Source organism: Streptomyces sp. NPDC002055, from assembly GCF_040296705.1.
Taxonomy (GTDB): Bacteria; Actinomycetota; Actinomycetes; order Streptomycetales; family Streptomycetaceae; genus Streptomyces.
On the sequence record NZ_JBEOXS010000010.1, the window covers coordinates 1 to 56,351 of the forward strand.

The window sequence follows — 56,351 nt, forward strand, 5'->3', positions numbered from 1 at the left end:
CCTCGGACCGTGATGGCCCGGAGACGGGGTTATCAACATATCTGGCGTTGACTTTTGGCACGCTGTTGAGTTCTCAAGGAACGGACGCTTCCTTTAGTCCCTTTCGGGCCCTCCGGGCGCTTCCCTTCGTTGTCTCCAACCTTACCAGACTCTTTTTCGTTCCGTTTCCGGTCCGAGTTTCGAATCCAGTGGCCGTTGGGGGCCTTTTGCCTTTCGGCTGCTCCGAACTCTATCAGGCCTTTTCCGTGTCTCCGACCGGTCATCCGCAGGCATGCGGAACAGGCATGCGGAATCGGATCCGAGAAGGGATCAGGTTCGATAGGTGTGGTTGCCGCCCCAGCCGAATCCGCGGATGTTTTCGCGGTGCTCGGTCGAGGGCAGGTGCAAGACCTTACAGCCTCCCCATGGGCGAGGCAAATCGATTCGCCGCTCCACGGGCTCGATCCGGCCGCCGTCGGGTGCACGGAATCGTCTCTTCCTATGACTTACTCTTCTGGTCAAGTCGTCCAGACCACTGGCGACACCCGTTTCATCTCCGCCCCGGGAGGCCCCCATGACCACCGTGACCTCACCACTTGCCGGGCGCGCCATCGGACTCGCGGCCGTGCCCGACCCGGTGTTCTCCGGCGCGATGGTGGGACCCGGCACCGCGATCGACCCCGTGCGCGAGCCGTCGGAGGTGGTCGCGCCGGTGGAGGGGATCGTCGTCTCCCTGCATCCGCACGCCTTCGTCGTGGTCGACGGGGAAGGGCACGGGGTGCTGACCCATCTGGGCATCGACACCGTGCAGCTCAATGGGGAAGGCTTCGAACTGCTCGTCAGCAAGGGCGACACCGTGCGCCGCGGCGACCCCGTGGTGCGGTGGAACCCTGCCGCTGTCGAGGCCACCGGGAAGTCCCCGGTGTGCCCGGTGGTGGCGCTCGAGGCTTCGGCCGAGGCACTCTCCGACCTCGCCGACGGCACCGACCTCAAGCCGGGCGACACTCTCTTCCACTGGAAGTGAGCCCCGCGCCGGGGGCCGGCGCATATGACATCCACAGCAGGGGCGAGGGACTCGCCGCATCAACCGGAGACGGGTGCAATGGAGACAACGCTGCGAGGCGTCGGTGTGAGCCACGGGGTGGCGATCGGCGAGGTCAGGCACATGGGGACGGCGGTGCTGGAGCCGCCGGCGAAGCAGATTCCCACCGACGAGGCGCCGCGTGAACAGGGGCGGGCCCGGCAGGCCGTGGAGGCCGTCTCCGCCGATCTGATCGCCCGCGGCAATCTGGCCGGCGGTGAGGCGCAGGCGGTGCTGGAGGCCCAGGCCATGATGGCCCAGGACCCGGAGCTGATGGCCGATGTCGAGCGCCGGATCGCGGTGGGCAGCACGGCCGAGCGGGCCGTGTACGACGCCTTCGCCTCCTACCGGGCGCTGCTCGCCGGCGCCGGGGAGTACCTGGCGGGCCGGGTGGCCGACCTGGACGACGTGCGCAACCGGATCGTGGCGCGGCTGCTCGGCGTGCCGATGCCGGGGGTTCCGGACAGCGACGAGCCGTACGTGCTGATCGCCCGTGATCTCGCTCCGGCGGACACCGCACTGCTCGACCCGGCCCTGGTGCTCGGCTTCGTCACCGAGGAGGGCGGGCCGACCAGTCACAGCGCCATCCTGGCGCGTGCTCTGGGTGTGCCGGCCGTGGTGGCGCTGCCGGGCGCGGGCGAGCTGGCCGAGGGCACGGTGATCGGGGTGGACGGGAGCACCGGCGAGATCTTCGTCGAGCCGGGGGCGGAGAAGCGGGCCGCGATGGAGGCCGCCGCCGCCGAGCGGCGCGCGGCGCTGGCCGCCGCCACGGGGCCGGGGGCGACGTCCGACGGGCACAAGGTGCCGTTGCTGGCCAATGTCGGCGGGCCGGCGGACGTTCCGGCGGCGGTGGAGGCGGGCGCCGAGGGCGTGGGCCTGTTCCGCACCGAGTTCCTGTTCCTCGACGACAGCACGCGCGCTCCGTCGGAGGACGCGCAGGTCGAGGCGTACCGGCAGGTGCTGGAGGCGTTCCCGCAGGGCCGGGTGGTCGTGCGGGTGCTGGACGCGGGGGCCGACAAGCCGCTGGACTTCCTCACTCCGTCCGACGAGCCGAACCCGGCGCTGGGTGTGCGCGGTCTGCGGAGTCTGCTGGACCACCCGGAGGTGCTGCGGACGCAGCTGACGGCGCTCGCCCGGGCGGCCGAGGGGCTGCCGGTGTACCTGGAGGTCATGGCGCCGATGGTGGCCGACCGCACCGACGCCAAGGCGTTCGCCGACGCCTGCCGGGAGGCCGGTCTGCAGGCGAAGTTCGGCGCGATGGTGGAGATTCCCTCCGCCGCGCTCCGGGCCCGCTCGGTGCTGCAGGAGGTCGAGTTCCTGTCTCTGGGCACCAATGACCTCGCGCAGTACACCTTCGCCGCGGACCGTCAGGTGGGTGCGGTGTCCCGGTTGCAGGATCCGTGGCAGCCGGCGCTGCTCGATCTCGTGGCGTTCTCCGCGGAGGCGGCCAAGGCCGAGGGCAAGAGCTGCGGGGTGTGCGGTGAGGCGGCGGCGGATCCGCTGCTGGCCTGTGTGCTCACCGGTCTCGGGGTGACCAGCCTGTCCATGGGCGCCGCGTCCATTCCCTATGTGCGGGCCACGCTGGCCAAGCACACGTTCGCGCAGTGCGAGCGTGCGGCGGCCGCCGCACGGGCGTCCGACACGGCGGAGGAAGCGCGGCTGGCCGCCCAGGCGGTGCTCTCCGGGGAGTGATCCCGAGCCGTCCGCACCGCCTGTGGCGAGCGCGGGGCGGCTTCAGGTACGCGGCCGGTGGCCGCTCCGCGGGTGCGGGGCGGCCACCGGTGCGTTCAGCGGTCGTCCTCCGGGGGCGGGAGGGGGATTCCGGGGCGGTACTCCACTCCGTGCTCCGGGGGGATCGGTTCGCCGGTGTCGGCGTCGGTGCAGTAGGCCGCGAACACCTCGGCCTCGGTGAGGGGCCGGGGCCAGCCGTCGCGCAGTGCCCAGCCCCGGACCACGTCCCGGCCGGGCGCGTCGCGCGGGGCGGGAGCGTTGCTGCGGACGACGATGCCGCCGCGGCTGCCGGTGGCGATGCCCGCGGCCAGGACGGTGCACAGGATCAGGGCTTCCGACTCCAGGACCCGGACCCGGCCCTCCTCCTGGCATTCCGCCTGGCAGACCGCGATGAGTGAGGCCCCGTCGGCGGGCACGCTGCACACCAGGTGGTGGTCGCCGGGGCCGACGGCTTCGAGGAGCCCGGTCACCGCCCGTGAGGCGCGGGTGTAGGCGGCGCGGCCGGCGCCGCGGTCGCAGTGGGCGCAGCCGTCCGCCGCTGACAGCAGGGCGGTGGCCCAGGTGAACGTGGCGTGCCGCTCCGCTTCGGCGACCACTTCGGGGACGAGCCGGTCGACCGGCTGGCCCCGGTAGGGGACGGTGGCGCCACCGGCGGCCATGGCGGTGTAGCGGACGCGGCTGTCCGGCCGCGCCGGGTCGAGGCCGGCCTCCGCGCAGAACGCCTCGTACTCCTCGGGGTCGAAGAGGGCCACGCTGGTGTGCAGCCCCCCGGCCGCCAGCTCACGCAGCAGCGCCTCCATCTCCCGGAGGTAGGTGGCGTGGTCGGTGAAGGCGAAGCCGGGGTAGCGCCGCATGGCCGCGAAGTCGCCGGGGTCGGCGAGCAGGGCGACCGTGCCCGGTACCTCCCGGCGGAGGGTGTGCCGTGCGGTCCGGCGGTTCGTGCTGGTGGTCTTCCGTGCCATGACTCCCCCTCGGTACGTCGAACAGTGCTCACTCAACGTAACCGAGGGGTCGGACAATGGGGTTCGGGTGCTACGCGGAGTGATCGCGGGCGATCGTCTCGTAGTGCCGGAGGAGTTCGATGTCGTCGACCGAGCCGGGGTTGACCGCCTTGTCGAGCGGGGTGCCCTGGAGGAGCCGCTTGACGGGGACCTCGATCCGCTTGCCGGTGAGGGTGTGCGGGACGCCCGGCACCTGGATGATCTCGTCGGGGACGTGGCGGGGCGAGAGCTGTTCGCGGATGGTCCGCTTGATGCGGTCGCGGAGCGCGTCGTCGAGGACGGCTCCCTCGGCGAGGTGGACGAAGAGCGGCATCCAGTAGCCGCCGTCCCGCTCCTCGACGCCGATGACCAGGGATTCGCGGATCTCGGGGAGGCGTTCCACCGCTTCGTAGATGTCGGAGGAGCCCATGCGGACGCCCTGCCGGTTGAGGGTGGAGTCGGAGCGGCCGTGGATGACGACGGTGCCGCGGGAGGTGAGGGTGATCCAGTCCCCGTGCCGCCAGACGCCGGGGAACATCTCGAAGTAGCTCTCCCGGTAGCGGTGGCCCTCGGGGTCGTTCCAGAACCGGATGGGCATCGACGGCATGGGGCCCGCGACGACGAGCTCGCCGACCTCGTCGACGACCGGCTTGCCGTGCGGGTCCCATGCCTGGAGATCGGTGCCGAGGCAGGGGGCCTGGAGCTCGCCGATGAAGACGGGGAGGGTGGGGACGGCCCCGGCGAAGCAGCTGCAGACATCGGTGCCGCCGCTGACGGAGGCGATCCACATGTCCTCGGCGACCTCGTCGTGGATCCACCGGAAGCCGTCGGGCGGCAGCGGGGATCCGGTGGTGGCGACGCACTTGACGCGGGAGAGGTCGTGGTCGCGGCCCGGGTGGACCTCGGCCTTGCGGCAGGCCATGACGTACGCGGCGGAGGTGCCGAAGACGGTGGCCCCGGTGCGCTCGGCGATCCCCCACTGGGCGCCGGTCCCGGGGTACCCGGGGCTGCCGTCGTAGAGGACGACGGTGGTGCCGGCGAGCAGGCCGGAGACGAGGAAGTTCCACATCATCCAGCCGGTGGAGGTGTACCAGAAGAAGCGGTCCCCGGGGCCGAGATCGGTGTGGAGGCCGAGCTGCTTGAGGTGTTCGAGGAGGATGCCGCCCTGGGACTGCACGATGGCCTTGGGCAGACCGGTGGTCCCCGAGGAGTAGAGCACCCAGAGCGGGTGGTCGAAGGGGACCTGCTCGAAGACCGGCTCGGTGTCCCCGGCGACCAGGTCGTCCCAGGCGAGGGCCCCGTCGGGGGCGGGGCTGCCGAGCAGCGGGATGTGCACGACGGCGCGCAGGGTGGGCAGTTCGCGGCGGAGTTCGGCGACGGTCTCCGCGCGGGTGTGTTCCTTGCCGCCGTAGCGGTAGCCGTCGACGGCGAACAGGACGACCGGCTCGACCTGCTGGAAGCGGTCGAGGACGCTGCGGGCGCCGAAGTCGGGGGCGCAGGAGGTCCAGACGGCGCCCACGGCGGCGGTGGCGAGGAGGGCGACGACGGCCTGGGGGATGTTGGGCACGTAGCCGCTGACCCGGTCGCCGGGGCGCACCCCGAGGCGGCGCAGCTCGGCGGCGAGGGAGCCGACCTGGCGGCGCAGTTCGGCCCAGCTCACCGGCCGGGGGTCGTGGGTCTCGTCCACGTGGAGCAGGGCCGGGTCATCGGCGCGGGCGGGGTCGGCGGCGGCGCGCAGCGCGTGCTCGGCGTAGTTGAGGGTGGCGCCGGGGAACCAGCGGGCGCCGGGCATGGCCGGGTCGGCGAGGACGCGCTCGTACGGGGTGTCGAAGCGCACGTCGAACCATTCGGCCACGGCCTGCCAGAAGCGTTCGAGCTCGTCGACCGACCAGCGGTGCAGCGCGGCGTAGGAGGCGGCCGGGTCGCCGGGTACGGCGCGCGGGGCGCCGTGGCGGTCGGCGGCCCACTCCTGGAACGCGGTGATCTGCGCGCCGGCGACGCGATCGGCGCCCGGCCGCCACAGCGCCTCCGGCTGCGGGGCGGGGGTCGGTTCGATGGGCGCTGAGGTCATGGCACGGCTCCCGGCTGTACGCCTGTCGGTCGGTCTGGGGTCCGGTCCGCTCCGGTGGGCCGCGGCCGGTCCGTCCCGTACGGTCCGGCCGGCGTCCGCCCGGTTCCGCGGGGTTCCTGCGGTGCCCCACGGCTCGGGCCGCGCTCCCCCGCTGGGGCGGGAGCGCCGGTGCGAAAACGGTTGAGCAGGACGATGCCACGTGATCGGCCCGGGCACCAGGGCGGCCCACCCGGAATCCGTGGACGGCACACGGCGTCCGCCGTGGGTGAACGGCTGTTGAACGTGCGGCTCGCGGTGCCCGGTCGATGGCAGGGTGAGCGGCATGGACGGGCGGGACCTGGTGCGGTCGGTGAAGGTGGTCGGTACGACGGAGGGGCGGCGGTCCGTGCGGTCGGCGTGGCGGCGGCAGCGGGCCGACGCGGTGGGGCTGCCGGGACGGGGTGCCGAGCGGGCGCGGGTGCCGGGGCTCGCCCGGGAGGCCGAACCACAGCCGGGCGGCGGGGTGGTGCGGTTCGCGCGGTCCTCGCTCCGGGTGCGGGTCGCGGCGGGCGGTGCGGTGTTCTGCGGCTGGGACGACAGCGCACCGGAACCGTCGTACGCGCTGGCGGACGGCTGTCCGGAGGCGGACGCCCGGGCGGAGCTGGAGCCGGACAAGGACGGCGGCTGGCGGGTCGTCTCGGAGCGGGTGACGGTGGCGGTGTCCCGGTACGGCGCGGTGGAGATCCGTACGCCGGGCGGGAAGGTGCTGCGGCGGGATCTGCCGCCGCGCTGGTGGGATCCGGTGTCCGGGCCGGCGCCGGGCGGGGCGCGCTGGGTGCAGCGGTCCGAGGTACCGGCCGACGCGCGGTTCTTCGGGCTCGGCGGGCGGGCGGCCGGGCCTCGGCTGCGGGACGGCGTGTACCGGCTCTGGAACTCCGGCCCGGGCGGGAGCTCCGGGCCCGGTGACGACCCGCTCCACCTGACCATGCCGGTGCAGCTGGTGGTGGCCGACGCCGGTACGCATCTGGTCTTCCACGACAACTCCTGGGACGGCCGGGTGCGGTTGCGGGAGGGCGAGGAGGGCGCCGGGTCCGGGCACGACCGGCCGGGCTCCAGTGAGGTGCGGATGGACGGCGGGCCGGTGCGCTCCTGGACCGTGGTCGGCACCCCGGCGCGGGTGCTGCACGGCTGGGTCTCGCTGACGGGCGCCCCCGCGGTGCCACCGCGCTGGGCACTCGGCCACCAGCACGCCCTGGAGGGCTGCGGCGGTGCGCGGGAGGTGCGGCGGATCGTGGCCGACCACCGGGAGCGGGGGCTTCCGCTGTCCGCCCTGCACCTGGACACCGGCCACCACCGGGGGCACCGCGCCTTCACGGTGGACCGGGACCGTTTCGCCGGGCTGCCGGAGCTGGCGGACGAACTGCGCGCCGACGATGTGCGGCTGGTGTCGGTCGTCGACCCGGCGGTGAAGGCGGAGCCGGGGTACGCGGTGTACGACGGCGGCGTGACGGCGGACGCGTTCGTCCGGGACGCGCGCGGCCGGGAAGTGCGCGGCGAGGTGCGGGCGGGCGAGGCGGTGTTCCCGGACTTCACCGACCCGGCGGTGCGTTCCTGGTGGGGCGGTCTGTACGCGGAGCGGCTGGCCGCGGGCTTCTCCGGGGTGTGGCACGACAGGAACGCACCGGTGACCTTCGCGGCCTTCGGCGAGCCGACGCTGCCGCGTTCGGCGCGGCACGCCCTGGAGGGCCGGGGCGGCGACCACCGGGAGGCGCACAACGTCTACGGGCTGCAGATGGCCCGGGCGGGCTACGAGGGGCTGTGCCGGCTGCGGCCGGAGGAGCGCCCGTTCGTGATCTCCCGCTCCGGCTGGGCGGGGCAGCAGCGCTACGGCGGGACCTCGTCGGGGGATGCCGCCACCGGCTGGCCGGGGCTGCGGGCGTCGCTGGCGCTGGTGCTGGGGCTCGGGCTGTGCGGGGTGCCGTACGCGGGGCCGGACATCGGCGCCTTCACCGGTGCGCCGTCGCCGGAGCTCTGCACCCGGTGGTTCCAGCTGGGGGCGTGGCTGCCGTTGTTCCGCACGCGTGCGGCTGTCCCGGCCGGGGCCCGGGAGCCGTGGGCGTTCGGGCCGCGGGTGCTGGAGCACGCGCGGGCGGCGCTGCGTGAACGGGAGCGGCTGCTGCCGTACTTCGTCACGCTGGCGCAGCTGGCCCGGCGGTCCGGCGCGCCGTACGTGCGGCCGGTGTGGTGGGCGGCGCCGCGCGACCGGGCGCTGCGGGACTGCGAGGACGCGTTTCTGCTGGGGGACGCGCTGCTCGTCGCGCCGGTGCTCGAACCGGGCGCGGTCCGGCGGACGGTACGGCTGCCCCGTGGCCGGTGGTACGACACCGCCACCGGGGAGGTGTTCGACGGGCCGGGGCGGGTGCGGGTGGACGCCCCGCTGTCGCGGATCCCGGTGCTGGCCCGGGCGGGTTCGGTGCTGCCGGTCGCCGCGGAGGACGGCGGGGTGGAGCTGGAGGTGTGGCCGCCGGCTCCGGGGAGCCGGGGCGGCGGGCATGTCGTCGCCGACGGCGGGGACGGCTGGGCGCGGACGACGGTCGAACGCTTCGTGTCACGGACCGAGGAGGGCCGGGTCGTGGTGGAGCGCGCGGACGGCGGGGAGCCGGGGTACCGGGTGCGGGTGAGGGGCTGAGGGGCGAGCGCAGCGGACAGACGACGGGAAGCGTTGGTGATGGGCCGTCGGGGCAGACCGCGGGCTCCGGGCGGACGATCGGTCCGTCGGGACGGACGGCGGGGGCCGGGGGGACGATCGGTCCGTCGGCGAGGCGCGGCGGAACGGGTTGCGCGGTAGGGCCGCGGGGTGTCGTCCGGCGCGGAGTCACGTGGCAGAGGGTCGGTCCTCGTCCGTGGTCAGCGCGTGGGCCGGTGGGGGTACCGGCCGGCGAACCAGGCCGCGGCCGCCTCGGTGTGGAGCGGGAAGGCCAGTTCCCGCGGCTGCGCCAGGAGTTCCCAGCCCTCGGTCTCGTCCGTGCCGGCCGAGGGCGGCAGGCTCTCGACGGGGCGCTCGGGGAGCAGGCCGAAGACCAGCAGGTGTCCGCCGGGCGAGCTGAGCACATCGGCGAGGTCCACCCGGTCCGCCTCGGCCGCGATGCCGGTCTCCTCGTACAGTTCGCGGACGACGGCGTCCCGCCAGTCCTCGCCGTGGTCGATGAAGCCGCCGGGGAGGGCGATCCGGCCACGGCCGGGGTCGATGGTGCGGCGGATGACGGTGAGGGCGGTGCCGTCGGCTCCGCGGACGGGCAGCAGGGCGACGGCCACCGGCAGCGGATTGCGGTAGGCGATGGCGCCGCACGCCGGGCACTGCCGGGGCCAGTCCGCGCCGGGCGCATGGGCGGCACCGCAGGAGGAGCAGTGGGAGAAGGGTTCCCGATCGGCCATTCGCGCACTGTATCCGCCGACGGGCCCGCCCGCCCCCTTCCCCGAGGCATCGGTCACCTGGTAAATCCCGTGGACATGCCACGATTTGCCGCCGCACTGCGCGTACTGGCCCTGTCCGTCGCCGCTCTGGCCGTCACGACCGCCGCTCCCCCGGTGGCGCGGGCGCAGCCCGAGCCGAGGGCTCCCGAGGAGTTCGTGGCGCTGCGGGACGTCGACCCGACGGTCCGGCAGGAGATGCGGTACGTCACCCGGCACAACTTCGTGGGCGAACGGATCGACGGCTACCGGCAGCCGTTGTGCATCCTCACCGCCCCCGCGGCCCGGGCCCTGCACCGGGCGCAGCGGACGCTGCTCCGCAAGGGCTACACGCTCAAGGTGTACGACTGCTACCGGCCCCAGCGCGCGGTGAACCACTTCGTCGACTGGGCGAAGCGGCTCGACGATCAGGCCATGAAGGGGGAGTTCTATCCGAGGGTCGACAAGACCCGGCTGTTCGAGGACGGTTACATCGCGGAGAAGTCCGGGCACAGCCGGGGCAGCACGGTCGATGTGACGCTGGTGAGGCTGCCCGGGTGGCCGACCCGTCCGTATGTGCCGGGTGAGCCGCTGGTGCCGTGCCATGCGCCGCGGGAGGACCGGTTCCCGGACAACTCCGTGGACATGGGGACGGGCTTCGACTGCTTCGACACGCTGTCGCACACCGAGGATCCACGGGTCGGCGGCGTGCAGCGGGCCCACCGGACGCTGCTGAAGCGGACGCTGGAGGGGCAGGGGTTCGTGAACCTCCCCGAGGAGTGGTGGCACTTCACCTTCAAGCCGGAGACGTTCCCGGACACCTACTTCGACTTTCCGGTCCACCGGCGTTCGCTGGCCTCCGGGGGGCGCTGACCTCTGAGGGGCGCTGGCCTCCGGGGTTCGCTGACCTCTCGTCGGTGAGGCCGGTGGCGGGACGGGGCCGTGGGGTGGTCGGGGTGCAGGGGTAGCCGGGTGCCGGGGTGCCGGGGACGCATCGTCGGACGCCCGTGGTACGAAGGGCCGGCCCGCCCCACGGGGTGCGGTGCGCCCGCGTGGCGCGACCGGCCGCTCAGGCTCCGGTGACCCCGTCGACGCCCTCGCGCAGCAAGTCCGCGTGCCCGTTGTGGCGGCCGTACTCCAGGAGGACGTGGACCAGCACCATCCGCAGCGACACCGCCGTCCCCCAGCGGGGCTGGTGGCCGGTCAGGTCCAGCGACGCGGCCTCCCGCTCGATGCGGCGGGAGTTCTCGACCTCGGCCTCCCACGCCGCGAACGCCTCGCTCCGGGTCGACCGGCTCGCGTCGTACGCCGCCTGGAAGTCGATGGTGCGGGACCAGACCATGGGCGCCTCGTTGTCCTCGAACACCCGGCGGAACCAGGCGCGTTCCACCTCGGCCAGGTGCCGGACCAGGCCGAGCAGGGAGAGCGTCGACGGGGGCATGGACTGCTGCCGCAGCTCCTCGTCGGTGAGCCCCTCGCACTTCCTGGCGAGTGTCGCGCGGTGGTAGTCGAGGAAGGCGCGCAGCGTCTCGCGCTCGCTGCCGGCGTGCGGCGGTGCTGTCCGGTCGTCGGTGGTCATGGGGCGGACTCCTCGTCGACGGCTGATCCGGGGGCGTTGCGGTACGGCGTCATACGATCACGGCCGTCGCGACCGACCGTTGCACGGGCCCCGGTTCCGGCGGTGCCGGCCGCCGTCCCGGACAGCGGGGGGACGAAAGAGGGGCCGGACCGTGAGGGGACGAAAGAGGGCCGGACCGTGCGGCGACACGGTCCGGCCCCGTCGGGCTACTCGGCGCCCGGCACCTGCGGGACGGCCCGGTCGAGGGTGCCCTTGCGCGGTGTCGCGGGGACGAACCGCTCGGCGGACGAGGCGGCCGGGGCCAGATCCTGGTGGATCCGGCGGGCGACGCCCTGGATGCTCGCGATGCCGTAGTCCATGGTGCGGTTGCCGTGGGAGAGGACCACGATGCCGTAGTCGTGCCCACCACCGGTGAACGTGCCGACGCTGTGCACCCGCCAACCGTGGCTGGAGCGGCTCAGCCAGCCGTTCTTGACCCCGATGGTCGACGTGTCCGGCGCACCGGCGGGGGTGCCCCAGCGCTGGCCGTCCACGACCCGCTGCATCAGGCCGCCGGCGTAGCTCCGCGCGTCCCGGTCGAGCACGTCGTTGTCGGACGTCAGCAGGTCGAGCAGCTTCATCTGGTCACCGGCGGTGACCTGGGTGAGACCCCAGTAGCCGTCCGCTCCCGGCACCGTGCGCGTCATGCCGGCCAGGCTCAGGAAGTGCTGGATGCCGCGGGTGCCGAGCTGCCGCCAGAGTGTGCTGGTGGCCTCGTTGTCCGACTTGGTGATCATGGAAGTGGTCAGTTTCACCTCCTTTCGGGTGAGTTCCCGGTTCTCCTCCATCGCCCGGCGCAGCAGGGCGCCGAGGACGGTGACCTTGACGACGCTCGCGGAGTCGAACTTCCGGTCGGCGCCGAGGGTGCACCGGGTGCCGGTGCGGCGGTCGTGCACGGCCAGGGCGATCGTGCCCTTGCGGCCGTCGACCGCCTTCCTGATGTGCTGGGACAGCTTGGTCGCCAGGCCCTGCTGCTGCGAGGTGCAGGAGACCTTCGGCGCCTTGTCGGCCCGCGCCGCCTTCGGGCTCGCCGCCGCGGCCGGGCCGGCGGCGGCGAGCGCCGCGACCAGTGACCCGGCGACCACCGCGGCCGGCACCCGGTACGGGGTGCGGCCGGGTATCTGTGGATCCTCCATACGGATTCCTTCCGTTCTTGTCGTGCCTCCGGCTCCGCCGCGCCGCTCCGACCGCGGTCGGGGACGCGGACCGGAGCCCGTGGAACCGGAGTTCGCCGATTCCGGCCCGTCAGCAGGACCGGCGTTCGGCCGCGCAGGTTGCCTCCCCGGTCTGACGAGTGTTGTCGGCCCCGGTCTCGTGCGCCCCGGGCCGGGCGCGAGACATCAGTCGCGCGGAAGCGGAAGCGCCGGAAGGCGGCGGAAGGGGAGCCTCCGAGGCGACGAGGAGGGAGGGCGCCGGGGCGTTCGGGACGCGACACCGAGCCGGGGCTCCCGGTGCGGCGCGGCGCGCACTACGGTGCGGGGATGACGCAGCGGATATTCACCTCGTACGAGGAGTTCTGGCCGTACTACGTGGCCATGCACTCCCGGGCCGCCACGCGCTGGATCCATCTGACCGGCACCCTGACCGGGCTCGCGCTGAGCACCTACGGGCTGGTGAGCGGCCGCCGGCGGTTCCTCGCGGCGCTGCCGGTGATCGGTTACGGGACCGCGTGGCCCGCGCACTTCCTCATCGAGGGGAACAACCCCGCCACCTTCGGGCACCCGGCCTGGTCCCTGCGGGGGGACGCGCGGATGATCCGGATGATGCTGGCGGGCCGCGACCGGGAGCTGGCGGAGATCGCCGCGGCATGGCGTGCGGAGCACTCCTGACGCGGTCTCGCGAGGAAGGCCCGGACCATGGGAAGCTTCTGACATGCCGTCAGATTGCTGGGAGGGGCCGTGTCGCGCATCCGTACGCCTGTGGTGGCCGGCTGGTTCCGCGGTGACCGCACGGACGAGGGCCCGGGCGGGGAGACCGGCGAGCCGGGCTTCCGGCTGCTGGGCACCCGCTGCGCCGCCTGCGGCTCGGTCTTCTTCCCCCGCGAGGACCACTTCTGCCGCAACCCCCGCTGTGCCGGGACGGAATTGACCGAGGTCCCGCTCTCCCCGAGAGGACGGGTGTGGTCCTACACCGACGGCCGCTACCGGCCGCCGCCCCCGTACGTCTCCGACCCCGACCGGGAGTGGGTGCCGTACACCCTGGTCGCGGTGGAGCTGGCGGCCGAGCGCATGATCGTGCTCGGCCAGGCCGCTCCCGGGGTGTCCGTGGCGGACCTCGCCGTCGGGATGGTGGTCGAGGTCGTTCCCGGGGTGCTGAACGAGGACGCCGAACGGACCTGGACCACCTGGCACTTCCGGCCGGTGAGCGGCGGGGCCGACGGGCGGGAGTCCGAAGGTGGGCGGCCGTGACCCGGGAGGTGGCGGTCCTCGGCGCGGGTCTGCACCCCTGGGGGAAGTGGGGCCGCAGCTTCGTGGAGTACGGCACCGTGGCGGCCCGCGCCGCGCTCGCCGACGCGGGTCTCGACTGGACGGACGTCGAGTCGGTGGTCGGTGCCAACACGGTGCGGTGCGGCTACCCCGGTCATGTCGCGGGCGCGACCTTCACGCAGGCGCTGGGCCGGCAGGGAGCGCGGGTGACCAGCGTCTACGCGGCCTGCGCCTCGGGGGCGCAGGCGGTGGACACCGCCCGCGCGCAGATCCTGGCGGGTCTGGCCGAGGTGGTGCTGGTGGTCGGTGCGGACGCGGCGCCGAAGGGCTTCTTCGCACCCGCGGGCGGTGAGCGTCCGGACGACCCGGACTGGCTGCGGTTCCGGGTCCTCGGTGCCACCAATCCGGCGTACTTCGCGCTCGCGGCCCGCCGCCGGATGCATCTGCACGGTGACACCGTCGAGGACTTCGCCCAGGTCAAGGTGAAGAACGCCGCTGCCGGGGCGGCCAATCCGCACGCCCGGTACCGCACCGCGGTCTCCGCCGGCCAGGTGGCGGCCTCCCCGGTCGTCGCCGATCCGCTGCGGCTCCTGGACATCTGCGCCACCTCCGACGGGGCCGCCGCGCTGGTGCTGACGAGCACCGCATTCGCCCGGCGGCAGGGGGTGCGGGACCCGGTCCGGATCCGGGCGGTGTCCACGGTGACCCCGCAGTACCCCCGGACCGTGCCGGATCTGCCGGACATCGCGACCGATTCGGCGGCCGCGGTGGAGCCGCCCGCACTCGGTTTCCGGGCCTCGGTCGTCCGGGCCGCGTACGAGGAGGCCGCGCTCGGGCCGGAGGATCTGTCGCTGGCGGAGGTCTACGACCTGTCGACCGCCCTGGAACTGGACTGGTACGAGGACTTGGGGCTCTGCCCGGCCGGGGAGGGCGCGAAGCTGCTGCGGGAGGGGGCCACCACGCTCGGCGGCCGGATTCCGGTCAACCCGAGCGGCGGTCTCGCCTCGTTCGGGGAGGCCGTTCCCGCACAGGCCATTGCCCAGGTGTACGAGCTGGTGCAGCAACTGCGCGGGCGCGCGGGCGACCGCCGGATCCCGGGGGCGCGGGCCGGGATCACGGCGAACCAGGGGCTGTTCGGGCACGCGTCCTCGGTGGTCGTGGTCCGCTGAGCGGCGCGATTGGCGCCGGGCCGGATGGTTCCCGGCAGGAGGTTGCCCGGCCGTTCCCTGCCCCGGTTCCGCCCCCGGCCGTAGTGCGGCGGGGCGGCTACGGCCGGTTGCGGGCCGTCCGGGAGAGCCGGTGCGGCCTCCTGGGCCGCTCCGGTGGTGGGCCACGTCCGGTGGTGGGCCGCGACTCCTGTCAGGTGGTGGCGTGCCGGGGACGGTCCGCGCCGGTCTCCATGGCGTGTTCGACGACGGAGATCAGGACCTCCTTGGCGGAGTCCCGGTCCCGTGCGTCGCAGAGGATCACCGGCACCTCCGGGTCGAGGTCGAGCGCCTCGCGCACCGTTTCGGCGGCGAACCGCTCGGCCCCGTCGAAGCAGTTGACGGCGAGCGAGAAGGGGATGCCGCGCCGCTCGAAGTAGTCCACCGCGGCGAAGCAGTCGCTGAGCCGGCGGGTGTCGGCGAGGACGACCGCGCCGAGGGCACCCTGCGCGAGTTCGTCCCAGAGGAACCAGAAGCGGTCCTGTCCCGGCGTGCCGAAGAGGTACAGGATGAGGTCCTCGCGCACCGAGATCCGGCCGAAGTCCATGGCCACGGTGGTGGTCCGCTTGGCTTCGACGCCCTCGGTGGAGTCCACCGGCCGTCCCGCCTCGGTCAGCAGCTCCTCGGTGCGCAGGGGTCTGATCTCGCTCACCGCGCCGACGAGTGTCGTTTTCCCGACCCCGAAGCCGCCCGCCACAAGGATCTTGAGGGTTACCGGATCGACGGCAGGCTTGCGGCGTCGCTGAGAGCGCCCGAAGACCATGGGATCTCTTCTCCCGGTGTGCGTCTGATGAGGGGTGGAGGCCTCCCTGATTGCCTCCCTGATCACAGGCAGTCATCAAACGGTCGGCCTCGGCAAGGAACAGTACAACGGAGTCGCCGTGTACCTGCCCGGTGGTCTCGGGTCATTGCCCCTTGAAGGGGTGCGGAGTGCCTGACGGTTGCGGAGGACGTCCGTTCCGCGGACCAGGCGGGCGGCTGATCGAAGGGCAGGGTGGCGGCCCCGAGGCGTAGGGCACCTGAAGCGCGCGGCTCGAATCGCCCGCCAGGCACCGGTCGGACCAGTAGGGTGCGCGACGTGAACGAACCAGCGTCCTTGCCGAGCGCCTTCCGTCTGATCGTTACGGGAGGGGGCACCGGCGGCCACACCTATCCCGCCCTGACCGCCATCCGCACGTTGCAGGCCCGGCTGAGTGCTGCCGGTGGCACCCTCGACGTTCTGTGGATCGGCACACCCGACGGGTTGGAGGCTCGCGTCGCGCCGGCGGAGGGTGTCCCGTTCGCCACGGTGGCCACCGGCAAGATCCGTCGCTCCTCCAATCCCTTGAAGTTGGCGTCTCCAGCCAACGTGCGCGACATGGCGCGAGTACCGCTGGGCGTCGCGCAGGCCCGCAAGGCAGTGGCCGGTTTCCGGCCGGATGTCGTGTTGGCGACGGGCGGCTACGTCGCGGTCCCGGCCGGGCTGGCTGCCCGGTTGTGCCGGGTGCCGTTGGTGCTGCACGAGCAGACTGTCCGACTCGGCCTCGCCAACCGCAAGCTCGCCGGTTCTGCGACGAAGATCGCGGTGTCTTCGGAATCGACCCTGCCTCTTCTGCCGCCGGACGTCCGGCCGTCGGCCGTGGTCACCGGCAACCCGGTGAGGCCGGAGGTGCTGACCGGCCAGCCGGACAAGGCCGTTGCGGCACTGGGATTGCACGCCTTCGACCGCCGGTTGCCGACGGTGTACGTCACCGGCGGTGCGCAGGGCTCCCAGCAGATCAACTCTGTGATCGGGGACGTGCTCCCATGGCTGCTGGAGCGCACCAACGTGGTTCACCAGTGCGGCCCGGCCCACTACGAGGGTCTGCTCGCCCGTGCGGCGGACCTGCCTCCCGGGCCGGCCGCCCGGTACCACCTGGTGCCGTTCGTCGGGCCGGAGCTACCGGACGTGCTGGCCTTGGCCGACCTGGTGATCTCCCGCAGTGGTGCGGGCACCCTGGCCGAGCTGACCGCCCTCGGCAAGCCAGCGGTCTTCATCCCGCTCGCCTCTTCGGCGGGAGGCGAGCAGGCCCACAACGCCCGGTACTTGGAGGAGGCAGGAGCAGCGGTCGCTCTCGTGGGGGAGGTCACCGGGGACGGGCTGTGCGAAGCGGTCACTCCGCTCCTCGGCGATCCGACGCAGCGAGAGGCGATGGCGATTGCGGCCAGGGCCCATGGACGCCCGGACGCCGCGGACAGGCTCGTGGACGTGATCCTGTCCGCCGCGTCCGGCTGACCCCGCCAAGTCACGGGCGGCGGCTGCCGGTGTGGAGGGCGGTGCCCGACTCGATCAGCGTGGCGCAGTTGTTGAACGCGTCGTCGCCCTGGCCCATCGGGTCGGGGACGTCGCGGTCGCGAAGGTAGAGGCCGAGTTTGTGTGCGTTCCCCTCACCGCAGATCGCTTGGAGCGCTTCGAGGACGCTGGCGTCCATCGCTAGGACGTCGTCCGCCCAGTGCAGCATGTCCAGGGTGATCTGCTGCCCCCGGTGGGGGGTGAGGTCAAATCCCAGTCGCCGGGCAGCGTTGATCATGGACGGGTTGGCGGGCTGGTCCTGCCACTTGCCGATCAGGCCCGCTGAACGGACTGCGACTGTCGTTCCGCCCCTGCGGGTGAGCGCGATCTCGGCGAACGGGGAGCGGCAGTGGTTGCCCAGGCACACGGTCAACAGGTTGCGCATCACGACGCTCCAGCCGACTTGAGTGCCTGACCGAGGGCAGAGACCACGTGGTCGATGTCCGTCTCGGTGAGGTGCTGGTGGAAGGGCAGACTCAGGATCTCCGCAGCGACCCTTTCGGTGGCCGGCAAGGTGCGTCGCCAGGCCGCGAAAGCGGGCTGGAGGTGGTTGGGCGGGTAGTGGACGCCGACACCGACGCCCTGGGCCCGCAGGTCCGAGAAAACCTCGTCCCGGTGCGGTACGCGGACCTGGCACAGGTGGGGCACCGCATGGTGGGCGCCGACGTCAATGAGCGTCACGCCGTCCAGCCCGGAGAGCGCGTCCCGGTAGGAGCGCCACAGGCCGCGGCGGGCACGCACGGTGGTGGCAAAGCGACTGAGCTGAGCCAGCCCGATGGCCGAGTTGATGGCGGAGAGCTGGTAGCGCAGGCCGAAGCCGTCCACACGGTAGGTGGTGGTGTTCGCGCGTTCGCTCTGGGACTGCGCGACGCCGAGGAGCCGGATCCGGCGGATCGCGTCGGCTTCCTCACCTGTGCGGGGGATGACCATGCCGCCCTGCCCACAAGTGAGGTTCTTGATCGGGCCGAAGGAGAAGCACGTCAGGGCGGTACCGGAAGCGCCCACGTGACGTGGACCGTTGCGGGAGCCGAAGGCGTGCGCGGCGTCCTCGATGACAACGATTCCCCGTTCGGTCAGGGCATCCTGGACTGGGCCGAGGTCGATGGCCCGGCCGCCGAAGAGGACCGGGACGACTGCGGCCGTGGCATCGCTGACCGCCTCCATGACGAGCTGGGGGGTCACGCACAGCGTGGCAGGGTCGATGTCGACGAACCGCGGTGTCGCGCCCACGGCCCGGATCACTTGGATGGTCGCGCAGAAGGTGAGGGAGGGGACGATCACTTCGGCACCGGGACCGATGCCGGCCACGAGCAGCGCGCTGTGCAGAGCCGCAGTGCCGGAGGTGACGGCCACCGCGTCGGGCACCCCAAGGTAGGCGGCGATCCGCCGCTCGAACTCTTGCGTAACGTCGGTGTGTCCGTACTGGCCGGACTCCAGGACGCTGGCGACCGCCGCGGCCTCCTCCCCGTACAGGTAGGGGCTGGCGTTCCGGCCCGCGTCAGGTCTGGTCGCGGTCACAGTTCCCCTCTCCGAGGCGGTAATGCGCTCCAGCTCTGCGGCGTTGCCGACGGCAAGGGTCTCGACATAATTGGTCAGGAACATTCCCGCCTGGTAGGTCAGGCGGTTGTGGTCGACCGGCATGCCGAACAGGCCGCGGACCATCTGGCCGACGAGGTCTGCCCCAGCAGCCTCGGACAGCGGGAAGCCGCCGGCCACCCGCACGTTCAGCTCGGTGATGGTGACCGCGCCGTCGACGGTGATGAAACCCTGGACGCAGCACAACCCCTCGGCACGGACGGCCCGCAGCGTCGCCTGGACGAGGTCCTGCACGGCGGTGTCGTGGAACGTGGTGGAGACTGTGGCGAGCCCGGCCTTGACCAGGTTCCTGCGTCGAAGGATCACCGACGCACAAGCGGAGCGGTCCACCAGGCAGTCCGCGGTGAACTCCGTGCCGTAGATCCTCTCCTGGACCAGGGCATCGGAGACCAGCTCGCTCAGGAACAGCGCGTGCTCCCTCTTGTCGCAGTAGTGGACTCCCTGCGCGCCGTGTCCGCGCCGGGGCTTGACGACCAGCTCCGTGCCGTCCGGGACTTGGTCGAGCGTGTTGCCCCACCAGGTGCGGGGGGTGGGGATGCCGTGCTCGGTAAGTACCTGGTGGAAGGCGGCCTTGTCGATGCAGGCACTGACCGATCCTGCATCAGGGAGCCACAGTCGCGCACCGGCCGCATCCAGACAGGGCGCCATACTCACCAGCGGCGGGAGGTCATTCTCGATGCCGGCCACCACCGCGTCCACGGCCAGGCGGCGGCACAGCTCGGCCATGCGGTCGCAGTAACCGGGGTCAGCGGCCAGGGGGATGACCTGGGGCACGACGCCGGGCAGGAGGAAGCCGGGGGCCAGAGGGTTCGAGTCGGCGGCAACGACTTCGTGGCCGAGGCGTGTGAGGCTGCGGGTCAACCCGAACCCGGGGTTGGCCCCGACACCGGTGACGAGAATCCGGCGGGGTGCGAGCTGATCACCGGGCATGGCGTGCCTCCAGCGCGGTGGTCACGGTGCGGGCGGCGGGGAGGACGGCGCGGAGGTCGCCTGTCGCGAGCGGTGCCCACCGGTCGGGGTTGCGGCGGTACCAGTCGGCGGTCTCGGCCAGTCCGTCCTTCAGGCAACGTGTCGGCTGATACCCGAGGTCGCGGGCCTTCGTCCAGTCCATCGAGTACCGGACGTCGTTCGCCGGCCGGTCGGGGATGTAGGTGACCTTGTCCGAGGTCGCGCCACAGATGTCGAGAAGGTACCCGGTCAGCTCCTTGCTGGAGAGGTCGGTGCCACCGCCGAGGTTGTAGACCTTCCCGGGCGTTCCGTTGCGCAGAACCGCTTCCACGCCTGCGCAGTTGTCTTCGACGTGGAGCCAGTTCCGAATGTGCTGGCCCTGGCCGTGAAGGGTGACCGGTAGTCCACGCAGGAGGCGGGTGACGAACAGCGGGATGACCTTTTCGGGGTACTGGTAGGGCCCGTAGCAGTTGCTGCTGCGGGTCACGCACACCGGCAGCCCGAGCGTCTGGTAGGCGCTCAGAGCCACCAGGTCGCTGGCGGCCTTTGCCGCTGCGTAGGGAACGGAGGGGCGCAGCGGGAAGTCCTCGGTGGCGGAGCCCTCCGGCAGCGGCCCGTACACCTCGTCAGTGGATACGTGGACGAACATCTCGACGCCGTGGCGGTGCGCCGCGTGGAGGAGCACCTGCGTACCAAGAACGTTGGTGGACAGGAACCCGTCGGCCGCATCGTAGGAGCGGTCAACGTGGGACTCCGCCGCGAAGTGCACCACCGCGGTGGGGCCGGCCGACATCACTTCGTCGACGTGGGCCCTGTCCCGGATGTCGCCCTGGACGAACCGCAGCTTGTCGGAGAAGAAGGCAGTGCCCAGGTTCTCGATGTGGCCGGCGTAGGTGAGGGCGTCGAGGACCGTCACTCGGGCGACGTCGTCGGCCCGGACAATCCGCTTGACGAAGTGCGAGCCGATGAAACCGGCCCCGCCGGTCACGAGCACGTGTTCCATGAATGTCTCCATGAAGGGAAAGTGACGGCCCGGCGTTGACCGCGCTGTCAGAGAAGCCGCCGGCCGATCGGCCGAGCGTGAAGGCTGGGCCCGCCCGCGTGTGACGGGCCGACCCAGTACATCCAGGTCCTGTCGTCGAACTCCCGTCATCCGCCCGGAGGGCGGTTGTCCGGGGGCGATCTGCCCGGCGGGCACGATGGTTGTGCCCAGCAGCTCCACGGGGGCGAGTGCGTCAGACCCCACCGGGCCGGACGGTCGGCCAGCCCAGGAGGCACGGCGTCCAGCGCATCGGCGACATCGTCCAACAACGCTCCCGTATTGAGTGGCCGGCGGGCGGGCACCGGCATCAGCTCGCCGCTGTGTAAACCGCTCACCTGGCTTCACCTTCGCCGGCCGCCGAGGTCGGTCCGCCCGGTTCCGTGACAGCCTCGATTTCATCGGGATCCGTGATCCACTCCAGGCCGCCGCCCGCAGGCGCCAGCCACGCCATCGGCGGAGTGTCCGGGACTTTCAGCTCCGGTTCCGCATCGCGGTTGTCCACGTCCGGGGCGATGGCGCGGAGGACACCAACCCGGTCACCATGGGCATGATCAACCACCAGGCGGCCGAGAAGGGGGTGTTCGAAGTGCCCCAAGCCCAGGGGCTGGGTGCTGGTGCCGGGAGTGCGCGTCGTCATCGTCGCCCTCACTGTCGAGTCGCTATGCCCCATGCGCTGGTCGCCCCTCCGGGGGAAGGGCGCGAACAAGGCCGTGCACGACACCTAACTGCCGTTCGGGTGAAGTGGAGTTAGGGGACTTCGCCGGTTACTGCTCGGACGGCCTAGGAGGACTTGACCACTTCACTACCTCACTGTCGGCCACAAGGCCCTACGCTGCGCATATGGATGCCACACGAAACTCCGCCCTGGAGGAGTGGATGGCGGAGCACGAACACAGCTCAGCCAGCCTGGCCAGGGAGCTGAATTCGGCGCTTGAGAACCTCACCGGGCGGCCGGGCAAGTACGACGGCCGAACCGTCCGCGACTGGAAATCTGGGCGGGTCACCTGGCCCAATCGCCTGACTCGCGAGGCACTCAAAACCGTCACCGGTCTCGATCCGACCGACTTAGGGTTCGTACCCCGGGGAAAGCCGGCCGCTCCCTCCCCGCTCGTAATACCGGAGGACGACGTGAACCGTCGCCGATTCGGCGTGATCACAGCAGCCGCCGTCGCTGCGCCACTCGTGGCCACACGACCAACCGTGGGCACGTCGGACGTGCACCGCGCTCGTGCGGGTCTGGACCGGCTCACCACCATCGACCAGGCCCGCGGAGGCCACGCCGCCCTTGAGCAGGCCGCCCTCGCCGGTGCCCGCGCAACCCTGGACCTGCAAAAGGGCTCCGCTACGCAACGCATCAGGCAGCGGCTTTTCAGCGTGGCGGCCGCCTACACCTCTATGGCGGCGTGGTCCTGCCTCGACGCCCGACAGCTCAGCCGTGCGCAGGAGCTCCTGAACGAGGCATTGAGACTGGCCGGGATGGCGGGGGATTCGACAGCGACGATGCGAGTGTGGAACTCAATCGCGATGCTGGCCCATCACCGCACCGAGTACAGCGAAGCCGTCGCCGCAGCGCAGGCAGCACAGGCTACGACCATTACGCGGCGCGACCCGTGCTTCGCCTCTCTCGGCCACGCGCGGGCCGCCGTAGCCCACGCCACCCTCGGGGACCGGCAGGCCGCACGGCGTTCCCTCGGCCACGCCCGGGAAGCCCTGGCCAGTGCCGAGCAGTTGCCCCGCCCAGCGTGGATCGCATTCTACGGACCCGCGGAACTCGAAGCGCTCGCCGCTATCGTCCACGCCCAGCTTGACGCCCCCGCGGATGCCGAGATGGCGTCCCACCGGGCGCTGGCCATACTGCCTGCGCAGTACCGCCGTAACAGGGCCATGATCACAGCTCGCCTAGCCCTTGCCCAGGCCTGTCAAGGGGAGATCGAGCAGGCATGCGACACCACCGGGGACGTGTTTGTGCTGATGGCCAGGCATCCTCTTCCGGGTCGATTGCGTGTGATCTTGGGTGACTTGCACCGCCATCTGTTCACCATCGCTCCGAGTGCCACCGTGGCGCGGGAGTGGACCGACCGTTACCGATCCGAATGGAGCACTGTGTGACCACGGCAGACGTCGCACTGAGGCACTACACGCACGACGACCTTGCGCAGATCCGCCAGACGCTTCTGGACGTCCACGCTGATGCCTATGCCGCCAGGGCCGAAGAGGAGTTCGTGCAGCGCTTTCCCTGGTTCGTGGATCACTGGGGCAATAAGGCGGGCTTCTCCTGCGTCATCGCTCACGACGGAGGCGGACAGCCGATCGGCTTCACCTACGGGGCACCATCCGAGGCCGGACAAGAGTGGTGGCGTGAGTACGTGCCTACTCTGCCTGCGGAGACTTCCACCTTCGCGATCTCGGAACTGATGCTCCGTGTGGCCTGGCGGGGGCGTGGGCTGGGTCAGTATCTGCACCGGGCTCTCCTCGGGCCTCGGAATGAGGCGTTGGCCGCGCTCACCGTTGATACCAAGCGCCCCAGACTTCAAGCTCTCTACGAATCCTGGGGGTACAGGAAGGTAGGCGTGCGTCAGCCCTTCCCCGACTCTCCGGTCTATGCCGTGATGGTGCTGGACCTGACAGTCGAAATCTGACCGCGATTTGCCTCCAACGGCCCGCACTTGCCCGGGGTGCGGGCCGTACAGGTTGATCCACCGATAGTCCAGGCCTGCCGGGCAGCCGTCCGAGGTCCGCAGCCGGTACTCCTTGTCCCGGGGCCGGCCACGGCCCGCAGCCGGTCCTTCCGTCCGCTCCGGATACCGCTTGTCTCCCCGCCGGCCCGCCCGTCGCACCCCGCTCCGGCCGCCCCGCAGATTGGCCGGTCTGCACACCCCGTTCTCGGCCACTTGAGGAAAACGCACGTCAGTCGCGTAATCCGCGATGGGGACGGCGCCCACCGAGGAGGCGGCCGTCCGCGCCAACGGGTAACAGGACATACGAGGGAGCCAGCATGCGCGCTGTCCGTGTCGCCGAGTTCGGTCCGCCGGAGGTCATGCGAGTGGAACATGTGGCGGATCCGGAGCCGGGGTACGGCGAGGTGCTCGTCGATGTCGCCGCGGCCGGGGTCCAGTTCGTGGAGACACTGGTGCGTGCCGGGAAGTCGGCCGCCGTGCCACGGCCCTACACGCCGGGGCGGGACGTCGCCGGGGTGGTGTGCATGGTCGGCGACGGAGTGGACGCGGGGCTGATCGGCAAGCGGGTCTCCGGACAGACCGGGAACGCCGGCGGGTACGCGGAACGGGCGGTGCTGTCCCGCCGGGCCCTCCATGTGCTGCCGGACAGCGTGTCCACGGAGGATGCGGCAGGGCTGCTCGGCCAGGGACTCACCGCGGCCGCCCTCATCGAGATCTCCCGGCTCCGGGAGGACGAGACGGTGCTGGTGGAGGCGGCGGCCGGTGGTGTGGGCAGTCTGCTGGTGCAGTTGGCCAAGGTCGCTCGGGCGACGGTGATCGGTGCCGCCCGGGGCGAGCACAAGCTGGAGCTGGTCCGGAAGCTGGGCGCGGATCACGCCGTGGACTACGGCCGGCCCGGGTGGGTGCAGGAAGTGCGCAAGGCCGCGGGCGGGCGCGGGGTGAACGTCGTGCTGGACTCGGTCGGCGGGGAGATCGGCCGACAGGCGGTCGACACCCTCGCGCCCGGCGGACGGTTCGTCATCTACGGGATCGCGTCTGGCACGGGTACGGAGATCCCGGGCGGGCTGGCCTACGGCCGGGGGCTGACCGTCATCGGCTTCGGCGGGGCCAATCCGGGGGTGGATCCGCAACGCTTCCACGCATTGCAGGCCGGTGTGCTGGCCGAGGCGGCGATTGGACGGGTGACCCCGGTGATCGGGCACCGGTTCCCGCTGGAGATGGCACCGGCCGCCCATACCGCGCTGGCGGGCCGCGACACCGTGGGCAAGGTGCTGCTGATCCCCTGAGGCGCCGCTGAGGAACAGGGCTCTGAGGAATGGGGCGCTGAGGAACGGGGCGCTGAGGAACGGGTGAACGGGCTCGCCCCTGCCGGTGCGGGTGTCCGGCAGGGGCGAGCGGTGCACTCGGCTCCCACGGGGGCGGGAACGGTGCCGAGGGGGCGGGAACGGTGCCGACGGGCCGGAATCCGCTCCCGAGGGGAAGTCGGGGAAGCGGCTCCGGAAGGCCGAGGGGTGGGCCGGCCGTTCGTCCCGGAGGTCAGGTGGCGTTGAGCGCCACCGTGGGGTGCAGCCGGGAGGCCCGTACCGCCGGGTAGAGGCCCGCGATCACCCCGATGACGAGGGTGGCGCCCAGGCCGCCGGCCACGGCCCACGGCGGTATCACCACGAGCCAGCCCTGGGCGCGGGCGAAACCCCAGGTGGCGGCTGCGCCGAGCGCCGCTCCGGCCACCCCGCCGAGGGCCGACAGCAGCAGTGACTCGGTGAGGAACTGGGTACGGATGGCACCCCGGGTCGCGCCGATCGCCCGCCGCAGACCGATCTCCTGACGGCGCTCCAGCACCGAGATCACCATGGTGTTGGCCACGCCCACGCCACCGACCAGCAGGGCGACCGCCCCCAGGCCGAGCATCAGCGCAGTGAGTCCCTCGTCCGTGGTGGCCTTGGCGGCGAGTGCGTCGGAGGGCCGGGAGACACTGACCGAGCCCGGGTGCCCCGGATCGACCGAGCGGGCGAGGACGCCCTGCACGTCCTCCACCGAGTCGTCCGAGGACCGCTCGAAGATGGTCGTGGGGTGGCCGTCGAAGCCGAGGTACCTCTCCGCCGCCGGATATCCGACCAGCGCGACCCGGTCCAGGGCCGGCACCAGCTCGACCGGTTCGAGGATGCCGGTGACCACGAACCAGGTGTCCTTGATCATGATCTTCTCGCCGGGGCCGGTGACGCCGAGCCGGTCCGCGGCGACCGGGCCGAGGACGACCACGGGCAGCCGCTCGCCCGCCCGGTCCAGCCACCGGCCCTCCCCCACCCGGGCGCCCAGGGTGCGCAGCAGATCGGGGCGGGCGGCCTGGGTGCCGACACCGGCGGCGTAGTCCAGGGGGACGGCGTCGCTGCGCCGGACCTGGGCGCTGATCTGCCCGGTGGCGGTGGCCTGCTGCACCGGGCCGATCCGCTCGACCATCGCCACGGCGTTCCTGGGCAGCTTCGCCGGACCGCCGTCGGGTGCCTCGTTCGCCTCGGCGGTGAGGAGGTTGGTGCCGAGCCGGTCGAGCTGGGCCATCAGGTGGGCACGGCTGGAGGTGGAGAGGCCGACGACCGCCACCATGGTGGCGATCCCGATCGCGATACCGAGTGCGGAGAGCACCACCCGGGCTCGCCGGGCGCGCAGACCGACGGCCCCGGTCCGCAGGATGTCGGCGGCGGAGAGCCGGGAGGGCCTGAGACTGCGGGAGCTCATGACGCGGGCACCTCCGGGGTGGGGCCGGTACGAGGGTTGGCGCCGGGGTCGGTACGGGGTCCGGGATCGGTGCCGTGCTCCGGGCCGGTACGGGAAGCGGAGCCGGTGCCGGAGTCGGAGTCGAGGCCGGAGTCGGAGCCCGTACCGGAGTCGGGGCCGGTCCCCCGCCCGGAATCCGTATCCGCGGCAGCAGCGGCTCCGGAGGCCGTTCGGGAGTCGGAGACGATCTCGCCGTCGCGGAACCGGACGCGCCGGTGCAGCGAGTCGGCGATCTCGTTGTCGTGGGTGATGACGCAGATGGTGGTTCCGGCGGCGTTCAGCTCGTGCAGCAGCTCCATGACGACCTCGCCGGAGGCGGAGTCGAGCGCGCCGGTCGGCTCGTCCGCCAGCAGCAGGTCGGGGTCTCCGACCAGGGCACGGGCGATGGCGACCCGCTGCTTCTCGCCTCCGGAGAGCTCGTTGGGCCGGTGGTCCAGCCGGTGGCCCAGCCGGACCCGTTCCAGGGCGCTGCGGGCACGGGCGCGGCGCTCCTTCACCGGCACCCCCGCGTAGAGCAGTCCGTCCGCGACGTTGTCGACCGCGTCCCGGCCGGGTGCCAGGTGGAAGTGCTGGAAGACGAAGCCGATGTGGCGGGCGCGCAGCGCGGAGAGCCTGGTGTCGGAGAGGGCGCCCACGTCGTATCCGGCGACCCGTACCTCGCCCTCGCTCACCCGGTCGAGGGTGCCGATCAGGTTCAGCAGGGTCGACTTGCCGGAGCCGGACGGGCCGACGATGGCGACCAGTTCGCCCCGGTCCACCCGGAGGTCCACGCCGCGCAGGGCGTGGACGCCTCCGGGGTAGGACTTTCCGGCCCCGCGCAGTTCGATCACCGGGGTGGTGCTCGCGGTCATGGCTTCGCCGTCCCCACGGTCAGGCCCTCCGCCAGGCCGTCGCCGGAGACCTCGATCCGGCCGTCGGCGGTCATGCCGGTCTCCACGCGCACCGTTCTCGTGGTCCGGCCGCGGACGGTCTCCAGTCCGTAGCCGCCCTCCCGCAGGGCCACGACGGCCTCGACGGGCACGGTGAGGACGTTCTCGGCGCTCTCCTGGACGAAGGTGACGCTGAGGGTGCCCGACCGGCCTCCGGAGACCTCGTCCTTCTTGTCGAGTCCGATCTCCACCTGCAGGCCGTCGGTGCTCTCCTCGCCGGAGTCCCCCTCGGATCCGGCGTCCTCCGGCCGGACCGTGCCGGAGACCCGGCCCGTGATCCGCTTTCCGTCGGGCAGCTCGATCTCTGCCTTGGTGCCCTTCTTCGCCAGTTCCTGATCGGTGTCGTCGAGGCTCACGCGGACGACCGGCGTGCTCGAGGCGATGGTCAGCACCGGCTTCTCGGGGCCGACCCGGTCGGCGACGGCGGCGTCCGCGGAGACCACCCGCACCTGCCGCGGCTGGAAGACGACGTCGCCCTGGCCGACCTTGCCGTCGGGTGCGCTGTTGCCGAGCGAGCGCTGCCAGGATTTGACGGCCGCCTTGGTGGCGTTGTCGTACTTGTTGTCGATGACGATGCCGGCTCCGAAGCCCAGATCGCGGAGGTTGCGCTCCAGTTGGAGCACGTCCGGGCCGAGGGTGCCCACCTTCATGCCCCGGAACATGGGCGTCGAGCCGTACAACAGGATGACGGGCCGGGCGTCGATCTCGTACAGCCGCTGTCCCATCCGGACGGTTGCGCCCTTCTCGGCGGCCTTGGTGACCGTGCCCTCCACCGCGGCCTTGAGGGGGCGGCGCCCGGCGTAGTCGAGCCGGCCGTCGAGGGTCTTGCTCTTGACGAGGTCCGCACGGGTGATCTCGGTGGTGGCGGGTGGCCTGCGGGGGTTCGCGGAGTTCGCTGAGGCCTCGCCGCCGTCTCCCAGCAGCGCCCAGCCGGACCCGCCCGCCGCTGCGACGGTCGCGGCGGCGAGCAGGATCCACACGGTGCTGCGCTTCACTGCTGCCCCGCGGCGGCGTCGATGAGCTTGCTCTCACACGCGGTGCGGGCGCGCTGGTACGAGGGCGAGTCCTGGTCGATCTCCGGGGAGACCGGGTTGGGGTCACCGCCGCCCTCGACATTGCCGGCGGAGTTCATCTTCGGGTTGGCGAACTTGGAGACGCCGTGGCTGCGCATGCACTGGGCGTGCGCGAGCATCGACTCGTAGACCTTCTGCTTGTCCACCTTCGGTTCGAGCTCCATGGCCTTCCGCATGGGGTCGGCGCAGTCCTTGGCCGCCGCCTGGTACTTCTTCTGGCCATCCTGCTTCGAGGCGTCCTCCTGGATCTTCTCGATCCTCGGCCAGTCCGCGTAGCCGCTCAGCTTGGGGTCGGGCCATTCGCTCATGCCCTCCTTGCGCATGCACTGCGTGTACTTCAGCTGCGCGTCGTAGAACGCCGACTTGCCTGCCTTGGCGCCGCTCCCGGCCGTCCCGGAGCCGGAGCCCGAGCCGGAATCGGAGCCGGAGCCGGAGCCGGAGCCGGAGCCGGCCGGAGCGTCACCGGCGGAGGCGACACCCTCGTCGCGGATCTCCTTCTCCCCACCGCCCCCGCAGGCCGACGAGAAGAGCATGACGGGGACGGCGATCACGGCCGCGAGGCGGAGAGAACGGGAGGTACGGACGGTGGTCTGTGTGCTCATGACCAGAACTCTCCAAGCGGCACATGGTGAGCACTCGATGGCCTCATGATGAGAACGTAACAATGCCCGCCGCTCCCCTGACGGCCTTCGGAACCCCCGTTGACCTGGGCAAACTCTCAAGCATAATCGTTCGCATGCCCCATGTGCTGCTCATCGAGGACGACCGTTCCGTACGCGACGGGATGGAGCTGGTGCTGCGCCGCCACGGCCACCGGGTCGACGCGGCGGGCACCGGCGAGGAAGGCCTCGGCCTTCTCGCGCACCGGGACGGCGGCGGGATCGAGATCGTGGTGCTGGATCTGATGCTGCCGGGCCTGGACGGTTTCGAGGTGTGCCGTCGCATCCGCGCGCGGAGCACGATGCCGATCATCATGCTGACAGCGCGCGGCGACGATCTCGACGTGGTGAGCGGCCTGGAGGCGGGCGCCGACGACTACGTGGTCAAGCCCGTCACGGCACGGGTGCTGGAGGCCCGGATCCGGGCGGCGCTGCGCCGGGCGGAACCCGCGCCGCGCACCGACCCCGTGGAGACGTACGAGGGGCTGGTCATCGACCGCTCCGGGCTGACCGTCACCAGGAACGGCACCCCCCTGCGGCTCCCGCCCACCGAACTGCGGCTGCTGCTGGAGCTCTCGGCCGCTCCCGGCCGGGTCTTCAGCCGGGAGCAGCTGCTCGAACTCGTCTGGGAGCACGACTTCCTGGGGGACTCCCGGCTGGTCGACGCGGCGGTCGGCCGGCTGCGCGCCAAGATAGAGACCGTCGCCGCCAGACCGCGGTACATCCAGACGGTGCGTGGCTTCGGCTACCGATTCGGTCCGCTGTGAGGCCGCTGCTGCGACGGCTGGTGAACGGGGTCGGCGGACTGCGCGGCCGGCTCGTGACCGCCTTTGTCCTCGTGGCCCTGATCAGTGCGGTCACCTCGACCGCGCTCGCCTACCGGGAGGCCCGCACCTCCGTCCTCGACCGGGCGCAGACGTCCGCCTTGCAGGACTTCCGCTCCCGCGTCGGCGACGTGGCCGCCGAGACCGACGTACCGCCCGACCGGGACTCGCTGACCCGCTTCGCCGGGGAGGTCTCCACCCGGCTCCAGTCCGCGGTCGTCGTCGCCCGCTACCGCAACCTGGAGGTCACCTCCGACCGGCTCGCCGACCGCACCCGGATATCCAGCGGGCTGCGCTCCACCGTCCGGTCCACGAACCGGCTCGCCTTCCAGCGCGTGGCGGCGCAGGGGGAGCCCTGGCTGGTCATCGGCACTCCGGTCACCTTCGCCGAGAACGGCCTCTCCTCCGGTGTGGAGGTGTTCACGATCATGTCGCTCGCCGACGAGCAGGCGGACACCGAGGCGCTGCTGAGTACCGTACGGGCCGGTGTCGTCCCGGTGGTGGGCCTCGCGGTCCTGCTGGCCCTGGCCGCCGCCGGCACCGTGCTGCGGCCGGTACGGAAGCTGGGACTCGCGACCCGCGACCTGGCGCACGGCGAGCTGGGGGCCCGGGTGGCGGTGAAGGGGCGGGACGAGCTCTCCCGCCTGGCACGGACGTTCAACGAGACGGCCGCCGCCCTGCAGTCGTCCGTCGCCGAGCTGCGCGACCAGGAGGCGAAGGCCAAGCGCTTCGTCGCCGATGTCTCCCATGAGCTGCGCACCCCGCTCGCCGCGATGACCATCGTCTCCAGCGTCCTCGACGAGGACGCCGAGCGGCTGCCCCCGGACACCACCCAGGCCGCCCGTGCGGTCAGCGCGGAGACCGCCAAACTGGCGCGGCTGGTGGACGATCTCATCGAGATCTCGCGCTTCGACGCCGGTGGCGCCGCCCTCAACCTCGGGGACACCGATGTGGGCGAGACGGTCCGGGCCACGCTGGCGGTGCGCGGCTGGACGGACACGGTGCGGGCCGAGCTGCCGCCGGGGCTGCGGGCCCGCATCGACCGGCGCCGGATCGACGTCGTCGTCGCCAACCTGGTCGGCAATGCGCTGCGGCACGGCGCGCCGCCCGTCGCCGTCGTCCTGGCGGCGACGGCGGACGGGCTGACCGTCGAGGTCTCCGACCACGGCCCCGGCCTCCCCCCGGAGGTGCGCCGGCAGGTGTTCGACCGCTTCTACAAGGCCGACACGGCCCGCACCCGATCGGAAGGCAGCGGACTCGGCATGGCCATCGCCCTGGAGAACGCCCGGCTGCACGGCGGCACCCTGGAGGTCGGGGACCGGCCGGGCGGCGGTGCGCTGTTCACCCTGTGGCTGCCCACCCACCCCGCGGAGGACGCCGAATGAGCCGCCCGGCCGCCGTCTCCGCCCTGCGCCGGACCTCCTCGGTCACGAGGCGCCGGATCGGTTCCCTCGCTCCCCTGCTGCTGGTGCTCGCGGGCTGCGGTATCCAGCCGACCGGTGTCATCGACGCGGGCGAACCCGCCACCGGCCTCACCCGGGGCATGCGGGTGTACTTCGCCTCCGATCAGGGCCTGCGCGGGGTCCCCCGTCCGGAGACGGAACTGCGCAGTGTCGGGGATCCGCTGAAGCTCCTCGCGGCCGGCCCGACGGAGGAGGAACAGCGGACCGGGCTGACCAATCTGGTGCCGCGGGACCTCGCGTACTCCGCGACGGCGGACGGCGGCCGGGTGGTGCTCTCGCTGGCGGAGACCGAGGAGATCGACCCGAAGAGCATGGGGACCGGGCAGCTCGTCTGTTCGCTCGCCCGGGCGCAGTCGCTCCTCGACAAGCGGGTCCGCCCCGACGATGTCCAGGTCACGCTCCGGCCGGACCACGGCGCGCCGGTCGGGCCGTACCGCTGCTCCCAGTTCCTCGGCGAGTGATCGGGCCGTACCGCTGTTCCCCGTCCCTCGGTGAGTGAGGCGGTGACTTCGACCAGTCGCTGCCGATGCGCGCAGCGGGCGACGGTGACCACGGGGCGCGCAAGGCGGCGTGCCCGGACGGCCAGCGGCTCATCGGACTGAGCCACGCCGGCGCCCGGGGCCTGTGCACGGACACCGCCACACGCGACGGCGCTCCCTCGGGCGGCGGGTACGAGGTGATCCGCGATGAACTCCAAGTCGAGCCGGGCGGGGACTGGGCCACGGGGTACACCAAACTCCAGTGTCCGGCGGGGCAGTGGCTGACGGGTTACCAGGGCTCAGCCCCGGCGGTCACGCCGGGGCTGAATGCAAGGCTGCCCTGACGTTCAGGATGACCGCCAACGGTGCTCCGCCCGCGATGCGGCGAAGTACGAGGGTGACCACAGGTGACCGTGCATGATGGCGCGGTTGATCCGCCCGGTGAACTGTTGGCGGATCTGGCGGGCGGAGACGCCTTTGAGGCTGTTGACCAGCTTCGAGACGGCCGCCTTGGGTGGGTGGTTGATCAGGAGGTGGACGTGATCGCGTTCACCGTTGAACTCCGTCAGCTCCGCCTCGAAGTCCGCACACACCTTCCGCATGACCTCTTCGCAGCGCGCCAGCATCTCATCGTCGAACACTCCACGCCGAGACTTGGTCACAAAGACCAAGTGAACGTGCATCGCCGAAACCACATGTCTGCCACGCCTGTAGTCATTCACCTGATCCATGAGACCAATCGTAGTAGCGTCGCGGTATGCAGCTCCGCTACAACTACCGGGCCTACCCGGACGCCTCCCAGCGCCGTGCGCTGGCGAAGGCGTTCGGGTGCGCGCGGGTGGTGTGGAACGACTGCCTGCGCGACCGCAGGGAAGCGCATGCCGCGGGGCTACCGTATGTGACATCGGCGGAGCTGTCCCGGCGTCGCATCACCCAGGCCAAACGCACCGCCGAGCGTGCCTGGCTCGCCGAGGTGTCAGCGGTCGTCCTGCAACAGTCCCTGCGGGACCTCGACACGGCGTACCGGAATTTCTTCGATTCGGTCAAGGGCAAGCGGCAGGGGCGGAAGGTCGGGCCGCCGCGGTACAAGTCGAAGAAGGACACCCGGCAGTCGATCCGCCTGAACACCAACGCCTTCTCCCTCCAGGCCAACGGCACGGTGTACGTGGCCAAGGTCGGCAACCTCAAGGTCAGGTGGTCGCGCCGGCTTCCGGCCCCGCCCACCTCCCTGACCGTCACCCTGGACAGCTCGGGCCGCTACTTCCTCAGCTTCGTCGTGGACACCGAGCCCGACATCCTCCCCGAGGCGCAGACCGACACCGGTATCGACCTCGGCCTGTCCGCCTTCGCCGTCCTCTCCGACGGGACGAAGATCGCTGCCCCGCGCTTCCTGCGCCGGGCGGAGAAGAAGCTCAAGCGCCTCCAGCGGGAGCTGTCCCGCAAGGCGAAGGGATCGAGGAACCGGGCCAAGGCCCGGATCAAGGTCGCACGCCAGCACGCACGGGTGACCGACCGGCGCCGGGACTTCCACCACAAGGCATCCACACAGATCATCCGCGACAACCAAGCGGTGTACGTGGAAGACCTCGCGGTGTCCGCTCTCGGGCGCACCCGGCTCGCCAAGTCCGTGCACGACGCAGGCTGGTCCTCCTTCGTCGGCATGCTGGAATACAAGGCCACCAAACACGGCCGCACCTTCACCAAAGTGGACCGGGCCTTCCCCTCCTCCCAACTCTGCTCGGCCTGCGGATTCAGAGACGGCCCCAAACCCCTCCACATCCGCGACTGGACCTGCAGCCAGTGCGGCACCACACATGACCGCGACCACAACGCAGCATCCAACGTCCTGACCGAAGGACGCCGCATCGTCGCCACCGGACGGGTGGAGACGCCAAACGCCTGTGGAGCGCCGGTAAGACGGGCACACCTGCCCGCACAGCGCCGTGAAGCAGGAAGCCCCCGGAAGGGCCAACCGACCCCGGCCGGAATCCCTGGACTTTAAGGGAGCACGTCAAAGCGTCCGTGGCGCGACGGTGTCCGCGGCCCTGTGCACGGCGGCGGGCGCCCGGCCGGGGAACGGCCGCACCGTGTGGTTCGACCGCGGCGACAACCGTCCGGAGGACGCCGGGGGCGGGGAGTTCGCGCACGGCCGGTACAAGGGCCAGTGCGGATCCGGTGAGTACGCGGCCGGGATCGCGTTCACCACCCGCGTGGGGTCCCGGGGGACGCCGGACGCGCTGCTGTGCCGGCCGGTGCGCTGAAGACCTCTGCGGTGAAAACCCGTGCGCTGAAGACCCGTGCGCCGACCGGCCGGCCCGGCGGAGGCCTCACCGACCGGCGCGTGCGCGGGGCCGGCGTCCGCGCACCGAGCGGCGGCGCGCCCTCGTCACCGGAGGAGGCCACGCCGGCGTCGTCCCCCGGTCCGTGGCGGCCGGGACCGGCCGGGACCGGCCGCCGCGGACCGACGGGCAGTGCTCAGAGCGCCCGGAGCCCGGTGATCACCTCGCGCAGGATCTCCTCGTCGGGGAGGTCCGCGGGAGGCACCGGACGGGAGATCCGGACCAGATCTGCGTCGATCAGGTCGCCGATGAACACCCGGACCACCCCGACCGGGAGGTCGAGTCCGGTCGCCAGCTCCGCGACGGACTGCGGCTCCTCCCGGCACCGGTCGACGATGTCGAGGTGTTCGGGCGACAGCGTCCGGTCCGCGGCCTCGGCCGACGCGCTGCCGTCCGGGTCCTGCGCACTGCACTGCAGGACCACCACGGCGATCAGGTCCAGGTCATCGGTCCCGCCGCGGGTACGGCCGCGGGTCATGGCGTAGGGCCGGACGACCGGTCCCGCCGCGTCGTCGTACCACCGTGCCGCGTCCTGACTCTCTCCGTTCATGAGACCCCCCGTCTCCGCTCATGACGTCCCGTCACCCTCCGGCGCCGGGACCGGACCTCGGGGCGCTGCCCAGGTGCACGCCCACACGCTTCACCATCAGTGTCATCTCGTACGCCACCTGGCCGACGTCGGAGTCGGCATCGGCCAGCACCGCCAGGCAGCTGCCGTCCCCGGCGGCGGTCACGAACAGGAACGCGTCGTCCAGTTCCACCACGGTCTGCCGCACCCGGCCCGCGTCGAAGTGGCGGCCCACTCCCTTGGCGAGGCTGTGGAAGCCGGACGCGACCGCGGCCAGGTGCTCGCCGTCCTCGCGGGTGAGGTCCTGGGACGAGCCCGTGGCCAGGCCGTCACTGGACAGCACCAGCGCCTTGCGGATGCTGCGCACGCGTCCGACGAGTTCGTCGAGAAGCCAGTTGAGCTCACCTGCCCCGCCGCTCGAACCGTTGTGTGCCGTGGCGTTCGGTGCGGTCATCGACCGTCTCCCTCAGTTCTCGTTCCTGGTGCTGCGTCCTCGGCGGGGGCCGTGTACTCGCCGTTCTGCGCACGGCCCCGCTGCCACCCCCGCTGAAGCGAGGCCATCCTGGCCCTCACTTCCTCGGCGTCCCGCTCGGGTTCGGTACCGGCGGGCGCGTCGTCCTTGCCGCCCCGCGGCGGGGGGACGGTCCGAAGCTGCGGGGCGAGGCTGGCCTGCCGCACCCGGCGGGGCAGTCCTCCCCCGGCCTGCCCGGTACCGTCCGCCGTCTCGGGGCGCGTCCTCTCCTCCGGCCGGGCGGTCCCGCGCTCGCCCCGCCCCTCCACCCGCCGGCCGCGGTCGGAGACCAGGACGGGTGAGCGGCGGCGGGGCAGGGGGGCCCGGCCGTGCTGCGGCTCCACGGACCGGCCGGGGGCGGCCCGGTGGTCGTCGGAGCCGTTGTCGCGGGCCTGCTGGTGCTCCTCCTCGGCGGCCGGGCCCGGGCGGAAGAGCACTCCGTCCTCGTCCTCCTCCAGGGACCCCAGCGGCGCCTCGAGTTCGACCGGTCCGTCGAGGACCGGCGTCTGCCCCCGCCGGGCCGGCGGCAGCGACACCGGGGCCGTGGCCAGCGCCACCACCCGGCTGCCCGCCGCCTCCCGGTCGCCGGTCCGGCCGGCGGCGTCCGGGCCGCCGCCGTCGGTGGCCGGGTCGGTGAGCAGCGGGGCGGGGATGAAGACGACGGCGGTGGTGCCGCCGTACGGAGAGGTCTGCAGCGACACCCGGACCCCTTGGCGGCGGGCGAGCCTGCTGACCACGAACAGGCCGAGCCGGTCGGTGTCGGAGAGCTCGAACTCGGGGGTCTCGGCGAGCCGCAGATTGGCGTCGAGCAGGGCTTCGGCGGTCATCCCGAGGCCACGGTCGTGGATCTCCAGGGTGAAGCCGTTCGCCACTCGCTCCCCGTGCACCTGGACCGCGGTGTGCGGCGGCGAGAACACCGTGGCGTTCTCCAGGAGTTCGGCCACCAGATGGGTGAGGTCGGCGACGGCGGGCCCGGTGACGGCGAGCCGCGGCAGCCGCCGGACCTCGACGCGTTCGTAGTCCTCCACCTCGGCGACGGCCGCGCGGACGACGTCCATCAGCTGGACGGGCTTGCGCCACTGCCGGGACGGCGCCGCTCCGGAGAGGATCACCAGGCCCTCGGCGTGCCGCCGCATCCGGGTGGTCAGGTGGTCGAGCCGGAAGAGGTCGGCCAGCTCGTCGGTGTCCTCGGTGCGGCGTTCCATGGTGTCGAGGAGGCTGAGCTGCCGGTGCAGCAGGACCTGGCTGCGGCGGGCCAGGTTGACGAAGACCTCGGAGACGCCGCGGCGCAGCTCCGCCTGTTTGACGGCGGCCTCCACGGCGGCCCGCTGGAGGGTGTTGAGGGCCTGGCCGACCTGGCCCGTCTCGTCGGGGCCGTACTCCAGGCGGGGCGCCTCGGTCTCCACGTCGATCTGCTCCCCGGCGGCCAGCCGGCGCATCACGCTCGGCAGCCGTACGCCGGAGGCCTCGTGGGCCTCCTTGCGCAGCCGGGTCAGGTCGCGGACCAGGCTGCGGCCGATGCGGACGGAGACGACGAGGGAGACCAGGACGGCGGCGAATCCCAGGACGCCCGCGACACCGGCCTTGACGAGCACGCCGAGGGCGACGGGTTCGACCCGGTCCTGATAGCGGTGTCCGGCGGCGGTGTTCATCCGGTCGAGGTCGCCGAGGACCGTGCCGGCGGCGGCCTGCCAGCGTGCGGCGTCGGTGGTGTCCAGGGCGGCCCGGCCGGGCCCCGCGGAGAGGATCCGCTCCTCGGCGGACCGCAGATCGACGGTGTCGGGGCTGTTCCAGTACTTCGTGTAGACGGCGCTCTCCTCGGCGGGGAGCACCGGCAGGCTGGTGGAGTACAGCAGCTTGCGGTCGGCGACCCGGTCGGAGAAGAGCCGCAGATCGTGGCGGCTGAGATGGCCGGCGGCCAGCGCGGAGGCGAACAGCGCGTCCTCGCGGGAGACGGCCTCGCGGGCGCGGGTGACGCCGATCAGCGCGCGGGCCTGCTTGTCCATCTGGACGTCCTCGAGCGCGTGCACGGCGGCGAGGAAGTCGTAGGTGGGGTCGATCAGCGCGTTGTACGCGGCGAACGCGTAGTTGCGGGAGACCGTGCCCTCCTCGACCTTGCCGCGCAGGGAGTCGAGGCCGTCCAGGCCGTCCAGGAGGGTGGTGAGCTGCTCGTCCGCCTGTCCGTCGTCGTGCATCTCCTCGTCGGCGGCGCTCTCGCGCAGCCGCTCCACCACGGCGTCGGTGGCGCGTTCCCGGCGGTGCAGCCGGGCCAGCCCGTCCGAGCTGCGGGGGTCGGCGAGGTGGACCAGGGCCTGACGGCGCTCCTCCTGGAGCATGTGGACGGTGCTCTCGGCCGGATAGCCGACCGACTCCACGAGTGCGGCGAAGTCCAGCAGCCGCTGCGCCTCCCGGCCGGTGATGACCACGGCGAAGGACCAGATGGAGGTGAGGGACACCAGCGGTACCAGAAGCAGCCCCACGATCTTCCTGCGGATGGACTTCCCGCGAAAGCGCATGGCCTCCCCTATGTCAACCCCGCTTCGCGGGGGTGGTGTTCCGTCAATAAACGGCGCGAGCCTACTACTGGACGGGGACAACTCGAAGACCAGTCCGTACGCTCATGGCTGTACGCGCAGGCATTGCGTCCGCAGTTGTCCGGGCGATTCCCGGACATCACCGCCCTCGCTGTGGCTCATACCACCCAGGGGGATCGCCACAGTTCGACCGGGTATTTGGCTGAAAAGTTCCGCCTCGGTGGAACCTCCCGCCTCCGGCGTTCGTGATCCTGAGTGGGGATGGGACGGGATTTCCCGATCACCCCGCTTTTCGAACGGCGTCTGCCGGGCACTCGCCCCGGAGCCGGGGAACCTCGCACCCGGCCGTCGAGCAGTCCGCCACGTGGGGGGAGTGAAGGTCAGATGGACACCGAACGACGTCGCCCAGCGTCCGCGCACACCGCCGGGCCCTCCGGTGAAGCGCCGCATCGCACCACTGCCGCCGAGGCCCGGCAGGACGGCGGCCACCGTCCGCTGTGGACGGTGGAATCCGCGCCCCGGCCCCGGCTCCCCGACCCGGTCCGGACGTCCGCGGTGCGGGCGGTCATCATCGGCTCGGTCACCCTGATTCTGGCCATGATCGCGTTTCTCTGCACCCTGGCCGGGTCGTGGTTCGCCTTCCCCGCCGTGCTCGCCACGGTGGGCGGCACCGTCGTCGCCACCTGGAGCGTCGTGGATGTCTGGGTGACCCGGCAGGTGTGGAACCAGCGGTACGGCGTGGTCTCCGCGCCCAGCAGTACGGCACGGGCGCTGCGGCGCGAGCGGCGCCGTGCCCGGCGCGCGGCCCGCACGGCCGCCAAGTCCCGGTCCCGGCCCGCCGACCGACGGCTCTCGCAGGCCTGATCCATCCCCTCACCGGGCACGACCGTGTAGGTTCGGACACGGACGGTGCGCGCGGCAACGGCCGTGACCGCACCGCCCGTAGCGATGACACAGGTCGGACCACACAGCGGGGGGTGCGCCGTCCATGGCCTTGCGGGAACCGGCAGTCCAGCGGCTCGAAGGAGCGCTCACCGATCCGGGATTCTCCTGGACCCTGTGCATGGTGGGCGAGGACCAGTCCCAGAAGTTCTCCCAGTTGACGGGGGAGCTGCGGGCACCGTTCTCGCGCACGGGCGACGGGAAGCGCATCTCCTCCGGCTTCTCGTACTGGGGCGTGGAGTCGACCGTGGCGTGGGTGCACGCCTGCTCCGACCTCTTCTATCCGGTGATGCGGGAGAGCATCGAGTCCTTCACCCGCCGGTGGCAGCGGATCGGCACCGCGCTGGAGGGACGGCGCTACCACTACGTGAGCCTGGGCACCGGCACCGGCCACAAGGACCACGCCGTGCTGGAGCGGCTGCGCCGCGGCCACCCCGAACTCCGCTACATACCCGTGGACGTCAGCCCGGAGATGCTGCGGCTCGGCCAGCGGGAGGCGCTGCGCAACCTGGACATCCCGGCGGGCAGCGTGGTCCCCGTCCAGCTCGACTTCTCCTCCGCCCGGAACGTCCTGGGACTGCGCCGGCTGGTGGAGCGGCTGGTGGGCGAGGAGCCGGTGGTCTACTCCCTGCTGGGCAACACCCTCGCCAACTTCGAGGACGACACCGCGCTGCTGGCCCTGCTGATCGGGCAGCTGCTGCGCCCGCAGGACCGCTTCATGCTGGAAGTGGCCAGCACCGAGCAGCTGGACGAGGCCGGCGCCCGGGCGGCGGCACGCGAGTACCGGGCGAGCCCGCGCTTCGGCGAATTCGTGACCAGTGCCGTCATGCAGTACACGGACCTGCGGATCGACATGGACAGCGTGTCCTTCGGCGCGGTCGTGGAGGAGGACCGCTCGCTGCTGGTGAAGGTGGTCTACCGGAACCGCACGGGCGGCCAGCTGCGGCTCACCCTCCCGGACCGCAGCAGCATCGAGTTCCCGGACGAGGACACCATCCGGCTGCTGATCACCCGGAAGTACTCACCGGCCGGGCTGGAGAAGATGCTCGCGGACGCCGGGGCCGTGGAGGTGGGGCGCACCCGCTCCGGGTTCAACGCGGCGATCGGGGAGCCGGGTTTCGGGATGGATCTGGTGCTGCTCCAGGCCGGTCCTCCTCCCGCCCCGAACGGATCGCACCGGCCGCCGGCCCCGAACCCGTTCGGCTGAGGTGGCGCTCCGTCCGATGCGGCGGTCCGGCTGGTCGGTGCTGACCTTCGGCGCGCTCGCGCTCGCCCTGGGGGTCTGCGTGAGCTGGCTGGCAGCCGCGCCGTTCCGGCAGAAGTGGGAGCCGCTGATCCAGACGCTGGCGCTGCTGGCCGCCATCAGCGGGGTGTTCGCCGAGCGCCGGGCGGCGGCCCAGGAGCGGGAGCGGCAGGCCCTGGACGCGGTCACCGACGAACTGGTGAAGAACACCGGGATCCTGGCCGACCCGCGGTTCGGGCCGCTCGACCCCGCGCGTCCGGTGCACCGGGTCTTCCCGCGCCCGGTGCTCTCGGCGACGGATGCCGCGCTGGTCTCGGGGGTCCTGGCCGACCCCGGCCACACCGAGCTGGTGGGCCTGCTGCACGAGTGGCGCGACACCGTCCACGAGCTCAACCGCCGGCTGGACCTCGCCGAGCTGCGGAGCTTCGTCGTGGAGGCCAACAGCGCCGAACTGCTGCGCGTGGACCGCGACCTGCGCCGGGAGAACGGCCATCTGCACCGGGCCCGGGCCATCCGCGACCGGATCGAGGAGCTGCTGCGGCGGCGGTACGGGCGGGAGGACGGCGTGGCCGAGCGCCTGCGGGAGCTGCCCGCGGCGTCCGGCGCCGAGGACTGAACCGGCGCCGGACGGACCGTCCTCACTCCGCCGGTGCCTCCTGAGCGGCACCGGTCTCCTGAGCGGCACCGGTCTCCTGGGCAGCGCCGGTCTCCTGGGCAGCGGGGTTCTCGTGTGCAGCGGGTGCCTCCTGGGCCGGTGCAGTAGTCCCCTGGGCCGCCGGGCGCTTGTACATCCGGGTCGCGGTGATCTCCCCGTGCACCGTCTCCTCCCCCGCGTTCTGCTGCGGCAGACCGGGGCGCAGATGCTCCTCCACGCTGATGTACTTCAGCCCGGCCCGCAGGTCCGCGTCGTTCCGCAGCCGGATGACGAGCGGGAACTCGGCGAGGGCCGTGGTGTCGAACAGGCCGGTGGTGTAGAGCAGCTGGACCCCGAGCGCGTCGGCCACGGCCCGCTGCAGCTCCAGCAGGTAGGTGGCGTTGGCCCGGCCGATCGGGTTGTCCAGGAACAGCGTGCCCGCGTGCCGGTGCCGGTCCCGCCCGCGGTCGTTGCTGCGCAGCGCCGCCATGGTGCAGTACAGGGCGATGGCCGCGGTGAGCAGCTGTCCGCCGGAGAACACGTCGCCCATCTGCCCCACCGGCACCCGCTCGGCGCGCAGCACCGCGTCGGGCTTGAGGATCTCGACGGCGATGCCGCGGGGCTGCAGGGCCGCGGCGACCCCGCGCAGCAGCAGCGACATGCCGTCCCGGCGCAGGTCGGAGTTCTTCCGCACGGCGGCCCGGGTCGCCTCGTCGATGACCTCGCCGAGCCGCTCGGTGAGCGTGGCGTGGTCCGGGTCGTCGAACCGGATGCGCAGGAACTCCTGGCCCGACCACTCCCCCAGGCCCTCCGGGAGCCGGGAGAGCCGCTGCGCCGAACGGAGCGTGGCCAGCGAGGACTCCACGAGCCCGCGGAGCCGGTCGACGATGCTGTCGCGGTTGCGCTCCAGCTGCGCCAGCTCGTCGGTGAGGACCCGCAGCCGGGGCGCGAACGCGTCGGCCCAGGCCGCCGCGTGCTCGGGCAGCGCCGAGGCCGGCAGCTCCCGGATCTGCTGCCGGGCCGGGGTGCGGACCTGTTCGTAGCGGCTGGAGTTGGCGTGCCGGACGAGGACGTCCGAGGCCTCCCGCACGGTCGAGTCGGCGGCCGAGAGATCGGTGGCGCAGCCGCGCAGCGAGCGGCGGGCCTCGGCGGCGGCCTGCCGGGCCTCGTCGAGCCCGCCGGGGTACGCCTCGGGCTCCTGCTCGGCGCCGTCCCCCTGGTCGGCGGTGGGCACCGGGTCGCGGAGGAGGTCCCGCAGCAGCGCGGCGGTCTCCTCGAAGCCGCCGGTGGCGTCCTCGGCCGTCCGGTGGGCGTGCAGGAGTTCGGTGTGGCGGGCCCGGGCCGTCTCCCAGGCGTCGGTCCGGGCGGCGAGTTCGCCGGTGGCGGTGCGCAGCAGGGTCTGGGCCTGCTCGGCGTCGGCCGGCACCCGCTCCTCGGGCAGTTCGGTGTGGGCCTGACCGTCCTCGGGCGCGAGGCGTTCGGCCTCGCCCCGCAGCCGCCCCAGCTGCTCACTGGCGGACGAGGCGCGCGACTCCAGCTTCTGGACGAGCGACTCGGCGCGGGCCGCGGCGGCCTGGCGGGAGGGGCCGTCGGCCCCGTCGGTGCCCTCCAGGAGCTGGGCGGCGCGGGTGCGCACCTTGTTGGTGAGCCGGTCGAGTTCGGCGCGAGCGGCGCTCTCGTCGCTCTCGGCCCGGGCCTGTTCGGCGCGGAGGTCGGCGCCGACGCCGACCTTCTCGTAGAGCTGGGAGGCCGCGCGGTACGCCTCGCGCAGCGCGGGCAGCGCGGCCCGCGGCTGCGCGTCGTCCTCGCCGATGTCGTCGGGGGCGCCGGCGATCTCGGCCCGCTCGGCGCGCAGGGCACGGGCGGTGCGCCGGGCGTCGTCGGCGGCGCGCTGGGCGGCGCGGCGGTCCTCGTCGGCCGCGCGGGCCCGGTCCAGACAGGCGGTGGCCCGGGCCTCGGCCTCGGCCGCCTCCTCGGTGAGTTCACGGACCCGGCTCTGCCAGCCGGCCCGCTCCCGGAGCCGGTGCGCCAGCCCGGCGAGGATGTCGGCGGCGCGGCGGGCGCGCTGGGCGGCCTCCTGCCGTTCGTCCCGGATCCGGGCCGCCTCGGCGGCGGCTTCGTCCGCCTCGGTACGGGCTGCCCGGGCCGTGGCCAGCCCGTGGCGGGCGGTGTCGGCGGCCTCCTGTGCGGTGCGGGCGGCCTCGGCGAGTTCGGCCAGCCGGCCGGCCGGGCAGCCGGTGCGCCAGGAGGCGATCCGGGCGGCCAGCGCGCGGTCGCCGGAGAGCCGGGCGGCGAGCTGCCGGATCTCCTCCTCGCGGGCCGTCGCGCGGCCCCGCAGCGCCTGCCGTTCGTCGTCGGCGGCGCGCTCGTCGTGCATGGCCGGGTTGGGCGGGACCAGGAACACCTCGGAGCCGCTGTCCGCACCGGGCGCGGGGGCGGGCGCCAGCAGGGCGGCCGCGGTGCCGACGGCGACGGTGGACCGGGGCAGCAGCGCCGCCCCGGCGAGCACGTCGCGGGCGCGGGCGTGGGTGGCGGGGTCGGTGATCACGACGCCGTCGACGAGTTCGGGGCGGGCCGCGAGCACGGTGGCGTGGTCGGCGGGGTCGACGGCCTGGGCGAGGTAACGCCAGCCGGGGAGCGCCGGAATGCCGTGTTCGCCGAGGAACTCCACCGCGGCCAGGACGTCGGGCCCCGGCGGGAGCAGCCCGCCGTCGCCGAGCGCCCCGAGGATCCGGGCGTCGTCCGCGGCGGCGGTGCGCAGGTCGAAGAGCTGCCGCTCGGCGGAGGAGATGTTCTCCTCCAGCATCGCGCGGAGGCCGTCGGCGCCGCGGTCCACGTCCTCGGCGGTGAGCGGACCGGCCGGGGCTCCGTCATCGCCGGACTCGCCGGCGCCGGCCGACGGGTCCGCCGCGGCACCCGGATGCCCCTCCCCGGGGGCGGGCGTGCCCCGGCGGGGCCGGGGGATGCCGGGCACCGAGACGTGCGGCAGGCTGAGCAGTTCGGCCAGCCGCGGGTCGGCGCCGATGGACTCCGCCTGGCGGCGCTCGGCGTCGTAGCGGGACTCGGCGGCCTGGGCCGCGTCCACGGCGCGGGCGGCGGCGAGTTCGGCGCGGGACTCCGCCGCCGCGGTGTCCTTGGCCCGCTCGGCGGTGCTCCCGGCGGTCGCGCGGGCCGTCTCCCAGGCGGCGACCGCGGTCTTCTCGGCATCGCTGGCGGCCAGCGCGGCCCGGGCCGGGTCGGCGTCCGGCGTGGTGTCGTCGAGCCAGCCGGCCCGGACGGCCTCCGCGGTCTCCTGTTCGACCTCGGCGAGCCGCTGGCGCAGGTGCTCGGTCTCGCTGCGGGCGCGCTGGGCGCCGGTGGCGGCGGCCGTGGCGTCGCGGTGTGCCGCCTCCCCCGCCTCCTGGAGGGCGGCGGAGCGCTCTTCCTCCTCCTGGGCGAGCCGTTCGCCGTCCTCCGCGGCGGCCTGCAGGGCGCGTACCAGGTCGGCGGCGGCCGTCGCGCGGGCGGCGAGCGCGGGCGCGGCGTCCCGCTCGGCCTCCCGGATCGCGACGGCCACCCGGGCGGAGCGGTCGGCGGCGGCCCGGTGGCGGAGCACCGCCTCGGCGGCCTGCCAGGCGGAGAGCAGGGTGCGGGCGTCGCCGAGCTCGCGGCGCTGGGCGGCCGCGGCCTTCTCCGCGGCGGCCAGGGCCAGCGAGGCGTGCCGGTAGGCGAGTTCGGCCCCGATGAGTGAGCTGTGGGCGCGGGCCTCCTCGGCGTCCGCGACGGTCTGCGCGGCGGCGGTGACCTGCCGGGTGAGGTCCGCGGCGCGGCCCCGCTCCAGGCGGGCCCGGACGGAGAGCCGGCGGGCGAGCGTCCGGGTGCGGCGCTCGGCGCCGGTGTGCACCTCGCGGGCCCGCTCGCGTTCCGCGGTGGCGTCGACGATACGGCCGAGCAGGTCCACGGAGCCGGCGGTGAAGTCCCGTTCGGCCATCAGCTCGGCGCGCCGGCCGAGCTTGTGCGCGAAGCCGTGGACGAGGTCGGCGAGCCCGTCGGTGTCGCGGGTGTCGGTGACGGCACGCAGCAGCAGATCGGTGAAGTCCGAGTCGTTCTTGACGGCGAAGAGGCCCGCCGCCTCGCCCTCGTCGGCGTTCATCTCCCGCTGGTAGCGGAAGAGTTCCGGGTCCAGGCCGAGGTCACCGAGGTGCTCGTTCCAGCGTTCGTGGATCTCCTCCCAGACGACGTCCAGGTTGGGGTACGCCTTGCCGGCCTCGGTGACGGCGTCCCGGAAGCCCTTCATCGTGCGCCGCCGGCCGCGGGCCCCGGAGGCGCCCTCGGCCGGGGCGCGCACCGTCGCGGACTCGGCGACCGGCAGCGAGTCCAGGCTCATCCCGGGGCCGGGCCGGAAGGAGTACCAGGCCTCGGCGAACTTCCGCGGGTCGTTCGAGACCTGGCGGCCCCGCCACTCGCTGACCTTGCCGACGACCACGGACTCGCCGGTGACCGTGTGCTGCCACTCCAGGGCCACGTGCCCGCAGTCGTCCGCCAGCAGGAACTTCCGCAGCACACCGGAGCTGGCGCCGCCGAGGGTGTTGCGGTGGCCGGGCAGCATGACCGAGAAGATGAGCTTGAGGAGGACGGACTTGCCGCCGCCGTTCTCCAGGAAGAGCACGCCCGCGGGGGCCGGGCGGCGCGGCGGGCCGGTGGGCTCGTCCTCGAAGAAGTCCGCCTGGGTGGGTGCCGGCCGGCTCACCGGCTCGCCGACACCGCGCAGGTCGAGCATGGTGTCGGCGTAGCGCGCACCGGCAGGCCCGATGGAGTAGAGGCGGACCCGGGACAGCTCGTACATGGCGGACTCTCGTTGGTGTGCTGGTGGGTGGTGGGGTGGCGTGGAGCGGTCAGGAGTGGAACGGCAGGCCCGCGTCGGCCACGAGGTCGAGGTCGTCGGTGTCGTCCGGCGGGAGCAGGGTGGCGGTGCCGTCGCTCAGCGGGACCACGCCGAGCTCCAGGAGCTCGGCCATGGCCGCGCTGCCCGCGAGGTCGCGGACCTGCAACTGGTAGCGGGCGGTGGTGCGGTAGGCGCCGCCGGCGTCGTCCCCCGTGCGCTGCAGGAAGCCCGAGTCGGTGAGGAAGGCGACGGCCTTGCCGACGATGCCGGTGGTCGAACCGGCGAGCCGGCGCGCGTCCTTGGTGGCCCCGGTGGCGCTGCGCCGGGCGTAGACGCGCCAGGCGGCCTCCAGGCCGGGTGCGCCGCTGGTGGGGTCGGTATTCTCGCCCTGCTCGTCGGCGCGCTCCTCCAGGCGGCGGCAGGCCTGGCGGACGAAGGCCTCGACGCCGTTGACGGTGATCCGGCCGATGTAGCCGTCGTCGGCGAGGTCCTCGGGGCGGGGGAAGGCCATGGCGGCGACCGCGAGGTGCGCGAGCCCGTGCAGGAACCGGTCGGCGGAGTCCGAGGAGGCGCGCCGGGCGTAGTCGCCCATGCGGACCGCGAAGACGGAGTCCTCGGCGGCGGCCACGGCCATGCCGGCACGGGTGGACACCTCCAGGACCACCAGGCCCAGCCCGGTGGCGACGGCGTCGGCGAGCCGTGCGAAGGCCGGGTCGTCGCGGTGCCGGCGCAGCAGCTCGGTGTAGTCGGCGTCGCGGGCGGGCTGCAGCTTGGGCTGGAGCCCGAAGGCGACGAGCCGCGCGGCGTCGGCGGCGTCGGCCGGGGTGACACCGGACGCCGGTGCGCCGGCCGCGGGTGCGTGGGCCGCGGAGGGGGCCTGCGTCCCGGCGTGCGGGTACCCCTCGGCCGCGGCCTCCGTGCCACGGGTGAAGTCGGCTCCGGCCTCGGCGGGCTCGCCGGGCGGGCCGCCGTCGGGGCGGTACGTGGTCACGGCTGCTGCTCCTTGCGGTGGGCGGCGGGGTCGGGGGACGGGACGGTCACGCCGCCTCCGTGCGGTCCGCGGCCATCCCGGCCGCGTCGAGGAGGGCGGTGCCGACGATGAGGTCGGCGCCGCCGAACTCCGGGTCGTCGAGGTCGGTGCCGTCGTCGACGGCGAACAGCAGCCGCTGCTCGCCCTGCCGGTAGGCGGTGCCGACCGGTGGGCTGGCGGCGTGCACCGCGAGCAGGGCCACGAGGTACGGGAGTTCGGGGTCCCGGCGGCGGGCGTCGGCGAGCAGCCCGGAGAGGCGCCGCGGGGCGTCGGCCGGGAGGTCGAGGAGTTCCATGGCCCGGGCGAGCTGCTCCTCGCTGAACCGGCTGTCGTCGGGCGTCGCGACCAGGTCGGGCTCCGGCATCTCGGCGCCCAGGTGATCGCGTTCGACGGGCGGGGTGAAGAGCAGGTCCACCAGGTCGCCGAGGCGTACGGCCGAGGGGGTGCGCAGACCGGTGCCGCGGGCGAAGAAGGCGTCGGTGACCCGGGTCGCCCGCTCGACCGCCAGGGGCAGCACGGGGGCCACCAGCTGCCCGTAGAGGTCGAGGCCGGCGCGGGCCGCGGGGGCGGCGAACGCCTGCCGGTCCTGCTCGGCGCGGAACAGCGGTCCGGCCTCCAGCAGCCGGGACTGGAGCTGGGTGTGGCGGCGGATGCAGTCCTTGACGATGTCCACCAGCTCGGCGGCGCGGCGCTTGTGCTCCGGCTCCTCCGCTTCGTCGCGGGCGCGGCGGATGTTGGTGAGGATGGCGTTCTCGTGGCGGTAGCGGTCGGCGACGTGGTCGAGCGCCTCGGCGATCATGTCGGGGACGGTGCGCAGCCAGTCGACGGCGCGGACGTTGCGCCGGGTGGCGTCGAGGGTCCGGCGGAGCGTCTCGGCGTACTGGACCGTGCGGTAGCGGGCCTGTTCGGCGGCGAGTTGCGCGTCGGCGAGCCGGCCGCGGCTGATCAGCACCTCCAGCTTCACCTCGGCGGCGATCTGGGCGCTGGTCACATCGGTGTCGAGGGCGCCGACCAGGACGTTGACCGCTTCGTCGGTGGTGCGCAGGTACACGCTGCCGCCGGGCCCGGGCACCTCCTCCACCAGCTTGAAGTCGTAGTCGCGCCGGACGTAGGCGCCGTCCGGGCCGAACGTGCCGTAGACGGCGCGGAATCCGCGGTCCACGCTGCCGACGTTGATGAGGTTCTCCAGCACCCAGCGGGCGACCCGCTCGTGCTCGCCCGCGGGGCGCTCCGGGGCCTGGGCCGCGACCCGCGGCAGCAGCCTGGCCACTATCTGCTCGTGGTCGGCTCCGGTGTCGAAGTCCATGTTGAGCGTGACGAGATCGATGGCGGCGAGCGCGACCTCGGCCATGGCGTAGACCGTGTACGCCCCGGCGAGGTTGGCCTTGCGCACGTCGAGGTCGTGCAGCGGCGCGGTGCAGGCGAGCGCGCGCAGCCGCCGGGCCAGCCCCTCGTCGGCGGCGGGCCCCGGGGCAGCACGGGTCCCCGCGCTGAGCTGGGACGGAGCGAGTTCCGAGGCGTGCGAAGTCACGACGGACAGAGTAGATCCTCGGACCGACAACGACCGAAACGGCGCGGATGGGGCGGGCCCGTTCGCACTGCCGGTGCGGCCCGTTGGGCTCACCCCATCCCACATCAATCCCTCATGAAACAGTACATCTCATGCAGGGTCGGTGAGTTCACTGGCGAAGCGGGACACCTTCCGGCGCGGGCGGCACGGCCGTGACGCCGCGGAGGGGGCGGCTCACGCGGCGGCGCCCCGGGGCCGCCGCCGGGTGGCCGCCGTCAGGACCTCGGCACCGTGCGCGGCGAGGAACGCCTCGATGGCCGGTGCCCAGCCGAACCGTTCGGCGCGAGCCCGGGCCGCCGCCCGCCGCGCCGCCTCCGGCCGGGCCAGCAGCGCCCGCGCCGCGTCGGCGAACGCCGCGCCGTCACCGGCCGCGACCGCCCCGCCCGCACCGACGATCGCCGGGAGCGCGGAACCGGCGTGCGCCACCACCGGAGTACCGCAGGCCAGCGCTTCCAGCGCGGCGAGGCCGAAGGTCTCCACGGGTCCGGGGGCGAGGCAGAGGTCGGCGGTGGCCTGGAGCGCGGCCACCTCGTCGGGGTCGGCGAGGTGGCCGAGGAAGGTGACGGGGAGCCGTTCCGCGCGGGCCCGTTCGGCCAGCCGGGAGCGCAGCGGACCGTCCCCGGCGACCACCAGCACGGCCGGTTCCCCGCGGCGGCGGAGGGCGGCCAGGGCGTCCAGCGCCGTACCCGCCCCCTTCTCGACGGACAGCCGGGAGCAGAGGGCGAGCAGCGTCTCGCCGGGGGCTGCCCAGCGGGCGCGCAGCGCGGCACTGCCGAGGCCGGGCCGGCGGCGGTCGAGATCGACCCCCAAGGGGGCGCGCACGACATTGCGGGCGCCGATCCTGGTGAACTCGCGCTCCGCCCACACGGTGGTGCAGACGACCCGCGAATAGGACAGCGCGGTGCGCCGGTTGAGCCGGTCCGCCGCCTTCCGGGCCGCGCCGTCCGGAACGCCCCAGGTGCCCAGAACGCCGTCCACCGACTCGTGGGAGACCATCACGGCGGGGACGCGGGCGCGCCGGGCCCACTCCCCCGTCCAGCGCAGGGTGGTGCGGTCCGAGACCTCCAGCCGGTCGGGGGCGAGACTCTCCAGCAGCCGGGCGGTCCGGCGACGGTCGGCCAGCACCCGGTAGCCCCCGGTGGCCGGGAGCGGAGTGCCCGGAAGCGTGATCACCCGCCCCTGGACGGTCCGTTCGTCGCGGTACACCTCACCGGGGACGACCAGAACGGGCTCATGGCCCGCCGCCCGGTAGCCCGCGCCCAGTGCGGCCAGCGCGGTGCGCAGCCCGCCGGAGGAGGGGGTGACGAAGTTGGCCAGCCGGACGATCCGCAGCGGCCCCTCACGCGTCATGGCGCCGGTCATGCCGCCACCGCCGTCCGGGCCGTGAGGATCTCGGCGTAGTGGCCGAGGAGCCGGTCGCCGACCGACTCCCAGGTGCGCTCCGCCACGGCCGCGCGGCCGGCCCGCCCGAACCGGGCCCGCCGCTCCGGGTCGGCCAGCAGGGACCGGACGGCGCGGGTCAGGGCGGCGGCGTCCCGCGGCGGTACGAGCAGGCCCGTGCGGCCGTGATCGACCAGGTCGAGGGGCCCGCCCGCCGCCGGCGCCACCACCGGCACCCCGCTGGCCATCGCCTCCTGCACGGTCTGGCAGAACGTCTCGTACGGCCCGGTGTGCACGAACAGGTCCAGCGAGGCGAAGATGCGGGCGAGTTCACTGCCGGTGCGACGGCCGAGGAAGCGGGCCCCGGGCAGCGCCGCACGGAGTCCCGGGGCGCTGGGGCCGTCCCCGACGACGACCAGCCGCACCCCCGGGAGCAGGGCGGTCCCCGCCAGCAGGTCCACCTGCTTCTCGGGCGCGAGGCGGCCGACGTAGCCGACGAGCAGTTCGCCGCCCGGAGCGAGGGAACGGCGCAGTCCGGGGTCGCGCAGCGCGGGGCGGAACCGCTCGGTGTCCACGCCCCGGGGCCAGAGCCGCACCCGCGGAACGCCGTGTTCCACGAGGTCGCGGACGGCGGCCGAGGAGGGGGCGAGGGTGCGGTCGGCGGCGGCGTGCACGGAGCGTATCCGCCGCCATGCGGCGTTCTCGCCGGCGCCGACGTAGGTGCGGGCGTAGCCGCCGAGGTCCGTCTGGTAGACGGCGACGGCGGGGATGCCGAGTCGTGCGGCGGCGGTCATGCCGCGGACCCCGAGGACGAAGGGTCCGGCCAGGTGCACGAGATCGGCGCGGTGCGCGGCCAGCGAGGCGGCGACCCGCCGGCTGGGCAGCGCCACCCGCACCTGGGGGTAGCCGGGGAGCGGCAGCGAGGGCACCCGGACCACCGGGCAGGGATCGGCGGCGGAGATGTCGGCGACGGCCGGGCCGTCGTGCGGCCCGGCCGGTGCGATCACCAGGGGGTCGTGGCCGCGCCGGACGAGGTGCCGGGCGGTCTGCAGGGCGCAGTGGGCCACGCCGTTGACGTCGGGGGGAAAGGACTCGGTGACGATGACGACACGCATACGGGTGTTGTCGGCCGCCGGGACGTGCCCCCGGCCACGGGGACCTGTCCGCCGGGGGAACGTCCCATGAGCGTTTGCGCGGCGATGGCGCCGCGGGCGTCACACGGCGGGCATGTCGGGCCCGATCCGGCTGCGGACGGCCGTCTGGACCTCCGCCTCCTCCGCCGGGTCCGCGGCGAGCCGGCGGAGCTGGTCGACGACGCGGATGTCGCCGATCGCGGCGTGCCGGGCCGCCAGCTCGCGGGTGGTCTCCTCGCAGTCCCACAGGCACTCCACGGCGAAGCCCGCCGCGAACGACGGGTCGGTGGCGGCCAGCGCACGGGCCGCCCGCCCGCGCAGCTGTGAGGAGGAGGTCTCGCGGTAGATGTGGCGCAGCACGGGGGCGGCGCAGGCGATCGACAGCCGGCCGGCGCCGTCGACCAGCGTCCACAGCTCGGCGGCGTCCGCGCCCTCGGTGCGTACGGTCGTGCGCAGGGCGGCGAGCACGAGCCCGGAGTCCTGACGGCCGCCCCGGCAGGCGAGCATGCCCGCCGCCGCCCGGCCCACCGCGTCCGGCCGGCTCGCCCAGCCGCGGGCCCGTTCCAGCGCGGCCATGCTCCGCATGCGTTCGAAGGAGGCGATGGCGACCTCCGCCACGACGGCCGACGGGCTCGCCGCGGCGGCGTCCAGCAGGTCGAGGGCCTCGGGATCCTGCTGTTCCGCGAGGTGGCGCAGGGCGGTGCAGCGGGCCCCGTCGGGGCCCGAGCGGGCGGCTTCGACGATCTCCGGGCGGTCCTCGGGGCCGGCCACGGCGGTCATGCAGCGGGCGGCGGCCGCGTGGCGCGGCTGGGAGGGGTGCTGGTCGAGGCCCTGCTGCGCCCAGTCGAGGACTTCCCGGACGCTCCAGCCGGGGCGCGGCCCGCTCGGCCTGAGCTGCCGCTGCCAGCGGTCGAAGCTGCCCTGTTCCCGGGCGGCACGCACCCGGGCCGCGGTGTCCGGGTCGTCCCGGTCGTCGGCCCACAGCCGCCACGGCCGGGGCTCGAAGGCGTCCCGGACGGCCGCGGCGAGGTCGGCCTCGCCCCGCGGGGTGCGGGGGAACCGGGCGACCACCGCGCGGCCGAGGGCCTTCAGTGCCTCGTCCTCGTCGCGGAGGGCCAGCTCGTCCAGGGCCCAGGCCCAGTTGCTGCCGGCGACGGCATAGCGGCGGAGGAGCAGCAGGGCGTCGGTGCGCCCGTAGCTGGCGAGGTGGCCGAGGACGGCGAGGGCGAGCCCGGTGCGCTGTTCGGAGCTGTCCACCAGGTCGTCGGGGTGGAACAGGTGCTGTTCGATCGGGTCGAGCCCGCCGTCGAGCTCGAGGTGGAGCCGCGCGTAGTAGAGGGAGCGGTTCTCGATCTGCCAGTCGTGCCGGGGGTCGTGCAGCACACAGTGGTGCAGCGCGGCGAGCGCCTCGGCCCGCGGCGCCGCGAGAGCATGCAGGGTCCCGTCGCCGCGGCCTCGCTGCAGGAGGCCGAGGAGGGTGCCACTGGGCGCTATGTCTGGATCGAACATGAGGTCAGCATCCGGTGCGGTGGGTTCGCTGGCAACGGGATTTCCGCCGACCGGCATTCTTGCCGGTGACCACGGGATCTACGCCTGATGAGCAGCGCGGATTTCCGTACCCGAGCGCCGCAGCCTACCCGGACCGTATGATTCCGCCGAGCCGGGGCGACGAACCGGAGAAACCGCCCTTCAAGGCCCCTGGCATATGCCGGAAGCACCACCGAATCGGGTGTTGCCAAATCCCTTACGGGCCGTCGCTCCCTGTGCAACAGTCGTTACCGGCCCTTCCCTCAGACTCGGCCGCGCTTATATCGGAGTACGTGATGCCGCCCCACTCGTTCGCGGACCGTCCAGCCGCTCAGCCGCCGGAGCGCGGCGCGGTGGACGCCCTCATCTCCCAGACCCGCCGCTTACGCGGAGGCGTCGACGCCGTACGGCGGGACACCGCATCGGCCGAGGACGATCCCCGGTTCCGCTGGCAGCGGGCGCTCTGCGACCTCGCGGTGCATCACCTCGACGACCTGGGCCAACAGCTCGGACAGCTGCGCGAGGGGCTGCCGCCCGACCTCGTCCCGGCCGACGCCGCGCCGGACACCGTCGTTTCCGCGCCGATCGCCGGGACGCCGCCCCCCGCCGAGCGGGGCTCGCTGCTCAGCCGGGTGGGCAGCGCCGAGTGGAATCTGCTCACCGACGAAGTGGACTGGTCGGACGAGCTGTTCCGGATCTTCGGGCGCACCCCCGAGGACGGTCCGCTCTCCCTCGACGAGCTGCCGTCCTGGCTGTTCGCGGAGGACCAGGGGCTGTTGACCGCCATGGTCACGGACTGCCTGGTGGACGGGAAGCCCATCGACGGCGAGTTCCGCATCGTGCGTGCCGACGGCTCCGTCCGCACGCTGCACATGATGGGCGAGCCGGTGCTCGACGCCGACGGCTGCACGGCCTCCATGTGGGCCGTGCTGCGCGACGTCAGCGAGCTGCGACGCAGCCAGCGGGCGGTGCGCGAGACCCGTGACTCGCTGCAGCGCCAGCGGCACATCGCACAGACCGAGCGCCGGCTTGCGGTCGAGCTGCAGGAAGCCGTGCTGCCTCCCTGGCGCGGCTCCCTGCGGTTCCCGCAGGGCGGTCAGGCCTCGCTCGACCTGGCCGCCCACTACCTCCCCTCCGGCACCGGCGCCCTCATCGGCGGCAACTGGTACGACGCCCTGCACCTGCCCGACGGGCAGACCCTGCTCAGCGTCGGCGACCTCACCGGGCACGGTGTGTCCGCCACCTCCGGGATGGCCATGCTGCTCGGTGCGCTGCGCGGGATGGCGGTCGCGGGCGTGGCGCCCGGGGCGCTGATGGGCTGGCTCAACCAGCTGCTCGACGCCTCGGCTCAACCCGCTCTGGGCAGCGCCCTCTGCTGCCGATACGACTCCCGCAGCGGCGCCCTGTCCTGGTCACAGGCGGGACACTCCGCACCGCTGCTGTTCCGCGACGGGGTGGGGCGCGCCCTGCCGCAGCCGGGGGGAGTCCTCCTCGGCGCCACCTCCGGAGCCTCGTACGAGCAGGCCGAGGAGCAGCTCGCCCCCGGCGACCTGCTGGTCCTGCACACCGGCGGCCTCGCCCCCTCCTTCACCGACCCCACCGGCCCGGACGGCGACGCGGCGGTGCAACGGCTGCTGGCCCTCGGCCCTCGGCTGTCGGCCGCCCGCAGCGCGCAGGAGTGCGTGCGGATCGTGGCCGAGGAGTTCGGTGAGACGGATCGCGAGGACGACGCATGCGTGATGATCGCCCGGATCGACGCGTAGCACCGGCACCGGTGACCCCAGCGCCGACGTCCTTCCCGACGACGACGCGCTTCCCGACCGCCTCCGCCACAAGGACCTCCGCAGCACCGACCTCAGCGACACCGACAGCACACGACGCCACAGGGCACCGCACCCCGCACGACGCCGTGGGACACCTCATCCCGGACTGGGACTCCCGGACTGGGACGAGCCGCACCGGACTCACCGGAGCACACGGATGCACCCCGCCCGGATCTTCACCGGACCTCACGGGCACCGATGTGACGTGCACACCGATGTGACGTGCACAGGGGATTCCTGCGCCCACGCCCCGGAGCAGCCGGGCGCGGAGCCTCGATCCCTGAAGATCGGCGGAGCCTAGGTCTCTGCAGCTCAAGGGTCTGTTGCGGAACTGTCGTCGCGTCAGGGGCAGGAGAACCCGCCGGCCCGAGCGGGCCCCGTCACACCGTCGTGCTCCTGCCCTTGGCGGGGCTCTTCGGCATGGCCTGCTGGATCTCCTCGCGCAGATCCTCGATCCTGCCGTGTCCGGCGTACTGCCCGGTCAGCCGGTACATCTCGCGGAGCCGGTCCCAGGTGCGGTGCGAGGAGGTCTCCCCCATCGACACCAGCGCGAGCCGGGCGTACCGGTCGGCCTGTTCCGGGTCGTCGGCGATGAAGCAGGCCGAGGCGAGGGAGATGTAGTCGAAGATCTTCGACCGCTGACGGCCGTTCTCCCGCAGCCGGAGCGCCTCCTTGGCGTGCCGCTGGGCGATGACGGCAGCGGAGGGGTCGTGCTCGGCGAAGGTACGGAGGGCCAGTGCCTGCATGCCGTGGAGATCCGCCTCGTCGAACATCTGCATCCAACTCGGCGGCGGGACATCGCCCTTGTCCGAGACGAAGAGCTCCTCGGCCTCGCCCAGCGTGCGCCGCATGGCCTGACCGCGCCCCATCGACGCCTGGGCCCACGCCTCGATGGTGTGCAGCATCGCGCGGGTGCGCGGGAGGGTCTCCTCCCCGGAGCCGGACTTGGCCAGCTTCATCAGGTCCAGGGCGTCGTCCGGCCGGCCCAGGTGCACCATCTGCCGGGCGGCGCGGGAGAGCGCCTCGCCCGCCCGCGGCCGGTCGCCGCCCTCACGGGCGGCGTGGGCCGCGATCACGAAGTACTTCTGTGCCGTGGGCTCCAGACCCACGTCGTGGGACATCCAGCCGGCGAGGACGGCGAGATTGGCCGCCACCCCCCACAGCCGGCGCTGGAGATGGTCGGGATGCCGGTAGGCGAGCATGCCGCCCACCTCGTTGAGCTGGCCGACCACCGCCTTGCGCTGCAGTCCGCCGCCGCGGGCGGCGTCCCAGGCCCGGAAGACTTCGACCGAGTGCTCCAGCGCCTCGATCTCCTGCGACCCCACGGGGGCCGCCTCGTACCGGTCGAAGGCCGCCGGATCGACGGTGGACGTGCCGCCCCGGACGCCGTCGGCGGCGAGGGACGGGTCGGTGTGGAGCCAGTCGTGCATGGCGCCGGTGAGTGCTGAGCCTGCGGCGAGCGCGGCGCCCGCGCCCACCAAGCCGCGTCGGTTGAGCATGAGGTCCATTCCCGTGAATTCGGTGAGGACCGCGGCGGTCCGTTCGGGCGCCCACGGCAGTCCCTCGGCGGACTGCCGTCTACCTGCGCGTCCCTGTCGGTCGAGCCCGAGATCCTCGATGGTCACGACACGACCGAGTCGCTCGGTGAACAGGGATGCCAAAACCTGCGGCACGGGATCGCGCGGCACTTCGCCGGTGTCGATCCAACGCCGCACCCGCGAGGTGTCGGTGGCCAGCTGCGGATGGCCCATGGCCGCCGCATGCCGGTTCACCAGCCTCGCGAGCTCGCCCTTGGACCAGCCGGCCAGGCCGAACAGGTCCGCGAGTCGGGTGTTGGGTTCCTTGGTCACGTCAAGCCCCCAGGTTCCTCGGCTGAGTTGACAGTAACCGGCCGTCATGGGCCGGGCGACTATTCGCCAGGGTTCGCCAGGGTGCGCCAGATGGTGTGCCACCCGCGGCCGGGTGTCCTGTAGGAACGCGCCTCCCCGGCCTGGCGGGCGGCCCGCATTCCCCAGGGTGCCGGCCGCCCTCGGGGCCGGGAGCGCAACAACTCGTCGGCACGCGAAGGGATCTGTCACGCCCATGTACGCAGCATCGTCCTCCGTGTCCGCCCCGCCCCGCCCGTACCGCCCGCAGCCGTCCGGCAGCGGGCCGTATCTCGACCCGGCCCACGCCGCGACGGTCGGCGGCGGTCGGCCACGGCGGGCGCCTGGACCGGGCGCCCAACCGCTCAGCGGGAGAATCGACTTGTCCGGCCCCCAGGGCGCTCAGCTGCGCACGGTGATCGCTGCGGTGCACCGCATCTGTCCGGAGTTCAATCCGGTACAGGTGCTCCGGCGCAGCGGGCGGTCCGTACTACTGGTCGGGACGACGGGCCGCAGCAGCGCCGTCGCCAAGTGCTTACTCGACCACTCCCCCGCCTGGGCGGAGCGGTTCCGGCAGGAAATAGCGGCGTACCGCGCGTTCGTCCGGCACCGCCCGCCCGTGCGGGTGCCCCGGCTGATCGCGGCGGACCCGGACAACTGCACGCTGGTGATCGAGCGCATGCCGGGGCGGGTGGCGTCCCTGCAGCGGCACCCGGCGGAGACACCGCCGCGCGCCGACGTACGGGCGGCGCTGGGCGCGATCTGCCGCGTCAACCAGTGGCGGCCGCCGGCCGGCCTGTTCGACGCCCCGGTCGACTACGCCAGCCGGATGACGCGCTACCACGAGCTGGGGCTGCTCACCGACCGCGACATGGGGGATCTGCAGAAGCTGCTGCACGGGCTGGCGCACAGCGCCGGGAAGCACGTCCCGACACAGTTCTGCCACGGCGACGCGCAGCTCTCCAATGTGCTGCTGTCCCCCGCGGGTGCCGTCCTCGTCGACTGGGAGCATGCCGGCTGGTATCTCCCGGGCTACGACCTGGCGACGCTCTGGTCGGTGCTCGGGGACGCGCCGGTCGCCCGTCGGCAGATCA

At 73.1% G+C, this 56,351-nt stretch carries 45 protein-coding genes and 2 pseudogenes (1 of these 47 running past the window's edge); 22 read left to right on the forward strand and 25 right to left on the reverse strand.

Going from position 1 to position 56,351, the window contains the following annotated elements; translation table 11 throughout:
• Positions 1 to 553: 553 nt before the first annotated feature.
• Positions 554 to 1,003, forward strand: coding sequence for a PTS sugar transporter subunit IIA (locus ABT112_RS08030; RefSeq protein ID WP_351506813.1), 450 nt, complete (start codon positions 554 to 556; stop codon positions 1,001 to 1,003).
• A 78-nt stretch (positions 1,004 to 1,081) separates the two neighbouring features.
• Positions 1,082 to 2,752: a phosphoenolpyruvate--protein phosphotransferase gene (ptsP, locus tag ABT112_RS08035; protein ID WP_351506815.1), complete on the forward strand. Its 1,671-nt coding sequence runs from the start codon at positions 1,082 to 1,084 to the stop codon at positions 2,750 to 2,752.
• 95 nt (positions 2,753 to 2,847) lie between these two features.
• Here ptsP and ABT112_RS08040 read toward each other — a convergent pair whose 3' ends face one another.
• Both ABT112_RS08040 and ABT112_RS08045 read right to left on the reverse strand, forming a co-directional pair.
• Positions 2,848 to 3,753, reverse strand: coding sequence for a DUF8829 domain-containing protein (locus tag ABT112_RS08040; RefSeq protein ID WP_351506817.1), 906 nt, complete (start codon positions 3,751 to 3,753; stop codon positions 2,848 to 2,850).
• Between the two features lie 70 nt (positions 3,754 to 3,823).
• Complete coding sequence (locus ABT112_RS08045) at positions 3,824 to 5,842, reverse strand: acetoacetate--CoA ligase (protein WP_351506819.1); 2,019 nt, start codon at positions 5,840 to 5,842, stop codon at positions 3,824 to 3,826.
• Between the two features lie 322 nt (positions 5,843 to 6,164).
• On the opposite strand from ABT112_RS08045, the gene ABT112_RS08050 reads away from it, so the two are divergent.
• Positions 6,165 to 8,510, forward strand: a complete 2,346-nt coding sequence (locus ABT112_RS08050) for a glycoside hydrolase family 31 protein (protein ID WP_351506821.1) — start codon at positions 6,165 to 6,167, stop codon at positions 8,508 to 8,510.
• 218 nt (positions 8,511 to 8,728) lie between these two features.
• On the opposite strand, the gene ABT112_RS08055 is transcribed toward ABT112_RS08050, so the two are convergent.
• A complete protein-coding gene (locus ABT112_RS08055) occupies positions 8,729 to 9,256 on the reverse strand; it encodes an NUDIX domain-containing protein (RefSeq protein ID WP_351506823.1) in 528 nt (175 codons plus the stop codon).
• Positions 9,257 to 9,331: 75 nt separating this feature from the next.
• Here ABT112_RS08055 and ABT112_RS08060 point away from each other — a divergent pair, with 75 nt between their 5' ends.
• Positions 9,332 to 10,144: a M15 family metallopeptidase gene (locus ABT112_RS08060; RefSeq protein WP_351506825.1), complete on the forward strand. Its 813-nt coding sequence runs from the start codon at positions 9,332 to 9,334 to the stop codon at positions 10,142 to 10,144.
• Between the two features lie 196 nt (positions 10,145 to 10,340).
• Here ABT112_RS08060 and ABT112_RS08065 read toward each other — a convergent pair whose 3' ends face one another.
• Together ABT112_RS08065 and ABT112_RS08070 are read right to left on the reverse strand one after the other, a co-directional pair.
• Positions 10,341 to 10,850, reverse strand: coding sequence for a DinB family protein (locus ABT112_RS08065; protein WP_351506827.1), 510 nt, complete (start codon positions 10,848 to 10,850; stop codon positions 10,341 to 10,343).
• A 206-nt stretch (positions 10,851 to 11,056) separates the two neighbouring features.
• Positions 11,057 to 12,025, reverse strand: a complete 969-nt coding sequence (locus ABT112_RS08070) for a serine hydrolase (RefSeq protein ID WP_351506829.1) — start codon at positions 12,023 to 12,025, stop codon at positions 11,057 to 11,059.
• Between the two features lie 345 nt (positions 12,026 to 12,370).
• Between ABT112_RS08070 and ABT112_RS08075 the strand changes: the two genes are divergently transcribed.
• The 3 genes from ABT112_RS08075 (at position 12,371) to ABT112_RS08085 (ending at position 14,484) form a co-directional block, all read left to right on the forward strand.
• Entirely contained in the window at positions 12,371 to 12,718 is a 348-nt protein-coding gene (locus ABT112_RS08075) for an Mpo1-like protein (RefSeq protein ID WP_351506831.1), read from the forward strand.
• Between the two features lie 69 nt (positions 12,719 to 12,787).
• Entirely contained in the window at positions 12,788 to 13,297 is a 510-nt protein-coding gene (locus ABT112_RS08080; RefSeq protein WP_351506833.1) for a Zn-ribbon domain-containing OB-fold protein, read from the forward strand.
• Positions 13,294 to 14,484, forward strand: a complete 1,191-nt coding sequence (locus ABT112_RS08085) for a lipid-transfer protein (RefSeq protein ID WP_351506835.1) — start codon at positions 13,294 to 13,296, stop codon at positions 14,482 to 14,484. Before ABT112_RS08080 ends, ABT112_RS08085 begins: the two co-directional genes overlap by 4 nt.
• Before the next feature lie 190 nt (positions 14,485 to 14,674).
• Here the strand turns inward: ABT112_RS08085 and ABT112_RS08090 are convergent, their stop codons facing one another.
• Positions 14,675 to 15,283, reverse strand: coding sequence for a GTP-binding protein (locus ABT112_RS08090; RefSeq protein WP_351506837.1), 609 nt, complete (start codon positions 15,281 to 15,283; stop codon positions 14,675 to 14,677).
• A 315-nt stretch (positions 15,284 to 15,598) separates the two neighbouring features.
• Here ABT112_RS08090 and ABT112_RS08095 point away from each other — a divergent pair, with 315 nt between their 5' ends.
• Positions 15,599 to 16,774: a UDP-N-acetylglucosamine--N-acetylmuramyl-(pentapeptide) pyrophosphoryl-undecaprenol N-acetylglucosamine transferase gene (locus ABT112_RS08095; protein WP_351506839.1), complete on the forward strand. Its 1,176-nt coding sequence runs from the start codon at positions 15,599 to 15,601 to the stop codon at positions 16,772 to 16,774.
• Positions 16,775 to 16,784: 10 nt separating this feature from the next.
• On the opposite strand, the gene ABT112_RS08100 is transcribed toward ABT112_RS08095, so the two are convergent.
• The 4 genes from ABT112_RS08100 to ABT112_RS08115 all read right to left on the reverse strand — a co-directional run bounded on the left by ABT112_RS08100 (position 16,785) and on the right by ABT112_RS08115 (position 21,054).
• A complete protein-coding gene (locus tag ABT112_RS08100) occupies positions 16,785 to 17,216 on the reverse strand; it encodes an arsenate reductase/protein-tyrosine-phosphatase family protein (protein ID WP_351506841.1) in 432 nt (143 codons plus the stop codon).
• Complete coding sequence (locus ABT112_RS08105; RefSeq protein WP_351506843.1) at positions 17,216 to 19,357, reverse strand: aminotransferase class I/II-fold pyridoxal phosphate-dependent enzyme; 2,142 nt, start codon at positions 19,355 to 19,357, stop codon at positions 17,216 to 17,218. The genes ABT112_RS08100 and ABT112_RS08105 overlap by 1 nt, the downstream gene beginning before the upstream one ends.
• Positions 19,347 to 20,378, reverse strand: a complete 1,032-nt coding sequence (locus tag ABT112_RS08110; protein WP_351506845.1) for a dTDP-glucose 4,6-dehydratase — start codon at positions 20,376 to 20,378, stop codon at positions 19,347 to 19,349. Before ABT112_RS08110 ends, ABT112_RS08105 begins: the two co-directional genes overlap by 11 nt.
• Positions 20,379 to 20,748: 370 nt before the next feature.
• On the reverse strand, positions 20,749 to 21,054 hold the full coding sequence (locus ABT112_RS08115; protein WP_351506848.1) for a hypothetical protein: 306 nt from the start codon (positions 21,052 to 21,054) through the stop codon (positions 20,749 to 20,751).
• A gap of 203 nt (positions 21,055 to 21,257) precedes the next feature.
• Between ABT112_RS08115 and ABT112_RS08120 the strand changes: the two genes are divergently transcribed.
• From ABT112_RS08120 to ABT112_RS08130, 3 genes are all read left to right on the forward strand, one after another.
• Positions 21,258 to 22,526 (forward strand): NsdA family TPR-like regulatory protein, encoded by a 1,269-nt coding sequence (locus tag ABT112_RS08120; protein WP_351506850.1) that lies wholly within the window; start codon positions 21,258 to 21,260, stop codon positions 22,524 to 22,526.
• Positions 22,523 to 23,056, forward strand: coding sequence for a GNAT family N-acetyltransferase (locus ABT112_RS08125; protein ID WP_351506852.1), 534 nt, complete (start codon positions 22,523 to 22,525; stop codon positions 23,054 to 23,056). Before ABT112_RS08120 ends, ABT112_RS08125 begins: the two co-directional genes overlap by 4 nt.
• Before the next feature lie 356 nt (positions 23,057 to 23,412).
• A complete protein-coding gene (locus ABT112_RS08130; RefSeq protein ID WP_351506854.1) occupies positions 23,413 to 24,381 on the forward strand; it encodes a zinc-binding dehydrogenase in 969 nt (322 codons plus the stop codon).
• Between the two features lie 250 nt (positions 24,382 to 24,631).
• Here ABT112_RS08130 and ABT112_RS08135 read toward each other — a convergent pair whose 3' ends face one another.
• From ABT112_RS08135 to ABT112_RS08150, 4 genes are read right to left on the reverse strand one after another with little or no spacing between them, the layout of a single operon-like run.
• Positions 24,632 to 25,828: an ABC transporter permease gene (locus ABT112_RS08135; protein WP_351506856.1), complete on the reverse strand. Its 1,197-nt coding sequence runs from the start codon at positions 25,826 to 25,828 to the stop codon at positions 24,632 to 24,634.
• A complete protein-coding gene (locus tag ABT112_RS08140) occupies positions 25,825 to 26,718 on the reverse strand; it encodes an ABC transporter ATP-binding protein (RefSeq protein WP_351506858.1) in 894 nt (297 codons plus the stop codon). The genes ABT112_RS08135 and ABT112_RS08140 overlap by 4 nt, the downstream gene beginning before the upstream one ends.
• The gene (locus ABT112_RS08145) at positions 26,715 to 27,791 is read right to left on the reverse strand and encodes a peptidoglycan-binding protein (RefSeq protein WP_351506860.1); all 1,077 of its coding nucleotides are present in this window, start codon (positions 27,789 to 27,791) and stop codon (positions 26,715 to 26,717) included. The genes ABT112_RS08140 and ABT112_RS08145 overlap by 4 nt, the downstream gene beginning before the upstream one ends.
• On the reverse strand, positions 27,788 to 28,471 hold the full coding sequence (locus ABT112_RS08150; RefSeq protein WP_351506862.1) for a hypothetical protein: 684 nt from the start codon (positions 28,469 to 28,471) through the stop codon (positions 27,788 to 27,790). Before ABT112_RS08150 ends, ABT112_RS08145 begins: the two co-directional genes overlap by 4 nt.
• Before the next feature lie 134 nt (positions 28,472 to 28,605).
• Here ABT112_RS08150 and ABT112_RS08155 point away from each other — a divergent pair, with 134 nt between their 5' ends.
• The 4 genes from ABT112_RS08155 to ABT112_RS08170 all read left to right on the forward strand — a co-directional run bounded on the left by ABT112_RS08155 (position 28,606) and on the right by ABT112_RS08170 (position 31,638).
• Positions 28,606 to 29,295: a response regulator gene (locus tag ABT112_RS08155; RefSeq protein ID WP_351506864.1), complete on the forward strand. Its 690-nt coding sequence runs from the start codon at positions 28,606 to 28,608 to the stop codon at positions 29,293 to 29,295.
• Entirely contained in the window at positions 29,292 to 30,737 is a 1,446-nt protein-coding gene (locus ABT112_RS08160) for an ATP-binding protein (RefSeq protein ID WP_351506866.1), read from the forward strand. The genes ABT112_RS08155 and ABT112_RS08160 overlap by 4 nt, the downstream gene beginning before the upstream one ends.
• Positions 30,734 to 31,276 (forward strand): hypothetical protein, encoded by a 543-nt coding sequence (locus ABT112_RS08165; protein WP_351506868.1) that lies wholly within the window; start codon positions 30,734 to 30,736, stop codon positions 31,274 to 31,276. The genes ABT112_RS08160 and ABT112_RS08165 overlap by 4 nt, the downstream gene beginning before the upstream one ends.
• Positions 31,277 to 31,341: 65 nt before the next feature.
• Positions 31,342 to 31,638: a hypothetical protein gene (locus ABT112_RS08170; RefSeq protein ID WP_502975288.1), complete on the forward strand. Its 297-nt coding sequence runs from the start codon at positions 31,342 to 31,344 to the stop codon at positions 31,636 to 31,638.
• Here the strand turns inward: ABT112_RS08170 and tnpA are convergent.
• Positions 31,607 to 32,025, reverse strand: a pseudogene (tnpA, locus tag ABT112_RS08175) (IS200/IS605 family transposase). The gene ABT112_RS08170 and the pseudogene tnpA sit on opposite strands and share 32 nt — an antisense overlap.
• Positions 32,026 to 32,051: 26 nt before the next feature.
• On the opposite strand from tnpA, the gene ABT112_RS08180 reads away from it, so the two are divergent.
• Together ABT112_RS08180 and ABT112_RS08185 are read left to right on the forward strand one after the other, a co-directional pair.
• Positions 32,052 to 33,296: an RNA-guided endonuclease InsQ/TnpB family protein gene (locus ABT112_RS08180; protein WP_351506870.1), complete on the forward strand. Its 1,245-nt coding sequence runs from the start codon at positions 32,052 to 32,054 to the stop codon at positions 33,294 to 33,296.
• A gap of 13 nt (positions 33,297 to 33,309) precedes the next feature.
• Positions 33,310 to 33,555, forward strand: a pseudogene (locus ABT112_RS08185) (glycoside hydrolase); the annotation flags it as partial.
• Between the two features lie 214 nt (positions 33,556 to 33,769).
• On the opposite strand, the gene ABT112_RS08190 reads toward ABT112_RS08185, so the two are convergent.
• Genes ABT112_RS08190 through ABT112_RS08200 form a run of 3 tightly spaced genes read right to left on the reverse strand, consistent with a single transcriptional unit; the run spans position 33,770 to position 37,228 of the window.
• Positions 33,770 to 34,183 carry a DUF742 domain-containing protein gene (locus ABT112_RS08190; RefSeq protein ID WP_351506872.1) on the reverse strand — a complete coding sequence of 138 codons (414 nt, stop codon included), beginning with the start codon at positions 34,181 to 34,183 and terminating at the stop codon, positions 33,770 to 33,772.
• Positions 34,184 to 34,214: 31 nt separating this feature from the next.
• Positions 34,215 to 34,655: a roadblock/LC7 domain-containing protein gene (locus tag ABT112_RS08195; RefSeq protein ID WP_351506873.1), complete on the reverse strand. Its 441-nt coding sequence runs from the start codon at positions 34,653 to 34,655 to the stop codon at positions 34,215 to 34,217.
• On the reverse strand, positions 34,652 to 37,228 hold the full coding sequence (locus ABT112_RS08200; protein ID WP_351506874.1) for a nitrate- and nitrite sensing domain-containing protein: 2,577 nt from the start codon (positions 37,226 to 37,228) through the stop codon (positions 34,652 to 34,654). Before ABT112_RS08200 ends, ABT112_RS08195 begins: the two co-directional genes overlap by 4 nt.
• 402 nt (positions 37,229 to 37,630) lie before the next feature.
• Here ABT112_RS08200 and ABT112_RS08205 point away from each other — a divergent pair, with 402 nt between their 5' ends.
• From ABT112_RS08205 to ABT112_RS08215, 3 genes are all read left to right on the forward strand, one after another.
• Positions 37,631 to 38,110, forward strand: coding sequence for a hypothetical protein (locus ABT112_RS08205; RefSeq protein ID WP_351506876.1), 480 nt, complete (start codon positions 37,631 to 37,633; stop codon positions 38,108 to 38,110).
• 124 nt (positions 38,111 to 38,234) lie between these two features.
• Positions 38,235 to 39,395: an L-histidine N(alpha)-methyltransferase gene (locus tag ABT112_RS08210; RefSeq protein WP_351506878.1), complete on the forward strand. Its 1,161-nt coding sequence runs from the start codon at positions 38,235 to 38,237 to the stop codon at positions 39,393 to 39,395.
• Positions 39,396 to 39,411: 16 nt separating this feature from the next.
• A complete protein-coding gene (locus tag ABT112_RS08215; RefSeq protein WP_351506880.1) occupies positions 39,412 to 40,047 on the forward strand; it encodes a hypothetical protein in 636 nt (211 codons plus the stop codon).
• A 22-nt stretch (positions 40,048 to 40,069) separates the two neighbouring features.
• Here the strand turns inward: ABT112_RS08215 and ABT112_RS08220 are convergent, their stop codons facing one another.
• The 6 genes from ABT112_RS08220 to ABT112_RS08245 all read right to left on the reverse strand — a co-directional run bounded on the left by ABT112_RS08220 (position 40,070) and on the right by ABT112_RS08245 (position 51,551).
• A complete protein-coding gene (locus tag ABT112_RS08220) occupies positions 40,070 to 44,890 on the reverse strand; it encodes a hypothetical protein (protein WP_351506882.1) in 4,821 nt (1,606 codons plus the stop codon).
• A 49-nt stretch (positions 44,891 to 44,939) separates the two neighbouring features.
• Entirely contained in the window at positions 44,940 to 45,920 is a 981-nt protein-coding gene (locus tag ABT112_RS08225; protein ID WP_351506884.1) for a hypothetical protein, read from the reverse strand.
• Between the two features lie 46 nt (positions 45,921 to 45,966).
• Complete coding sequence (locus ABT112_RS08230) at positions 45,967 to 47,490, reverse strand: hypothetical protein (protein ID WP_351506886.1); 1,524 nt, start codon at positions 47,488 to 47,490, stop codon at positions 45,967 to 45,969.
• A gap of 213 nt (positions 47,491 to 47,703) precedes the next feature.
• Positions 47,704 to 48,891, reverse strand: a complete 1,188-nt coding sequence (locus ABT112_RS08235) for a glycosyltransferase (RefSeq protein WP_351506888.1) — start codon at positions 48,889 to 48,891, stop codon at positions 47,704 to 47,706.
• Complete coding sequence (locus tag ABT112_RS08240; protein WP_351506890.1) at positions 48,888 to 50,024, reverse strand: glycosyltransferase family 4 protein; 1,137 nt, start codon at positions 50,022 to 50,024, stop codon at positions 48,888 to 48,890. Before ABT112_RS08240 ends, ABT112_RS08235 begins: the two co-directional genes overlap by 4 nt.
• Before the next feature lie 99 nt (positions 50,025 to 50,123).
• Positions 50,124 to 51,551: a HEAT repeat domain-containing protein gene (locus ABT112_RS08245; protein ID WP_351506891.1), complete on the reverse strand. Its 1,428-nt coding sequence runs from the start codon at positions 51,549 to 51,551 to the stop codon at positions 50,124 to 50,126.
• 314 nt (positions 51,552 to 51,865) lie between these two features.
• Here ABT112_RS08245 and ABT112_RS08250 point away from each other — a divergent pair, with 314 nt between their 5' ends.
• Positions 51,866 to 53,332, forward strand: a complete 1,467-nt coding sequence (locus tag ABT112_RS08250) for a PP2C family protein-serine/threonine phosphatase (RefSeq protein ID WP_351506893.1) — start codon at positions 51,866 to 51,868, stop codon at positions 53,330 to 53,332.
• A gap of 440 nt (positions 53,333 to 53,772) precedes the next feature.
• Here ABT112_RS08250 and ABT112_RS08255 read toward each other — a convergent pair whose 3' ends face one another.
• Complete coding sequence (locus tag ABT112_RS08255) at positions 53,773 to 55,242, reverse strand: DNA-binding protein NsdB (RefSeq protein WP_351506895.1); 1,470 nt, start codon at positions 55,240 to 55,242, stop codon at positions 53,773 to 53,775.
• Positions 55,243 to 55,474: 232 nt separating this feature from the next.
• On the opposite strand from ABT112_RS08255, the gene ABT112_RS08260 reads away from it, so the two are divergent.
• Positions 55,475 to 56,351 carry the 5' portion of an aminoglycoside phosphotransferase family protein gene (locus ABT112_RS08260; protein ID WP_351506897.1) on the forward strand. It continues 242 nt past the right edge of the window, so 877 of the gene's 1,119 nt are visible here — the first part of the coding sequence; its start codon is at positions 55,475 to 55,477; its stop codon lies beyond the right edge, outside the window.

Excerpts from the sequence above, each read along its gene's own strand:
- ABT112_RS08115 (WP_351506848.1), bottom strand. The coding sequence starts at position 21,054 with ATGACGACGCGCACTCCCGGCACCAGCACCCAGCCCCTGGGCTTGGGG.
- ABT112_RS08040 (WP_351506817.1), bottom strand. The coding sequence starts at position 3,753 with ATGGCACGGAAGACCACCAGCACGAACCGCCGGACCGCACGGCACACC.
- ABT112_RS08065 (WP_351506827.1), bottom strand. The coding sequence starts at position 10,850 with ATGACCACCGACGACCGGACAGCACCGCCGCACGCCGGCAGCGAGCGC.
- ABT112_RS08055 (WP_351506823.1), bottom strand. The coding sequence starts at position 9,256 with ATGGCCGATCGGGAACCCTTCTCCCACTGCTCCTCCTGCGGTGCCGCC.
- ABT112_RS08210 (WP_351506878.1), top strand. The coding sequence starts at position 38,235 with ATGGCCTTGCGGGAACCGGCAGTCCAGCGGCTCGAAGGAGCGCTCACC.
- ABT112_RS08070 (WP_351506829.1), bottom strand. The coding sequence starts at position 12,025 with ATGGAGGATCCACAGATACCCGGCCGCACCCCGTACCGGGTGCCGGCC.
- ABT112_RS08140 (WP_351506858.1), bottom strand. The coding sequence starts at position 26,718 with ATGACCGCGAGCACCACCCCGGTGATCGAACTGCGCGGGGCCGGAAAG.
- ABT112_RS08205 (WP_351506876.1), top strand. The coding sequence starts at position 37,631 with ATGGACACCGAACGACGTCGCCCAGCGTCCGCGCACACCGCCGGGCCC.
- ABT112_RS08090 (WP_351506837.1), bottom strand. The coding sequence starts at position 15,283 with ATGGTCTTCGGGCGCTCTCAGCGACGCCGCAAGCCTGCCGTCGATCCG.
- ABT112_RS08030 (WP_351506813.1), top strand. The coding sequence starts at position 554 with ATGACCACCGTGACCTCACCACTTGCCGGGCGCGCCATCGGACTCGCG.
- ABT112_RS08220 (WP_351506882.1), bottom strand. The coding sequence starts at position 44,890 with ATGTACGAGCTGTCCCGGGTCCGCCTCTACTCCATCGGGCCTGCCGGT.
- ABT112_RS08250 (WP_351506893.1), top strand. The coding sequence starts at position 51,866 with ATGCCGCCCCACTCGTTCGCGGACCGTCCAGCCGCTCAGCCGCCGGAG.
- ABT112_RS08130 (WP_351506854.1), top strand. The coding sequence starts at position 23,413 with ATGCGCGCTGTCCGTGTCGCCGAGTTCGGTCCGCCGGAGGTCATGCGA.
- ABT112_RS08180 (WP_351506870.1), top strand. The coding sequence starts at position 32,052 with ATGCAGCTCCGCTACAACTACCGGGCCTACCCGGACGCCTCCCAGCGC.
- ABT112_RS08100 (WP_351506841.1), bottom strand. The coding sequence starts at position 17,216 with ATGCGCAACCTGTTGACCGTGTGCCTGGGCAACCACTGCCGCTCCCCG.
- ABT112_RS08150 (WP_351506862.1), bottom strand. The coding sequence starts at position 28,471 with ATGAGCACACAGACCACCGTCCGTACCTCCCGTTCTCTCCGCCTCGCG.
- ABT112_RS08075 (WP_351506831.1), top strand. The coding sequence starts at position 12,371 with ATGACGCAGCGGATATTCACCTCGTACGAGGAGTTCTGGCCGTACTAC.
- ABT112_RS08245 (WP_351506891.1), bottom strand. The coding sequence starts at position 51,551 with ATGTTCGATCCAGACATAGCGCCCAGTGGCACCCTCCTCGGCCTCCTG.
- ABT112_RS08170 (WP_502975288.1), top strand. The coding sequence starts at position 31,342 with ATGCGCGCAGCGGGCGACGGTGACCACGGGGCGCGCAAGGCGGCGTGC.
- ABT112_RS08060 (WP_351506825.1), top strand. The coding sequence starts at position 9,332 with ATGCCACGATTTGCCGCCGCACTGCGCGTACTGGCCCTGTCCGTCGCC.
- ptsP (WP_351506815.1), top strand. The coding sequence starts at position 1,082 with ATGGAGACAACGCTGCGAGGCGTCGGTGTGAGCCACGGGGTGGCGATC.
- ABT112_RS08165 (WP_351506868.1), top strand. The coding sequence starts at position 30,734 with ATGAGCCGCCCGGCCGCCGTCTCCGCCCTGCGCCGGACCTCCTCGGTC.
- ABT112_RS08190 (WP_351506872.1), bottom strand. The coding sequence starts at position 34,183 with ATGAACGGAGAGAGTCAGGACGCGGCACGGTGGTACGACGACGCGGCG.
- ABT112_RS08235 (WP_351506888.1), bottom strand. The coding sequence starts at position 48,891 with ATGACCGGCGCCATGACGCGTGAGGGGCCGCTGCGGATCGTCCGGCTG.
- ABT112_RS08240 (WP_351506890.1), bottom strand. The coding sequence starts at position 50,024 with ATGCGTGTCGTCATCGTCACCGAGTCCTTTCCCCCCGACGTCAACGGC.
- ABT112_RS08135 (WP_351506856.1), bottom strand. The coding sequence starts at position 25,828 with ATGAGCTCCCGCAGTCTCAGGCCCTCCCGGCTCTCCGCCGCCGACATC.
- ABT112_RS08195 (WP_351506873.1), bottom strand. The coding sequence starts at position 34,655 with ATGACCGCACCGAACGCCACGGCACACAACGGTTCGAGCGGCGGGGCA.
- ABT112_RS08155 (WP_351506864.1), top strand. The coding sequence starts at position 28,606 with ATGCCCCATGTGCTGCTCATCGAGGACGACCGTTCCGTACGCGACGGG.
- ABT112_RS08105 (WP_351506843.1), bottom strand. The coding sequence starts at position 19,357 with ATGCCCGGTGATCAGCTCGCACCCCGCCGGATTCTCGTCACCGGTGTC.
- ABT112_RS08045 (WP_351506819.1), bottom strand. The coding sequence starts at position 5,842 with ATGACCTCAGCGCCCATCGAACCGACCCCCGCCCCGCAGCCGGAGGCG.
- ABT112_RS08215 (WP_351506880.1), top strand. The coding sequence starts at position 39,412 with ATGCGGCGGTCCGGCTGGTCGGTGCTGACCTTCGGCGCGCTCGCGCTC.
- ABT112_RS08120 (WP_351506850.1), top strand. The coding sequence starts at position 21,258 with ATGGATGCCACACGAAACTCCGCCCTGGAGGAGTGGATGGCGGAGCAC.
- ABT112_RS08050 (WP_351506821.1), top strand. The coding sequence starts at position 6,165 with ATGGACGGGCGGGACCTGGTGCGGTCGGTGAAGGTGGTCGGTACGACG.
- ABT112_RS08200 (WP_351506874.1), bottom strand. The coding sequence starts at position 37,228 with ATGCGCTTTCGCGGGAAGTCCATCCGCAGGAAGATCGTGGGGCTGCTT.
- ABT112_RS08110 (WP_351506845.1), bottom strand. The coding sequence starts at position 20,378 with ATGGAACACGTGCTCGTGACCGGCGGGGCCGGTTTCATCGGCTCGCAC.